Raw genomic sequence first — 55,812 nt, 5'->3', positions numbered from 1 at the left:
TTGTCGCGACATGCTGGCCCGTGGTCATTACCCGTACTTTCTCAAGCAGCGGGTGGGCGGCGAGCTGGGACATTTGAACAACCACCAGGCAGCATTCCTGGTGTCCGAGTTGGGTTGGCAGGGTTTGCAACACCTGGTCCTGGCCCATCTGAGCCGCAAGAACAACATGCCGCAGCTGGCCCGGCAATGTTTTGTCGACACCCTCGGGTGCGACCCGGACTGGCTGCAACTGGCCGATCAAGATTCAGGGCTCGACTGGCGCCACATCGCCTAGCCCACCTACTTAGCAAGCGGAGCCCATCATGGAAAAACGTGAAGAACTCTACCGCGGCAAAGCCAAATCGGTTTACAAGACCGACGACGCTGACCGCTTGATCCTGCTGTTTCGCAACGACACCTCGGCGTTCGACGGCAAGCGCATCGAGCAGCTCGACCGCAAAGGCATGGTCAACAACAAGTTCAACGCCTTCATCATGCAGAAACTCGAAGCGGCCGGCGTTCCGACCCAATTCGACAAACTGCTGGCCGACAACGAAGTCCTGGTGAAGAAGCTCGACATGATCCCGGTCGAGTGCGTCGTGCGTAACTATGCAGCCGGCAGCCTGGTCAAGCGTCTGGGTGTTGAAGAAGGTCTGAAGCTCAACCCTTACACCTTCGAACTGTTCCTCAAGGACGACGCCAAGGGCGACCCGTTCATCAACGAATCCCACGTCGTGGCATTCGGTTGGGGCACCGCCGAGCAACTGGTTCGCATGAAAGAACTGTCGCTCAAGGTCAACGAAGTACTGACCAAGCTGTTCGACGACGCCGGCCTGCTGCTGGTCGACTTCAAGCTTGAGTTCGGCGTATTCAGCGACGGCTCCATCGTCCTCGGTGACGAGTTCAGCCCGGACGGCTGCCGTCTGTGGGACAAGGACACCAAGAAGAAGATGGACAAAGACCGCTTCCGCCAAGGCCTCGGTGACGTCATCGAAGCTTACGAAGAAGTCGCCAATCGTCTGGGCGTACCGCTTTAATCGACGCAAGCATCTGATAGCACGAACAAAATTTCGAAAGAGGGTTTGCTTTCGGTAAAAGTGTTGTTATGATGCGCGCCGTTGGAGAGATGCCAGAGTGGCCGAATGGGACGGATTCGAAATCCGTTGTACCTTCACCGGTACCTAGGGTTCGAATCCCTATCTCTCCGCCATTACATAGAAAAAGCCCCGTAGATGAAAATCTACGGGGCTTTTTCGTTTCTGGATTCTATGAATCTCATTAGTCTTTTTTTCAGAGAGGCTCGGCTGCTTTCAATAGAGCTGCGCGCTCTACTCAGGTTGAGTGCCCCATCTGAGATGCAAAGCCCCACAGGCCTGAACCCGTGGGGCTTTTTCATTTTCGCAAGGCTACATCACCCCGCGCTCCAGCCATTTTACGGCTGCGAGTGGCCCAACTTCCGTTTGATCAAGTCATACACATCCTTATGCGTCGAGTTGTGCAGCGTCTTGTCCATGCACGCGGTCGTCAGGAAGGTTTTCACTTCGTCCTTGGCATGCGGATAGAGGCCGGCGACATAGTCCGCTTCGTGTTCTTGCGAGCAGTTGAAGTACTTGTCGTCTTTCGCTTTGTCTCTGGCCATTTCTGCGGCTCCTGTTTGAGTTCGATTGTGTCGCGAGACAGGGCCGGATAGCCCCGTGCCTCAATCAGCCTAGGGGGGCAGAAATGGCTCGCCAGTGCTTCAGTCAAAAAAGGAAGTGGCTGTAGGACTCAGCCCTGCTTCGGCTCACGCGGTTAAATTTCCTTGACCGGCGTTTCGCCATGTACCGCTTTGATCAACCCGATCACATGCAAACAATCCGCTTTGTTCACATAAGACTCGCCGCTGGCGACGGTCTCGTGATTGCCTGCGCGCAGCCTCCAGCGCCATTGCCCTTTGCCGGTGCTCGAAGTGCCTCTGGATTGCCTGTAAATCTCGAAATACATTCAGTTCGCTCCATGCGATTTTTCCTGCGACAGCCAGTGTGTCGCAACGACGCAAGCCTAGCGCAGGCGGTTTTTTTGGCTATCGGACATTTGTTTCCAATCGTTGGCGGATGTTTCTGAAGGGCGCGGGCCAGAGCGCTGGAATAGGCCTCTGGATTGGCCAATATGACGCCGTCTGACCCTTGCAACAGCAACCACGCTGCTGCTTAATACGGGTCGGCTCATGGCGTCGAACCTTGTTCGATGACCGACAAACACTATAAGAAAGAGCACTCCTTTTGACTGAGCACGGAACGCAACAGGCCGGGCAGGTGACGTTATCGCTGGTGGTCCCCGTTTTTAACGAGGAGGACAGCCTCGACACGTTTCTGCTGCGCATCAATGAAGTCTTTCAGGCCCAGACGCTGATCGATCTCGAAATGGTATTCGTCAACGACGGCAGTACCGATGCCACGCTTGAGCGGCTGCTGGATCGTCAGCAGCAAGATGCCCGCCTGCGTATCGTCGACCTCAGTCGCAACTTCGGCAAAGAGGCGGCGTTGTCCGCCGGTTTGCAGATTGCCACCGGGCAGATCGTGGTGCCGATCGACGCGGACCTGCAGGATCCCCCCGAAATTATTCTGCAAATGATCGAGCGCTGGCGTGAGGGTTTTGAAGTCGTCCTCGGTCACCGTATCAGCCGCCGCAGCGATACCTGGGCCAAGCAGACCTCGGCGCACTGGTTCTATCGTCTGCACAACAAGATTGCCGAACAACCACTCCCCGAGAACGTCGGTGATTTTCGCCTGATGGATCGTTGCGTGGTGGATGCCTTGCTGACGTTGCCCGAGTCCCGGCGATTCATGAAAGGCTTGTTCGCCTGGGTCGGTTTTCGCACGACCCACGTTGATTATGAGCGCCCTGAACGGGTAGCTGGGCAGAGCAAGTTCAACGGCTGGCGGTTGTGGAATTTCGCCCTCGAAGGCATTACCAGTTTCAGCACCGAACCGTTGCGGGTCTGGACCTACGTAGGAGCATTGGTGTCGCTGGTGTCTTTTGCCTTCGCCATTTTTATCGTTTTGCGTACCTTGATCCACGGTATCGACATGCCTGGTTACGCCTCGCTGATGGTCGCTGTGACCTTTCTCGGCGGCTTGCAATTGATCGGCATCGGCGTGCTGGGCGAATACCTCGGCCGTACTTATATCGAATCCAAACGCCGACCGGTCTTTCTGGTGCGTCGCGTCTATGACCCCAAGGATTGAAACATGGATCTCAAGGAAACCGACATCCTCGGCGACAGCATCAACGAGCATTGGTATTACTGCTCCAAAGCCGCGGCCACCACGCGGTTACTGGGTGATGCGCCGATCAGGCGAATCCTCGATGTTGGCGCCGGTTCCGGGTTTTTCTCGCATCATCTGCTGACGCATACCGACGCGAAGGAGGCATGGTGCGTGGACATCAGCTATCCGGCCGATTCCAGCGCCACCACCGCCGGCAAGCCGGTGCATTACCGTCGCGGGATCGACACCCTCGATGCCGATCTGGTGCTGCTGATGGACGTGCTGGAGCATGTCGATGACGACCTCGGCCTGCTCAAGATGTACGTCGATAAAGTGCCCTCCGGCAGCCGTTTTCTGATGACCGTGCCGGCGTTCCAGTTCATGTGGAGCGGTCACGATGACTTCCTTGAACACAAGCGTCGCTACACCCTGGCGCAGTTTGAAACGCTGGCCCGCGATGCCGGTTTGAGGCTGCAGCGCGGCGGTTATTACTTCGGTGCAGTGTTCCCGATTGCGGCGGCCCTGCGGTTGTTGCCGCAAGGTGCGCAAGCCCAACCGGCGCGCTCGCAGCTCAAGCGCCACCATCCGCTGGTGAACAGAGTACTGAAAACGTTGTGCAGCCTTGAACTGCCGTTGATGGGCATGAATCGCCTGGCCGGTTTGAGCGTTTTTGTCTTGGCGCAGAAACCGTGACCTCTGCGGAAAAATCAGCGCTGATCCAGCGAGGTTTGCGTTTTGCCGTGACCGGGTTGTTCGTCACGGCTTTGCATGCGCTGATCGCAATTGTGTTCATCAATTTCGTCAGTGCGCTGCCGCCACTCGCCAATGGCGTGGCTTTCGCCGTGGCGACGGTGGTGTCGTATGTGATCAATACCACCTGGAGCTTTTCTGCCCGCTTGCATGGGCGAACATTGCTGCGTTTTCTGTCGGTCTCCGGCTGTGGGTTTTTGTTGGCGATGCTGGTTGCCTGGACTGCGCAAATGGCCGGGCTCCATTACTTGCTGGGCATCGCTGCCGTGGCGTTGACGGTTCCGGCCTTCACGTTTGTCTTGCACAACTTCTGGACGTATCGATGAGCGCCAGGCAAAAGCATGCCGCACTGTCTTTATTGCCGTTGCTGCTCGGGGTCTTGGCTTTCTTTTGCTTGATCGGGCCGCAAGTTCTGGATCCTGAAAACATTGCCTGGCTGGAGCTCGGCGACACGGCGACGCATTATCTGGGATGGGATTTCTTTCGCCATTCGCCATGGACGTTTCCGCTGGGACTCAATCCGTTTTACGGGCTTGAGCTGGGCAATTCGGTCATCTTCTCCGACTCCAATCCGTTACTGGCGCTGCTATTCAAGCCGTTCAATGCGTGGCTGCCCGACACTTTCCAGTATTTCGGGATGTGGCTGCTGGCTTGTTTTGTTCTACAGGCCTGGTTTGGCTGGAAGCTGCTCGGATTGATGACTGACCATCCGGCGATTCGATTACTGGGAGCGGGGTTGCTGATGTTCTCGCCCGCGATGTTTTTGCGCATGGGGGCACACCTTTCTCTGGCAGGGCATTTTCTGATTCTGGCGGCGTTGTATCTGGCTCTGGTGCCCGGCCTGCATCGGCGCCGGTTGGCGTGGGGGGCGCTGTTGGCGGTGACGGCGATGGTACATGCCTACCTGTTGGCGATGGTTGCGCTGATATGGGTCGCTGATCTGCTCGGCAAGTGGTCGAGCCAGCAACTGACGCGGCGGCAGAGTCTGATCGAAGGCGTGCTGCTCTTCGTGGTCGTAAGCCTGTGTTGTTGGCAGGCCGGTTACTTCGCGATTGTCGATGGTGCGAAGTCCGGCGGTTTCGGTTTGTACCGAATGAATCTGCTGTCTCCTGTCGATCCGGCAGGTTGGTCTTTGATCCTGCCAAATCTGCCGCAAGCCAGCGGTGATTATGAAGGTTTCAATTATCTGGGGCTGGGCGTACTGCTGCTGATACCCATGGCGCTGATCGCCTGGCTGAGAAACAGCCAGCCGCTGAAGCACGCATTGAGTAGCCGGCCATGGTTGCTGTTGGCGTTGCTCGGTCTATGGGTGTTCGCCTTATCCAACCAGATCGGCATCGGCGCGCACACATTCAGCTATCCATTGCCGAAATTCATTCTCAATCTTGCGAACATCTTCCGTGCTTCCGGAAGGATGTTCTGGCCAGTCGCCTATGCGCTGATCCTGATGGTAATTTTTCTGCTGGTGCGCGGATACCGGCCGCGTACGGTCATTGCCCTGCTGGCGCTGGCGTTATCGGTGCAGGTCATTGACATGCGCAATGGCTGGATGGGGATGCGGCAAGGGAAGATGCTTCCACCGTCGTCGACCTGGGCCAGCCCGATGCAGGATCCATTCTGGGCGAGTGCGGCGACGCAATACGCGAACCTTCGCAGCCTGATGCCGCAGAATCAGCCCGAGCGTTGGCAGGTGCTGGCTGATTTCGCCGCCACCCACGGCATGAAAACGGATGCGGTCTATCTCGGGCGCATGAGTTCCGGGCCGCTTGAACTCGCCCAGGAGAAAACCCGGCGCATGCTTGAATCCGGTCACTATGATGCAGACTCGTTGTACATCCTCGACGATGACGTGTTGGCGGCCGCGGCAAAAACCATCAACAGTGACACCGATCTGCTGACGCGGGTGGATGGTCTGGTGGTGCTGGCGCCGGGCTGGAAACGTTGCGCGCAGTGCTTGCCGATGCACGATGAGGGACGGCAGATGGCGCTGACTCCCCTGACTCATCCAGGCCAGGTACAGACGTTCAATCATTCCTCTCGACAAATGACCCACGGCTGGTCGACCCCGGAAAGCTGGGGAACATGGTCTGAGGGCCGACAGGCGCAGATCGTCCTGCGCATAACGCCAGAGGCGCGTTCGGTGGTGATCGATGCCATGGCGTTCATCCTGCCGCAGCACCCTGCTCAGCGGGTGGTCGTGAGCTTGAACGGCGAGCAGGTGCTGTCCGCACGCCTGACGCAGGCGCAGGGCAATCATCTGCAGATCCCGATCAGCGCGGCAATTCGTCAGCGCCTGGCCGTCGATGATCAAGTGACGATCGAGCTGCAACTGCCCGATGCAATCAGTCCCCAGCAGTTGGGCCTCAACGATGATGCGCGGGTTATGGGCCTGGGTTTGCAGCGGCTGCTGGTGAACTGACGCATCGTGACGATGGACGCCGCCCCCAAGGCCTTTCTACACTGCCGCTATTCCGGGGAGCAGGGGGCAATGGATGAATCGCAATGAACTACGCAAGGCCGACATCAACCTGATGGTGGTGTTCGAGACGTTGATGCTCGAACGCAACGTGACCCGGGCGGCCGAGAAGCTGTTTCTTGGCCAGCCGACCATCAGTTCGGCGCTCAATCGTCTGCGCACGATGCTCAACGATCCGCTGTTCATTCGCGTTGGCCATCGCATGGAACCGACTGCTCGCGCCGAGGATATCTTTCGCCACCTCAAGCCTGCACTCGATTCGCTGTCGGTGGCGCTGAGCCTGACCCGCGATTTCGATCCGGCGGTCAGTACCATGACCTTTCGCATCGGCCTGTCCGACGACGTCGAATTCGGCCTTCTGCCGCCGTTGTTGCGCGCGCTGCGACAGGAAGCACCGAACGTGGTGTTTGTGGTGCAGCATGTCGATTACTGGCGGATTCCCGACCTGCTCGCCGCCGGTGACATCACCGTCGGTATCAGCCAGACCCGTGGCCTGCCGGCCAATGCCAAACGCAAATTGCTGCGGCATATTCAGCCGAGCATCCTGCGTGCCGATGCCTCGGCTACACCGCTGACCCTCGACGAGTATTGCGCAAGGCCGCACGTACTGGTTTCGCACACGGCCAATGTCAGTGGGTTCGCTGATGAGTGGCTGGCGGAACTCGGGCGCACCCGCCAAGTGGTTCTGTCGGTGCCTCAATACAGCGCGTTGCCGGCGCTGTTGGCCGGTACTGATCTGATCGCCAGCTTGCCGGATTACACCGCGGCCGCCATGGCCACCTCGGGATTGCTGTTCAAGGAACCGTTTCCGTTCAAGACGCCGACACTCGACCTGTCGATGGTCTGGCTCAGCCACGTCGACAGCGACCCGGCCGAACGCTGGTTGCGTTCGCGGCTTGAAGCGTTCATGAGCGAACGGCCGGTTACCGACATTCCCCTGTAGGCGCTGCGGTACGTTGCGATTTTTTGATCTTGAGATTTAAAAAGCACAATCAAAAGATCGCAGCCTCGTTTCACTCGACAGCGCCTACATGTGCTGGCTATAAGTACGGTCTTTACGCTGACTGACTGGAGCCTCCCGATGCCACACCTGCACATGGAATACACCGCCAACCTGCCGCAGTTGAACGCCGATGTGGCGTTGATCCGGCTCAACAACACGCTGGTGGGTTCCGGTCAGTTCGCGGCGGAGTTCGATATCAAGAGCCGTGCGGTCAAGGTTGCAACCTTCAAGGTCGGCACCGCCATGGGCGAGCGTGCTTTCGTGCACGTGAAGCTGGCGCTGCTCAGCGGCCGCTCGCCGGAGATCAAGAAACAGCTTTCGCAAAGTCTGCTGGCGGTATTGCAGGATCTTTGCGAATGGCCCGTTGGCGTTGAGGTGCAGTTGTGCGTCGAGTTGGTCGACATTGATCGCGAGTCCTACAGCAAAACCGCCATCGGCGTGTAGGACTCAGGCCGCCTCCAGCTCACTGCATACCTTGATCACTTGCTCGCGCAGCCAAACGTTGGCGCTGTCCTGATCAACGCCCTGGCTCCACTGCATGTCGAGGGTGAACCCTGGCAATCCGTTGGGTGCTTCGCAGTGATTGAACACCGCCTCGTTGGTCAGCAAACGCTGGATACGCCGGGGCAGGGTGAGGATGAAGTCGGTGCCGGTGATCATTTTCAGCGCAGCGCTGTAACTGTTCGAGCGCGCCACGATCTGGCGTTTCTGGGCCTGCCGCGCCAACCAGCCGTCGACCATGTTGGTGGTCGACGTCCATGGCGTCGGGAACACATGTCGGCGCTCGGTAAAGGCTTGCAGGCTCAGGCGTGGTTCCAGTGGCGTGGCGCGTTTGTCGAAGACGCAGACAAGATCATCTTCCAGCAGCATCCGAGACTTCAGATCGGTGTGATGGCGGTGGAAGTTGGGGCCGAAACTGATCACCAGGTCGAGACTGCCGTCGCGCAGTTCGTCCGCGGGCACGTCGGTTTCAAACTTGTGCATGTTGACCATCACCGGCAAATCGTCGAAGTCGAAGCGCTTCAACAGGCGCGGCAAGATCAATTGCTCGAAGTATTCCGGGGCGCAGATATTGAACGTGACCGCTTGCCGGGTCGGGTCGAAGGCCGGGGCGCCGGCGTGGCACAGGTTGATACTCTCGAGAATCTTCTGCACATGCCCGTACATGCTGCTGGCCTTGTAGGTCGGGCGCATGCCGGTGCGGGTGTTGATGAACAGTTCGTCTTCGAAACTGGTGCGCAGTTTTTTCAGGCAATAACTGACGGTGGACTGACTGACGCACAACGTTTCCGACACATCGGTGACACTGCTCTGCTCATACACGGCGATAAACACCATGAGATCCTGCATGTCGAGCTTTCGAAGCAAATTACTGTTCAGCATCCATTCCGTCCCGCTGTGCTCCTTGCGCTGAATCCGCGCAAACGTGTGCGAGTGATCCTAGCGGAACGATGGTGCCAGGACAAAGCCTTGTAGGACGTTTCACGGACAATTGTGGGACAGAAAGTTTTAGCAACACGACGTCGCTGATCAAAGCGCTGAAAGATGGCCAGAAGCCTTTAGCCGATCAGGCAAAGTGTCGCGTGTAATGCCGGGGATCGAAGCGCAGTACCATCAGCAACATAACCACCATCACCGCGGTCAGCGACCACCACGCCCACTCGAAGCTGCCCAGTTGATCGCGGATCATCCCGGCCAGCAGCGGCGAGAGACCGGCAATCAGATAGCCGATGCCTTGCACGAACGCCGTCAGGCCACCGGCGCGTTGCGGGTTGTCGAGGTGATCGAGCGAGACGATCAGACTCATCGGGAATAAGCCGCCAATGCCCAGACCCAACAGACACGGCCACAGCAGGCTGAAGTGTTGTGGACTGAGGATCAGCCCACAGAAACCGGCGATGATCAGCCCGAGCAACGCCATCAGCACCACGCGACGATCACGGCTGCGATTGGCGATCGCCGGAACCACCAGGCCGGAGATCACCTCCATGGCCGTCAGAAAACCCAACAACAGACCGGCGTTTTGTTCGCTCCAGCCTTTTTCCACGTAGTACGGCGCCAGCCAGGCGAGAACGCAGGTGTAGGACGCCGTCCCCAGGCCGAAGAAGAGCGCGAGTAACCAGGCGCGGGAATTGGCGAAGAAGGATTCTTTCTTCACTACCGTCGTCATTGCGTGCGGCAGGCTTGCGCGTTGTGTCCACCAGAACAGCAACGCCATAAGCGCCAACACGGCCCAAATGGCCAGGCCCAGGCGCCAGCTAGCGGTCTGCACCATCACCTGCGGAGCGAACGAGGCCGCAATCGCCGCGCCGCCCATGATCGACGTGACATATAAGCCCATGCACATCGACACGTTGTCGGCGAAGCGCGATTTGATCAGCGCCGGCATCAACGCCTGAATCAGCGCAATGCCAATCCCCGCCAGCACGGCGCTGATAATCAGTTCGGCGGCAGAGTCGACAAACAGCCGCGACAGCGTCGCCAGGCCAATGATCAGCAGCGACAACAACACCGTGCGCCGTTCGCCGAGTCGCTGACTGATGCCGATACCGAAAAACATCGCCAGCCCCATCGCCATCACCGGCAGCATGGTCAGTAGCGAGGCGAGGCTGAAGCTCAGCGAAATCTCGCCTCGAATGGCCGACAGCAATGGCCCGACAGCCGCCATCGACGGCCGCAGGTTGAGGGCTACCAGCATGATGGCGAGCATCAACCAGACAGCGGGGCGGGTGGTGGCGCGGACATTTTCCATCTTCAGACCTTTGAATCAGAGGCTGACGATTAGGCACGGAGCGGGCCGGTCCGGCAAATCAGAAAACCCAGCGGGAGATCTAAAAATCCAATTGCCCCCAAATCCCTTGTAGGAGCCGAGCTTGCTCGCGAAGAGGCCGTGTCAGGCAAAGCATCTTTGCCTGACACGGCCTCTTCGCGAGCAAGCTCGGCTCCTACAAGGAGCAGCGCAGAAGCAAAACACTGAATAACAGCTGAACCATTCTCAAATACTCCGCCAGTTTCAGACTTTGCGTGCAGCCCAACTATTCGTTGGCGTCTTTTTCACAAAAAATTGATGGTTGCCTGCTTAAAGTTTGTCACGCCCTGGTTAATGGAATTTTCACAATTAACCAAGGTTGGTCTTTTCAGGAATAGCCCACCTTTATGTTGAAGTTAAGAGCCGTGCGCCCGGAATGGGTGACGTTGATCGCCAGCGCCTTTCTTTTGATCGCCTGCAACTTTGTGCTCTGGCAGCACCTGTTCGATATCACTGCATCGGATGCCAAGGGCATCGCCATGCGAGTGGCGTTCGGGGCCATGATCCTGGCGGCGTTCAACATCGTACTGACCTTTCTGGCTTTCCGTCCGCTGCTCAAACCGCTGCTGACGCTGATATTTCTGTTCAGCGCCGGCGTGGCTTATTTCATGAGTCAATATGGCGTCATGATAGACGCCGGCATGTTTCGTAACTTTGCCGAAACCAATGCAACGGAAGTGCGTGATCTGCTGTCGTTTAAGTTGTTTGCTTATATTTTTTTACTGGGTGTTTTACCGTCATGGTTGTTGTGGGAAGTGCCGGTCAATTATCGGCGCTGGCACCGTGAGTTGATCAGCAAAGTTATTGTCAGTGTGGCCTCGGTAGCGGTCATTGGCGGCGTGGCATTGGCCAACTATCAGGGGTTGTCCTCGCTGTTTCGTAATCACCACGAAATTCGCTTGATGCTGGTGCCCAGCAACTACATCGGCGCGTCGGCCGGTTACCTGCGTGAACAAGTGGTCTCGGCCCGGCAACCGTTCATCAAGATCGGCGAGGACGCTCAGCGCAATCCCGATCTGAAACTTCAACCGCGCAAATCACTGACGGTGCTGGTGGTGGGCGAAAGTGCCCGAGCCGAGAACTTCGGGATTCTCGGTTACAACCGTGACACAACCCCACAACTGGACCAGGAAGCTGGGCTGATTGCTTTTACCGACGTGCATTCCTGCGGCACGGAAACCGCGGTTTCGGTGCCCTGCATGTTCTCCAACATGGGCCGCAAGGATTACGACGCCAGCAAGGCAAAGAACGAAGAAGGCCTGCTGGATGTGCTCAAGCGCGCCGGTATCGACGTGATCTGGCGCGATAATCAGTCGGGTTGCAAAGGCACGTGTGATCGGGTGACGTTGCAGGATGTCAGCAACTTGAAAGATCCGGTGTTGTGCGCCAACAGCGAATGCCGCGATGAAATCCTTCTGCAAGGCCTGCAAGGTTTTATCGATCATCTGGACAAAGACACCGTGTTGGTACTGCACCAGATGGGCAGCCACGGCCCGGAATACTTCAAGCGTTACCCCAAAGAGTACGAGCACTTCACGCCTGTCTGTGAAAGCAATGCACTGAACAATTGCAGCCGTGAAAGTATCGTCAATGGTTACGACAACACGCTGGTGTATACCGACCATGTGCTGTCGAGTCTGATCGATGTATTGCGCAGCAATCAGGACAAAGTCGATACCGCCATGTTGTACCTGTCGGATCACGGGGAGTCGCTGGGCGAATACAATCTGTTCCTGCATGGCACGCCCTACATGCTGGCGCCGGAGCAACAAAAGCATGTAGCGATGCTGGCGTGGTTTAGCGACAGCTATCAAAAGGCCTATTCGGTTGACACCCACTGCCTGCAGATGAGCCGCGACAAACCGTTGAGCCAGGACAACCTGTTCCACTCGATGCTCGGCCTGCTGGAAGTGAAGAGCTCGGTCTATCAGCCCGACCTGGACATGTTCGCCGGGTGCCGAGGCGCGGTGATCGACGGCGTCCTGGCCAAAGACTGAGCCACTCCCCCCTGTAGGAGCTGCCGCAGGGGGAAGGGGTGTCTGTTTCCTCTGTCAGACTATTCTTTCTCTTGGGCAGGACATTTCGTTACAGCTCTTGCCCTCTGCAGGCGCGTAAATCGCCGGTGGCGATATATACTGCGCGCCATTCTTCAAGGGAGAGCCGTGTGGCCATCGATATTCACTGGATTCGCGACAACGAAAGCCTCGCGCAGTTTTGCGCCGAGTGGCAGCAACTGCCGTTCGTTGCCCTCGACACCGAATTCATGCGGGTCGACACCTTCTACCCGATTGCCGGTCTGTTACAGGTTGGCGACGGCAAACGCGCCTACCTGATCGATCCGCTGACCATCAATGCCTGGCAACCGCTGGCCGCGTTACTGGAAAACCCGGCGGTGCTCAAGGTCCTGCACGCGTGCAGCGAAGACCTCGAAGTCCTGCTGCGCTTGACCGGCAGCCTGCCGGCGCCGTTGTTCGATACGCAACTGGCCGCCGCCTATCTGAACCTCGGCTTCTCGATGGGGTATTCACGCCTGGTGCAAGCAGTACTGGGCATTGAGTTGCCGAAGGGCGAGACCCGTTCCGACTGGTTGCAACGTCCGTTGTCCGACACGCAAATCAGCTACGCCGCCGAAGATGCCGTGCATCTGGCGGAGGTTTTCGTACAACTGCGGCCGAAACTGTCTGACGACAAATTCAACTGGGTGCTGGAAGACGGCGCTGAGCTGGTTGCCAATCTGCGCCGCGAAACCGATCCGTACGAGGTTTACCGCGAAGCCAAACTGGCGTGGAAACTCTCCCGCGCGCAACTGGCTGTACTGCGCGAGCTGTGCGCCTGGCGTGAAACCGAAGCCCGCGCCCGTGACCTGCCGCGCAACCGCATCGTTCGTGAGCATTCGCTGTGGCCGTTGGCTCGCACGCAACCGGACAACCTTGCGGCGCTGGGCAAAATCGAAGACATGCATCCGCGTACCGTGCGTCAGGACGGTCAATTTCTGCTTGATCTGATCAAACGCTCTGGCAGTGTGGGGCCTGATCAATGGCCGCCCGCCGTGCCGGAGCCTTTGCCGGTCGAAGCTGCTGCGTTGATCAAACAACTGCGTGCACTCGGTCAGGTCGAGGCGGAACGCCTGGACATGGCGCCAGAACTGATGCTGCGCAAGAAAACCCTCGAAGCACTGGTCAAAAGCGGCTTCCCCGAGGGCCCATACCAATTGCCTGAGTCGCTGCGTGGCTGGCGCCGCGAACTCATGGGTCAGATGCTGCTCGACAGCCTGGCCACCGCCGGAGAACAGCCTTGAAACGTATTTGCTCTATTTACCAAAGCTCGAAGCGCAAAGGCATGTATCTCTACGTGCTCAAGAGCGATGAGTTGGAACGCGTGCCTGAGGCGTTGATGGCGGCTTTCGGCAAAGCCATCTTTACCTTCAGCCTGGTGTTGACCCCCGAGCGCAAACTGGCCAGCGAAGACATCGTCGTTGTCCTGGAAAACCTCGACAAGCAGGGCTATCACCTGCAAATGCCACCGGCCGAGGACGAGTACATTGAACATCTGCCCGAAGAGTTGCTGCGACGCAACGACCCGGTCTGATCTGCGAGGCCCTGTCCTGGGCCTTGGTTAACCCTTGAACTGTTTTTACCGCGATGGCCGCCCGAAATCCGGCGGCTGTCTGCACGGTTTGCGAAAGGTTTGAAGATGCGCGTTCTGATTGCCGAACACGACCACGCGATATATGCCCGATTGCTGCGGCAGGCCGCGCCGGAACTCGAAGTATTGACCAGTGGCGACTCCGCCGAACTGGCCCGTCAGGCTGCCGATTGCCCGGTGTGGCTGGGGCAGCCGGATCTGCTGGCGACCTTGTTGCGCCAAGGGCATCAGCCCCAATGGCTGCAATCGACCTGGGCGGGCATCACGCCGTTGCTCGCTGACGGTTTGCGCCGCGATTACCGCTTGACCCGCGCGGTAGGAATTTTCGGCCAGGTGATGGCTGAATATGTGCTGACTTACATGCTCGGTCACGAACGTGAAGTGTTGGCGCGACTGGTCAGCCAGGTCGAGCGCAAGTGGGACAATCGCCTCGGCCAGAGCCTGGTCGGGCGCAAGGTGCTGATCGTCGGTACCGGCGATATCGGCCAGAGTGTGGCGCAGTTCCTGCTGCCGTTCGGTGTCGAGCTTTATGGTATCGCCAGCAGCGCGCGCGCGCAGGCGCCGTTTGTCGAAGTAGGTTCGATGGCGGATCTGCCGCGTCTGGTCGGCGAAGTCGATTACGTGGTCAATCTGCTGCCGAACACCGAGCACACCCACGATATCTACGACGCGGCGCTGTTCAAGCAATTCAAGTCGACCGGTTTGTTCATCAATGCCGGACGCGGCGTTGCGGTGGTCGATGCGGATCTGGTGGAAGCTTTGAAGGAAGGTCATCTGGCGGGCGCGGTGATTGACGTTTGTCGTCAGGAGCCGTTGCCGCAGCGTCATCCGTTCTGGACGGCGTGGGGCCTGTTGCTGACCGGGCACAGCTCGGCGCCAACTTCACCAGCGTTGATGGTGCAGTTGTTTGTCGACAACCTGAGGGCGTATCAGGCGAATGAAGCGTTGCGCGGTGAAGTGGATTTCAACCGCGGGTACTGAGTGTTCGTTGGATAAAATATGGGAGCGAGCCTGCTCGCGAAGAGGGAGTGTCAGCCAGCATCATTGCTGTCTGACACACCGCTTTCGCGAGCAGGCTCGCTCCCACATTTGTTTTTGTGCTGGCTTAGAGGGTGAAGTCGCCTTCAGCCGCCAGTTCGCTCAGCGGACGACGCGGGCTCGGTTCTTCGCGTGCTTGCAGGTAGTCCGCCAGCGTTGCCTTGTCACCCAGCTTGCCCACCGCAACGGCGGCGTGCAGCGCGTACCCCTCAGGAATATTCAGCTCCTTGCGGGTCAGCTCCTGGTCGAAACCGGCCATGCCGTGGGTGTGCCAACCGCTGAGGCTCGCTTGCAACGCCAGATGGCCCCACGCCGAACCGGTATCAAATGTGTGCCACAGCGCTGGGGTTTCTTCAGTGGCGCCCGGTGCAGTGAAAGTGGTTTTCGAGATCACGATCACCAGCGCCGAAGCGTGTTGCGCCCAGCTGCGGTTGAACTCGTTGAGCAGGCCCAGATAACGCTGCCAGTTCGGCGTATCGCGACGCGCATAGAGAAAGCGCCACGGCTGCGAGTTGTAGGCCGAAGGCGCCCAGCGCGCCGCTTCGAAAAAGCTCAGCAGGGTTTCTTGCGGGATCGCTTCGCCAGTGAAGGCACGGGGCGACCAGCGATCGGTGAATTGTGGGTGAATGGCGTAATCGGCAACGCGAGGGTTGGCACTCATCAAGAGATCCTTGCTACGTTTGAGTAAGAGAGTGGAAATGAAAACCCGGCGGGATCAGTAGGGCTGAACGATGGGGTTTTCCGAGCCGTGGCGGTTCACCGAAATGCAACGCGGTCGAGCGTTAATGGCATTCAGGCGAGGCTCCTTTCTGACAGGCAAAGCTACGCGTCGCCACAAAAACTGACAAGTGCTGCACAACCGGTAGTCGCCAGCGCTTGGCCCGCAAGGCCTTGGGCACTAGACTGGCGGCCTTTTCACCACCTGATGTTGATGCTTGAGCCATGGCCGCCGAAGTCGAACCGTTCTGGATACGCAAAACCCTCGATCAACTGGATCACCAGGAATGGGAGTCGCTGTGCGACGGTTGCGGTCTGTGCTGCCTGCAAAAACTTGAAGATGAAGAAGACAACAGCGTCTATTACACGCGAATCGCCTGCAAACTCCTCGACCTGAAAACCTGCCAGTGCAGCGATTACCCGAATCGCATCAAGTTTGTCCCGGACTGCATTCAGCTCACGCCGGGGCAGGCCGAAGAGTTCAAATGGCTGCCGCCGACCTGCGGTTATCGATTGGTCAGCGAAGGCAAGGATCTACCGTTGTGGCACCACTTGGTCTGCGGTGACCGCGATGCGGTGCACCATGAACGGATTTCCCAATCGGGGCGCATGCTCGCCGAAGGCAGCGTGCCGGAAGATGACTGGGAAGATCACCTGATTTTCCGCGCGGGTTAATCCGTGGCGAGGGCGCTCATCGGATCGCCGCACCGTGCCGCTGAGTGCCCGGCACTGACAAAATAATTCTGACTGCCACAAGGAGTGTGTATGGCTGTGGGTTTGCTGCGAGCGCTGCTGTTCGGCCTGCTGGTCTTCAGTACGCCGGTGTGGGCGGCAAAGAAAGTCGACCTCGATTACCTCGTGCGCCTGTTACCGCAGAGCGATCAGGCGGAAGTGCGCCTCACATTGGCCAAAGGCGAAGCGGTGCGCAGCCTCGATTTCGACCTCGGCGATGGCAGCCATTACAGCGACTTCAAAGCCGACGGCCAGTGGTTGCTGAACCCGGGCAAACAGGCGCGCGGTGTCTGGCGCCCCTCCAGTGAAAAAGCCAGCCTGACCTACCGCGTACGCATCAGCCACGGCCGCAAGAACGGCAGCTTCGACACGCGCATGACCCCGAATTGGGCGTTGATGCGCGGCGACGAATTGGTGCCCCCCGCAAAACTTGATCAACAGGACGGCACTGAGCTGGTCTCGCGTTTGCAATTTGAATTGCCTGACGGCTGGAAGAGCGTCGAAACCGCTTGGCCGCGCATCGGTAAAAACAAATTCCGCATCGACAACCCGTCACGGCTCTTCGACCGCCCGACGGGATGGATGCTCGCCGGCCACCTTGGCAGTCGCCGCACGCGCCTGGGTGAAACCGAAGTGACCGTGGCCTCGCCTCAAGGGCAGGGCATGCACCGCATGGACGTGCTGACCTTGCTCACTTTCGTCTGGCCACAGGTGCAAGCACTTTATCCAAGGCATCCGAACAAGCTGTTGATCGTCGGCGCCAATGACCCGATGTGGCGCGGCAGTCTTGGCGCGCATGAATCGATCTACCTGAACACGCGGTTGCCGTTGGTCAGCGAAAGCGGCAGCAGCGCGCTGGTGCGCGAGTTGGCGAAAGTGTTTGGGCGGATCAACGATGAACAGCGCAGCGACTGGATCAGCGAAGGCTTTGCCGAGTATTACGCCATCGAACTGCTGCGCCGCGCGGGCGGCATGAGCGATGAGCGCTATCAGAGTTTGCAGGCGAAACTGGCCAAAGACAGCCAGAAGGTCACCACCTTGCGCGGCGGACAGATCAGCCCGGCGCAGGTTTCAAAAGCGGTGATTATGTTGCAGGAACTGGACCGCGAGATTCGTCTGAAAACCCGCAACAAGCGTTCACTGGATGACGTACTGCGGGGGGCAATGCATTTGGGCACGGTGAGTACCAAAGAGTTTGTGCAGCTCACCGAGAGTGTTCTCGGCGAGTCCTCCAAAGTCCTTGATACCCAGTTGATTCAGTAATACCGCCATCGCTGGCAAGCCAGCTCCCACAGTGTTTTAGGTTGGACACAAATATGTGATCACTACAAAACCTGTGGGAGCTGGCTTGCCAGCGATAGGGCCATCAGCTCCACCGCAGATTCAGGATCAAACCCCGGCTTTCGGCGATTTCACCGAATCATTGCCGGTCACCGTAGCGGTTTTGGTCGCGGCCTCTGCATTGGCTTTCAGCTTGCTCAACTCTTCGCCCGCTCGTTCGATCTTGCTGCGCACGTTGTTCATGTCTTGACGGCTTTTCTCCAGCAGGCTCTTCACCGAACTGTGCCCGGTGATCCCGCGCGCCATGGCGACTCCGCCAATCGCCACTTGAATCAAGCCGAACACACCGCCACGGCGCAGGCCCTTGCCGACCATGATCACGCCGCCGGCCAGGGATCCGATGCGCTCCCAACCTTCGACGTTCTGCTCGGAACGGCTCTGGAACGGGGTGGATTCGATACGTTCGACACGTTTGAGCTCGGTCATGATCTTTCTCCAGGCAATGAGTAATGGATACACAAGCTGACTGCGCAGGCGGTCAGCTTGTTCCATCGGATGTGCGACGCTTCAGCGGAATTTCGGCCCGGAGCGGGTGTTCAGGCCTTTGGCCATGCGGTCGTAGAGCACGACGTTGACGGTGGCAGCGAGGTTCATGCAACCGGTTGTCGGGATGTACACGACGTCTTCGCACCAGTCGCGGATTTCTTTATCCAGCGAGCCGTCTTCCGGGCCGAAGATGTACAGCGCACGATCCGGGTGAGTGTATTCCGGTAGCGGGCGCGCGCCCTCGACCAGTTCCACAGCGACCGGCACACAATTGAGCGGGAGGATTTTTTTCAGGTCGTCGATGCCGATCAGCGGGATGTCGTAGTGCACGCGCTTGGTGTCGGTGACGAAGTCGGCGGCGCGTTCATAACGCTTGCCGGTGTAGAACACTGACGCCACGCCGTAGCAGCCTGCGGCGCGCATCACCGAACCGACGTTCTCGGGTGATTTGGGGTTATACAAACCAATGCAGCTGTACCGTTTGTCTGCCACGAGCGGGGTGCCTTCGGGAAAAAGAGCACGATTATACGGGGATTGGAGGAGGGCGGGCAGATTCAGGACTTGCGGTGTCTGGTCTGGCCTCATCGCTGGCAAGCCAGCTCCCACAGGTATCTCGGATGTACACAAAATTTGTGAGTAACCCAAATCACTGTGGGAGCTGGCTTGCCAGCGATGAGACCAGTTCAGGCGCTGAAGATCATCAATCTTCTTTCTTCATCAACCCGGCCAATGCGGCAAAGGGATTGTGCGTGGCCTTGGCAATTTTCGGCGTGCTCAACGAGCCTTCGCTGAAATACTGCTGGTCGGTATAACGCGAGTGTTCGTTGTCGTGGCAATACAGGCACAACAGCTCCCAGTTCGAGCCATCCTGCGGGTTGTTGTCGTGGTTGTGATCGCGGTGGTGCACGGTCAGTTCGCTCAGGCGCTTGCCGGAAAATTCACGGGTGCAGCGGCCGCAGACGTGCGGGTACATCTTCAGGGCTTTGTCGCGGTAGCCCATTTCCTTGTCGCGCTGGTTATCGGCGAGGATGCGATCGAGCTTCGACGTATTGGTTGGGGTGGACGAACTCATGGGTTCACCTTTGTAAAAGACTGATGACGGTTATGTGCAGAGTTTAGCTCAGCCCTTGAGCTTCTCGGCAATCCAGATCGTATGGCGTGTGCCCTTGTTGCCGTGGGCGAAGACCTGGACTTCTTCAGCCTTGAAACCGGCCTTCTTCAATTTGTCGGAAAACTGCCGGTCGGCGCTGGCCGACCACACGGCTAGCACGCCTTTGGGGCGCAAGGCCTTGGCGCAGGCATTCAGACCGGCGGCGGAATACAACCAGCTGTTGGCCTTCTGGGTCAGGCCTTCGGGGCCGTTGTCGACGTCGAGCATGATTGCGTCGAAACCGTTCGGCTCGCTTTGCAGAACGTTGGCGACGTCGTCCTGACGGATCACCGTGCGCGGGTCGAGCAGCGGACGGCCGGACTTTTCGCCGAGCGGGCCACGGTTCCACTCGACCACACCCGGCACCAGTTCAGCGACCACGACTTCGGCGGTCTTGCCCAGATGCTTGAGTGCCGAGGCGAGGGTAAAACCCATGCCCAGCCCGCCGATCAGCACCCGCGAACTCGGTCGGCCAGCGACTTTGCGGCACGGGATCTCGGCCAGCGCATCTTCGGAACCGTGCATGCGCGTGTTCATCAATTGTCCGCCGTCGCCGCCCTGGATCTTGATGACGAAATCTTCGCCATATTCGAACAGGCACAGCGCACCGCCGTTTTCAGGGATTGGCGTGGTGTCGAGCAGAACGAAACGTTTCATGGAAATCTCTACAAGGGGGAAGGCAAGCAGGCGCGTTGGGAGTAGCCTGAGCGCAGACTAAGGCCAAACGGAGCCCTTGATGAAGCGCACCATTCTAACGGTCATTGCCCTGGCCGCGCTCTCGATTACTGCAGTGCAGGCGCAGCAGACCATTCCGGTCAGCCCGGCGCCGCAACCCGGCTCGCCCGGTACCGCGACGCCGACGCCGTATCCGCAGATCACGCCGATCAACATTCCCAAGTCGGGTGCCGGCAGTGGCAGTCCGCCGCTGGTGCCGATTGAAATGCCCAGCCCACCGAGCAAGGATCAGCCGGTGCCAGGCATTGAACCGAGCGGCACCAAGGCCAAATCACCTGGCGGTTAAACCTGTTGCGCCGCCAGTTGGCCGTCGGCCATGCGCAGGCGTTTCGACAGGGAGACGGCGAGGGCGCGGATGATTTTCGCGGCGATCTTCGGCGCGTCGTTGAGCATTTTGTCCAACGAATCCTTGCCCAGATTCAATAGCTGACAGTTGCTGGCGGCGATGCAGGTGGCCGAGCGGCGTTCGCCATCGAGCACGGCCATTTCGCCGAAGGCCCGACCGCTGCGCAGGGTAGCCATGGTAATAACCTGGCCGTCGGGCCCGGTTTTCTGCACGGCTACCTGGCCAGTGTGGAGGATGCACATGAAGCTGCCGGCATCGCCCTCGCGGAAAATCGCCTCACCTTCAGCCACGGTGCTGATGCTGAAGTAGCCGGAAGCGGCCGCAAAGTCGGCCAGTTGCAATTGATCGAACAGGCCACAGTCCATCAGCCAGTCGCGGATTTCGTTGTTCAGGAAGGTCGGTTCTGACATGTCGTCACGGTCTTTTTGTTTTCACATTTCAAGGCTATACACGGATCCCGTAGGAACGGGCTTTTGTGGCGAGGGGATTTATCCCTGCTCGGCTGCGCAGCAGTCGCAAATACTGCCAACTCGGTGCTTCAGGAATACTGAGTTTGCAGGTTTTGGGGCCGCTTCGCAGCCCAACGGGGATAAATCCCCTCGCCACAATGGGTCTGGAGTTAAGACCCAAGTGACCGGTGGAGTTCCTCAGGCAATGCCCAAAACCTTGAAAACAAATGCGTATTCGAGTGCTACGTCACGTAATCCCTGATAACGCCCGCTCATCCCGCCGTGGCCTGCACCCAATTCGGTCTTGAGCAGCAGCAGATTGTCGTCGGTCTTGGTCGCGCGCAACTTCGCTACCCACTTAGCCGCTTCCCAGTACTGCACGCGGCTGTCGTTGTAGCCGGCGATTACCAGTGTTGCCGGATAATGTTGGGCTGTGACGTTTTCGTACGGCGCGTAGGCCTTGATTCGCTCATAAACCTCCGGCTCTTCAGGATTGCCCCACTCGTCGTATTCGGTGACGGTCAGGGGCAATTCCGGGTCGAGCATGGTGTTGAGCACGTCGACGAACGGCACTTCGGCAATCGCAACGCCAAACAGATCCGGCCGCTGGTTGAGCACCGCGCCAATCAACAAGCCACCGGCGCTGCCACCGCTGATCGCCAGTTTCTCCGCCGTCGTGATGCCGTTGAGGATCAAAAACTCGGCGCAAGCGATGAAGTCGCTGAAGGTGTTGTGCTTGTGCTCCTGCTTGCCGGCGCGATACCACGCTTCCCCCAGCTCTCCGCCGCCACGCACGTGGGCGATGGCGAACGCCATGCCGCGATCCAGCAGGCTCAGCCGCGCATGGGAGAACCACGGATCGAGGCTCGAACCGTAAGCACCGTATCCGTACAGATACAGTGGCACTGTTTTGCCGACCATTTCGCGTTTCATGACCAAACTGATCGGCACCAGCGTACCGTCCGGCGCGGCCGCCCACAGGCGCTGGCTGACGTAGGCGTCGGCGTCGAACGGGCCGAGCACCGGGGTTTCTTTCAGCACGGTTTGCTCGCCCGTCGCCAACATCAATTGGCGCACTTGCGCCGGACGATTCAACGCCTCGTAACGCAGGCGAATGCGGTCGCTTTCGAATTCCAGGCTGTTTTGCACATAGAGGCTGTAGGCCGCGTCTGGCAATTGCACGCGATACGGCGCCAACCCGTGTGGGTGAACTTCGATGATCGGCAAACCGCCTTCGCGCAGACTCAGGGTCATGGCTTCGGTGTTGAGGCTGACGCCGTCGAGCATCACCGTATCGCTGTGCGGGATCAGGTTGTGCCACTCGGCTTCAGTCGGTGCGACGCCGGTATCCGGTGCCTGATACAACGCGTAGTTGATGCCATCACGGTTGGTGCGGATGAACCAGGTCCATACGCCATCAAGCAGGCCGTGATCGACATCGTATTCGTGATCTTCGACCCGTGGCGCAAGGCAGGTGAACGGCAAGTGCGGCTGATTGGCGTCGAGCGCCCAGACTTCGCTGGTGGTCTTGCTGCCCAGCGACAGCAACAATTGCTGCTCGGAGCTGGAACGGTAACAGTGCAGGAAGAAACGCCCGTCCGTTTCATGGAAGACTTCTTCGGCAGCAGTGCCATCAAGGCGATAACGGAACAGTTTGTGCGGGCGGTGAGTGTCGTCGAGCACGCCGAAGAACAGCGTCAGGCTGTCATTGGCCCAGGTCATGCTGCCATCGCAGTCCTCGAATTCCAGTTCGCTGACCTTGTCGTTGGACAGTTCCTTGACGAACAGCGTGTAAATCTCGTCGCCCGAAGCGTCGACGCTGTAGGCCAGGCGCTGGTGATCGGGGCTGATGCTGAACGCGCCCAGCGAGAAAAAGCCGCCATTGGCCAGTGCGTTCGGGTCGAGCAGCAATTGTTCGCGGCTTTCGTCGAGGGTCAGGCTGTCGTCTTCGGGACGCGGGCAGCGGTAATGGCGAGCGTATTCGTCACCTGCCGTGGTGCGCGTGTAATACAAGTACGGGCCCCACGGCGAGGGCAGGGAGAGGTCGGTTTCGAGAATCCGCCCTTTGATTTCTTCGAACAGGCTCTCGCGCAGTTCGGCCTGATCGGCGGTTTGCGCCTCTTGATAAGCGTTTTCGGCCTTGAGGTAATCGAGCACCGCGTCGGTGTCGCGTTCCTGCAGCCAGGCATACGGGTCGGCACCGTCCGCCTTGTGGGCAATCGGTGCGCTGATGACGTTGGCGGATTGGGGCATGGAAGGCTCTCGAACAATGTACGGAATAGGGGTTTTCGCAAATCTGGATATCACCGCAAACCCTGCAGGCCTTCGCCTGCTCGCGAAAGCGCTGGGTCAGACAATCATGTTTCAACTGACAGTCCGTATTCGCGAGCAGGCTTGCTCCCACAGGTCGTGTGTCTATTGGGACAAGCCGCACGGGCGAAAAGTCGTTACTATAAGCGCCTCTTTGCCTGCCTTGCCATGGACACCATGACCGAGAACGACTATCTGATCGCCTGGGGCCTCTACGCCTTTGCCGCTGTGGGCTGCCTGTTGGTATGGATGCGCCTGACCACCTGGATGTGGCGTTGGCTGCGCGAACCGCTGCGCGTGTTGATGGCGGTGTTGCTGTTCAGCCCGACCATTATTGATCCGGTGAAGGAAAAGGTTGCACCGGCCATCGCCATCACCGCGCTGGATCTGGCCTTCAAGGTCGGCAACAACGCCTGGCGGGCGATTTCCGACCTGTTCATGTACGGCATGATCGCTTTTGGCATCTATCTGATCTTTGTGCTGATCCGTTTCCCGATCGAACGCGCTTCGCGGGCGCGCCGCGAACAGGCCGAAGCCGCCAAAGCTGCGGCCCGTGCCGATGAGCGCGACGACGATCAACCGTTCGGTGCCGCCGGTGATGACCGCTACGGTCGCCCACCGGTACCGAACAATCCGCAGCGCATGCGGGTCGAGCCGCGTCTGTAATCCCGAGAGTCCGCACATGTGTGAATTACTGGGCATGAGTGCCAACGTGCCGACCGATATCGTGTTCAGCTTCACCGGCCTGATGCAGCGCGGCGGGCGCACCGGCCCGCACCGCGACGGCTGGGGGATCGCCTTCTATGAAGGTCGCGGTTTGCGCCTGTTCCAGGATCCGGCGGCCAGTTGCGAATCGGAAGTGGCCAATCTGGTGCAGCGCTATCCGATCAAGAGCGAAGTCGTCATCGGCCACATCCGTCAGGCCAACGTCGGCAAGGTCTGTCTGTCCAATACCCACCCGTTCGTCCGTGAACTGTGGGGGCGCAACTGGTGCTTTGCGCACAACGGCCAGCTCGCCGATTTCACCCCGATCAAAAGTTTCTACCGCCCGGTCGGCGATACCGACAGCGAGGCGGCGTTCTGTGATTTGCTTAACCGCGTCCGTGCAGCATTTCCGGAACCGGTCGATATAGAAGAGCTGCTGCCGGATCTGGTCGCCGCGTGCGCCGAATACCGCAGCAAAGGCGTGTTCAACTGCCTGCTCAGCGATGGCGACTGGCTGTTCTGCTATTGCTCGACCAAACTGGCGCAGATCACCCGGCGCGCACCGTTCGGCCCGGCGCGCTTGAAGGATGTCGACGTGATCGTCGATTTTCAGGCCGAAACCACGCCCAATGACGTGGTCACGGTGATCGCCACCGAACCGCTGACCGAAAACGAAACCTGGACCCGCTACGAACCGGGCCAATGGAGCCTGTGGCGACGCGGTGAATGCGTCAGCCAGGGCAAGACCGAATAAGGATTGCACCCCATGTTGCTCAGTTATCTACGGCTGGTGTTGTTTGCGGCGGGCCTGTTGATCGGTGTCCAGGTGCCGGGGTTCATCAACGATTACGCGAAACGGGTCGAGGCGCACCTGATCGAGGCGCAAACCGGTTTGCGCGGCTTCCAGGGCACCGCCGAGCAGTTTTTCAAGGGCGACATCCAGGCACTGGTCGCCCATTACCGCGCCAGTGATGACCCGGTGTTTCGCAGTGATGCCGATAGCCTGAGCACGCTGCTCAACCGTCAGCTTGCGCTGGATAAACAGTTTCAGGCCATGCAGGGGCCTTGGTACATCCGCTTTTTGCAGGTGGTGCTGGCCGCTGACCCGGATATTCGCAAGGAAACCTGGAACGGCTACAGCTATCAGATCCTTCTGACGCCGGAAGCGATGATCTGGGGCATGAGCGGGGCGTTGCTGCTGTCGTTCGGTATCGAGTGCCTGTTCCGCTTGATCGACTGGGTCGTACTGGGCGGCCGACGCTTGCGCCAGAGCCGGCCGATCGAAGACCGCGACGTGCGCGGGTTGTAACAGCTCAGGGTCAAAAGATCGCAGCCTGCGGCAGCTCCTACAAAGGTCAGTGTAGAAGCTACCGCAGGCTGCGAGCTTTTGCTGTTCAGGGGTTCAAAACCACATACCCATCACCCACCTTCTGCGCATACCCCGCCAACACCTGCTGACACAACGTCACGATCTCCTCGACCCACTCAACCCCCATCCGCCACGACACCACCACCTGCAAGTCCGGTGGCCGCTGATCAATGGCCAACAACGTCAATTCCCCTCGCGCCAGTTCCTCGGCCACCAGCACCGGCGGCAGTACGCCAATACCAAATCCATCACGCAACAACCGGGTGATCGCCGACACCGAGTTCACGCAATTCAAACGCGGCGCCATCACGCCGTTTGCCTGCATCAACGCCAGAAGATCCTGATGCGGTCGAGAGTTTTTCGAGTAGGTGATGATCCGTTCCTGCGCCAGTTCAGCGAGGTCGGCGTAGTTGCGGTTGTAGATTGAGTTGCTCGCGACAATCCAGCCCAGCGGATGGCTGGCCAGTTCCAGGCTGCGCACGCTTTCATGGCGCACCAGATCCGTTTGCAGAATCAGATCAAGAAAGCCTTTTTGCAGTTGATCGCAGAGGTTCAGCGACGTATCCGCCACCAGCTCAATCTCCACTCGCGGATACAGATCGGTCATCTGCGCCACCAATGGGCTGAGCCAAGTGTGGATCACCGTGTCCATCACGCCGATGCGCACACGGCCGACTTTGCTCGAACGAGTCTCGATCGATTGCTTCAGCGCCTGCATCGTATCGAGCATCTGCTCGGCATATTCCAGCACTTTCAGGCCTTCGGGCGTCAGGCTGACACCGCGCGAATCGCGTAAAAACAGCTTCACCCCCAACTCGCCTTCGAGCACCGCGATGCGGCTGGAAATCGACGCCTGGGTGGTGAACAGCTTGTCAGCGGTCAGGCGAAAACTTTTCAGTCGGGCGACCCAGACAAAGGTCTCGAGAAACTTCAGGTTCATGGGCAAGGCTCGGGTGACAAATTTTTCTTATGCCTAAGGCGGGTTTTTATTCGTTGGACGCAGCAGGGCCGGACGACGAAAACTTGGCGCATCCGGTTCCCACGATAGGCGTCGTCGGGGCTACGAACAAGACCAATAAAAAACCTGCGGAGATAAGCCATGAGTGCTCCCGACACCCTTCCCGATACCCTGGATGCACCCAATGCCACGGCGCGTCCCGGGCCGTTCGACTGGTATCGCAACATCAACCAGCAGGAGCGTCGCACGTTCTGGAGCTGCAAGATCGGCTACGGTCTGGACGGCATGGACACGCAGATGCTCAGCTTCGTCGTGCCGACGCTGATCGCGATGTGGGGCATCACCACCGGCGAAGCGGGGCTGATTCACACCAGCACGTTGATTGCCTCGGCGATTGGCGGTTGGGTCGCCGGGATTCTCTCGGATCGCATCGGTCGCGTACGGACCTTGCAACTGACGGTGCTGTGGTTTGCCTTCTTCACGTTCCTCTGCGGTTTCGCGCAAAACTACGAACAACTGTTGATTGCCCGCACGTTGATGGGTTTCGGCTTCGGCGGCGAGTGGACCGCCGGTGCGGTGCTGATCGGCGAGGTGATCCGTGCGCAGGATCGTGGCAAAGCGGTGGGCATGGTGCAATCCGGTTGGGCGCTGGGCTGGGGGCTGACGGCGATTCTGTATGCGCTGCTGTTCTCGGTGTTACCGCCGGAAGATGCCTGGCGTGCGCTGTTCATCCTCGGCATCGTGCCAGCGATTTTTGTAATTTTCGTTCGTCGACTGGTCAAGGATCCAGAGATCTATCGCGAGGCCAAGGCCCGGCAAACGCCAGAGACTCAGTCGAAGTTCTACGAGATCTTCGCGCCGGGCATGCTCTTCACCACGTTCCGTGCTTCGCTGCTGACCACCGGCGCGCTGGGCGGTTATTACGCAATCACCTCTTGGCTACCGACTTTTCTGAAAAACGAGCGCGGCTTGAGCGTGCTCGGCACGGGCGGTTATCTGGCAATGGTGATTGTCGGCTCTTACGTCGGTTACGTGATCAGCGCCTATCTGACCGATCTGCTCGGCCGCAAGAAGAATTTCATCCTGTTCGCCGTCGGCTCGTTCACCATCGTTCTTCTCTATACACAACTGCCTGTCAGCAACAGCGTGATGCTGTGGCTGGGTTTCCCGCTGGGGTTCTTTGCCTCGGGGATTTTCAGCGGCATGGGCGCCTTTCTCACTGAATTGTTCCCCACGCGGATTCGCGGATCAGGACAGGGCTTTTGCTACAACATTGGCCGGGCGCTGGCGGCACTGTTTCCGCTCCTGATCGGCCTGCTCAGCCAGAAAGTGCCATTGAGCATGGGGATCGGCGCGTTTGCTGCCGTGTCCTATGGCGTGGTGATAATCGCGGCGTTGAGCCTGCCGGAAACCCGTGGCAAGCAACTCGATGCGCAGTAACTGATAACCTGCGCAGCACTGCCCAATAGGCAAACGTCCTACAGATAAAAAGACAAAAGCTACAGGAGTGTTCACCGTGAGCCGCCTGCTATTGAATTGCGACATTGGCGAGAGCTTCGGCAGCTGGACCATGGGTCTGGATGCCGAGGTCATGCCCTTCATCGATTGCGCCAACGTCGCCTGCGGCTTTCATGCCGGCGACCCGAGCATCATGCGCAAGACTGTCAGCCTGGCCCTGAGCCATGGCGTGCAGATCGGCGCGCATCCGGCCTATCAGGATCTGGCCGGTTTCGGCCGGCGTTCGATGGCTTACTCCGCGCAAGAGCTGCAAGACATTCTGCATTACCAGATCGGCGCCCTCGACGGCATCTGCAAGGCGCAGGGCGGGCGGGTCAGTTACGTCAAACCCCACGGCGCGATGTACAACGACATGATGGCCAACCCGGCGCAGTTGCGTGCGGTGATTCAGGCCGTGGCGGCATACGACCGCGCTCTGCCGCTGATGCTGATGGCCACACGCGACAACTCGGCGGCGCAGCGGATCGGCGATGAATATGGCGTAACGCTGTGGTTCGAAGCGTTTGCCGATCGCGCCTACGACAGCGCCGGTCGACTGGTCTCGCGGCAACTGCCGGGCGCGGTGCATCACGAACCGGAAAAAATCATCGAGCAAGCACTGACCATTGCCCGTGGCGGCGACCTCGTCGCCAGCGACGGCAGCACCTTGCAACTGCAAGCCAACACCCTCTGTGTACACGGCGACAACGCCAGTTCGGTGGCCGCCGTGCAACGCATTCGCGAGGCCTTGAATCAGCAGAGCGCACCATGAACCCAAGGATTGAAGTAGTGGCACTGGATTGCCTGATGCTGCGTCTGTTCGATGAAATCGCCGAAACCAACATGCCGTGGATGCTTGCCGCCAGTGAGCGTTTGCGGGCGGTGTTTGGCGCACAACTGATTGATCTGGTGCCGTCCTATACGACGTTGATGGTGCATTACGATCTGACGGCTTTAAGCCCGAATCAGGCGCGGGAATTGATCGCTGAGGCACTGATTGATTTGTCGCCTAATGCGCGAAGCGGCGGCCAATGCCACGTGTTGCCGGTCTGGTACGACCTCAGCGTTGGGCCAGAATTGAGCTTGCTGGCTGAGCGCAGTGGGCTGTCAGTGGATGAGGTTATCCGTCGTCACAGTGGCCGCGAGTATCAGGTGTTCGCCCTCGGTTTCGCGCCCGGTTTTGCCTTCATGGGCCTGGTCGAAGAGACTCTTGCTGCGCCACGCTTGAACACCCCGCGCAAGAAAGTGGCTGCCGGCAGCGTTGGTATCGCTGAGCGGCAGACCGCTGCCTATCCCGCCGTGTCTCCCGGCGGCTGGAACCTGATCGGTCGTACTCCAGCGAAATTGTTTGATCGCAATCGTGATGGCTACAGCCTGATGCAGCCTGGCGACACCGTGCGTTTCGAAGCCGTGAGTCATGCTGAATTTATCAATCTGGGCGGTGACGACAGGCCATTGGAGGCGCAGGCATGAGCCGACTGACGATTGCGGCGAGTACGCCGCTGTGCCTGTTGCAGGACGCCGGACGTTTTGGCGTACGGCATCTTGGCGTCACTCAGGGCGGCGCGGCGGATGGGTGCTCGATGAGCTGGGCCAACTGGTTGCTGGGCAACGGACTGGATCTGCCCGTGATCGAAATCACCCTCGGCGGTTTTGCCGTGGTGGCTGAAGAGGATTGCTTGCTGGCGCTGGCCGGGGCAGATCTTGGCGCGCAGATTGATGGTCAGCCGTTGGCGCCGTGGCGCAGTTTCAAATTGAGCAAAGGGCAGACGTTGAAATTTACGCAGCCGTTGCTCGGCGCTCGGGCTTATCTGGCGGCACCCGCTGGCTTTGATGCGCCAAAGGTATTGGGCAGCAGCGCGACAGTGGTCCGCGAAGAACTTGGCGGGCTGGATGGCATGGGCCTGCCGTTGATCAAGGGTTCGACGCTGAGTTATCGCGGTGAGTCGCGGCGGGTTCGTGAAGTGCCGTTGGCGCTACGGCCGGATCTGAAATCGAATGTGCCTCTGGATCTGGTGCTCGGTGCGCAGATCGGCCAGTTCAGCGGGCAGAGCCTGTTTGATGTGTTCAACAGTGCCTGGACGCTGGACAGCCGTGCCGATCGCATGGGCATTCGCTTGCTGGGCAAGGCGTTGGCATATCAGGGGCAGCCGATGATTTCCGAGGGAATTCCATTGGGCGCGGTGCAAGTGCCGCCGGACGGGCAGCCGATTGTGTTGCTCAATGATCGGCAGACGATTGGCGGTTATCCGCGATTGGGCGCGTTGACGCCGTTGGCGTTGGCGCGGCTGGCGCAGTGTCTGCCGGGGGCGCAGGTGCGGTTGCGGCCGGTGGTGCAGGACGTCGCGCACCGTGAGCACATCGAGTATTTGCAGCGCTTTTCTGAGTAGCTAGAAGCTTCGCGAGCAGGCTCGCTCCCACAGGTGAAATGCATTCCAGTGTGGGAGCGAGCCTGCTCGCGAAGAGGTCATCACTGACTACGGAGATTATTTGGACAGAAACCGCATCCCTTCCTCGAGCCCGCGCAACGTCAACGGATACATCTGATCCTCGATCAAATCCCGCACGATGTTGGTCGACGAGGTATACCCCCAGGTATCTTTTGGATACGGATTGATCCAGATGAGTTTCTTGTACTTCTCCATGAAGCGCTGCATCCAGACATAACCCGGCTCTTCGTTCCAGTGCTCGACACTGCCGCCGGCCTGGGTGATTTCGTATGGCGCCATGGCGGCGTCACCGATGAAAATCACCTTATAGTCAGCGCCGTACTTGTGCAGCAGATCCTGAGTCGAGAAACGCTCGGAGGTGCGGCGCATGTTGTTCTTCCACACCGATTCGTAAACGAAGTTGTGGAAGTAGAAGTACTCCAGATGCTTGAACTCGGTCTTGCAGGCCGAGAACAGCTCCTCGCAGATCTTCACGTGCGCGTCCATCGAGCCGCCGATGTCAAACAGCAGCAGCAGTTTGACCGTGTTGCGCCGCTCCGGGCGCATTTGAATATTCAGCAGGCCGGCGTCGCGAGCGGTGTGGTCGATGGTGCCATCGATGTCCAACTCTTCTGCCGCGCCTTGGCGGGCGAACTTGCGCAAACGGCGCAATGCCACCTTGATGTTGCGCGTGCCCAGCTCCACCGAATCGTCGAGGTTCTTGTACTCGCGCTGATCCCAGACTTTCACCGCTTTGCCCTGGCGCTTGCCGGCATCGCCAACCCGAATGCCTTCCGGGTTGAAACCGCCGGAACCGAACGGGCTGGTGCCGCCGGTACCGATCCACTTGTTGCCGCCGGCGTGACGTTCCTTCTGTTCCTCCAGACGCTTCTTGAACTCTTCGATCAGTTTGTCGAGACCGCCGAGGGACTGGATCTGCGCGCGTTCCTCGTCGCTCAGCGAACGCTCGAATTCCTTGCGCAGCCAGTCTTCGGGAATCAACGCCTGCAAGTGATCGTCGAGTTTTTCCAGACCATTGAAGTAGGCGCCGAACGCGCGGTCGAACTTGTCGAAATGGCGCTCGTCCTTCACCAGAATCGCCCGCGACAAGTAATAAAACTCGTCCATGTCGGCGAACGTCACGCGCTGCTTCAGCGCGTTGATCAGGTCGAGCAGCTCGCGCACCGACACCGGCACCTTGGCTGCACGCATTTCATTGAACAGGTTGAGCAACATGGCATCAGCCTCTTAGCGGGTGCCACGACGGCTCATGAACGCCAGACGCTCGAGCAATTGCACGTCCTGCTCGTTCTTTACCAGGGCACCGGCCAGCGGCGGGATTGCCTTGGTCGGATCGCGTTCGCGCAGCACTGCTTCGCCGATGTTGTCGGCCATCAGCAGCTTCAGCCAGTCGACCAGTTCCGAGGTCGACGGCTTCTTCTTCAGGCCCGGCACTTTGCGCACATCGAAGAACACGTCGAGCGCTTCGCTGACCAGATCCTTCTTGATGTCGGGGTAGTGCACGTCGACGATTTTTTGCAGGGTCGGGCGATCCGGGAAGGCGATGTAGTGGAAGAAGCAGCGGCGCAGGAAGGCGTCCGGCAGCTCTTTTTCGTTGTTGGAGGTAATGATGATGATCGGGCGCTTCTTGGCCTTGATGGTCTCGTCGATCTCGTAAACGTAGAACTCCATCTTGTCGAGTTCTTGCAGCAGGTCGTTCGGGAACTCGATGTCAGCCTTGTCTATTTCGTCGATCAGCAGAATGACGCGCTCTTCGGACTCAAAAGCCTCCCAGAGCTTGCCCTTCTTCAAGTAGTTGCGCACGTCGTGGACTTTTTCAGTGCCCAGTTGCGAGTCGCGCAGACGGCTGACCGCGTCGTACTCGTACAGGCCCTGATGCGCCTTGGTGGTCGACTTGATGTGCCAGGTAATCAACCTGGCGTTGAACGATTCGGCCAATTGCTCGGCGAGCATGGTCTTGCCGGTGCCCGGCTCGCCCTTGACCAGCAGCGGCCGCTCCAGGGTGATGGCGGCATTGACCGCCAGCTTCAGGTCATCGGTGGCGACGTAGGCCTGGGTGCCTTCGAACTTCATCTGCTAATCCTCGAACGGTAACGCCGACCTGAGCGGGCAGGGCGGGGGCGAAATAATCGGATGCCCGACTATAACGCGCAGGCCGGTCGACTGTGAACGCAGACGGCTTATTCAGTCTCTGAATGGGGCGTCACATGTTGACTCCCCTGTGGTGAGGGGATTTATCCCCGACGGGCTGCGAAGCGGCCCCTAATACGAATCAACCTAACCCGCATCCGGCTTGGGTCGCTCGTATCGCGCATTGAATGCCTGAACAAAGCCATTACGCAAAATCTGCAAAAATGCCTCAAATGCGCTGATATTTTGCTGATGCACGTTACCGCTGAGTTCGACCTTGGTGGCGAATTGATTTTTCGCCTGATTCTTCAGCACGGTTTCAGTGCCGCCGACCAGCGCCTCCCAGACTGAGCGGAAGATGCTTTTGTTCTTGTTTTCGACGTCTTGCTGCCAGTTGAATACTTCGACGTCGCGCAACAGCGGTTTGATATAACCGCTGACCTGGGCTTTTTTGGCTTGTGCTTCGATTACCACGTCACCGTGGCCGGCGTTGAAGTCGAACTTGCCGTAAGCCGAGGCGAAGTCGTTCATGCTCTTGAGTTCGATGTCTTTGGCGCGCAGACGGAATTCGAAATCTTCGAAATTGCTCAGGGGATCGAAAGTGGCGCTGGTTTCCAGCGGCGCGTGACCCAGCAATTTGGCTTTGCCTTCGAAGCGGGCGTCGCGTTTACCCTGTTTGTCGACCACGTTGGTCAGGTTGTAGATGCTGGCCTCGACGTTGGTGGCGTTCATGTTCACTGGTGGCTTGGAATTGAAGTTGCGGAAACTGATCTTGCCTTTGTGAATCTGTACTTCGTCGAGGGTGATCGGCAGCAATTTTCCCAGCTGGGCGCGCCAGTCAGTACCTTGACCGGTCTGGGAATTCTGCTTGTTGCCTCCACCATCGACGAAGTTGACCTCGGGATTGAAGAATTTCACCTGCGCCACCACAGCATGGTCGTACCACAGCGAGTGCCAACTGACCGCCAGATCAATCACCGGTGCATTGACGAACGGCACCGGCACTTTGCCGTCGACCTTGACGATTTTCAGCCCGTTGATGGTGTAAGCGCCGCGCCACAGTGCGAGGTCAACGTCGGTCACCTGGCCACGGTAATCGCCCATGTTCGCCAGTTTGTCGTTCAGATAGTCGCGCACCACATAAGGCAGGGCGATGTGCAATGCGATCAGCAGCACAACGATTCCTGCGACAGTCCATAACGGCCAGCTGTAGCGACGCTTCATGTGGGCGATTCCCTGACGGTGTAAAGCGATTGACTACTGCGTGTTGCAGACGTTCGCTCCGACTGGACTGTGATGGGCAACAGGCATACCTTTGGCGCTGAATTCAATGCTGCATAAGGACCCAGCCATGAGCCGTATTTTTGCTGACAACGCCCATTCCATCGGCAATACGCCGTTGGTGCAGATCAACCGCATCGCGCCGCGTGGTGTGACCATCCTGGCCAAGATCGAGGGGCGCAACCCCGGTTATTCGGTCAAATGCCGGATCGGCGCCAACATGATCTGGGACGCCGAAAGCAGCGGCAAACTCAAGCCGGGCATGACCATCGTCGAACCGACTTCCGGCAACACCGGCATCGGTCTGGCGTTTGTCGCTGCCGCTCGTGGTTACAAATTGATGCTGACCATGCCGGCCTCGATGAGCATTGAACGGCGCAAGGTTCTCAAAGCGTTGGGCGCCGAGCTGGTGCTGACCGAGCCGGCCAAGGGTATGAAAGGGGCGATCGAGAAGGCCGCGGAAATTGTTGCCAGCGATGCCGACAAATATTTCATGCCCGCGCAATTCGACAATCCGGCCAACCCGGCGATTCACGAAAAAACCACTGGCCCGGAAATCTGGAACGACACCGACGGGGCGGTCGATGTGCTGGTGGCTGGCGTCGGAACGGGTGGAACCATCACCGGTGTTTCGCGGTATATCAAGAATACCCAGGGTAAACCGATCCTTTCCGTGGCCGTGGAGCCGGTGTCTTCTCCGGTGATCACCCAAGCGTTGGCCGGTGAAGAGATCAAGCCGAGCCCACACAAGATTCAGGGCATCGGTGCCGGTTTCGTGCCAAAAAACCTCGATCTGTCGATGGTTGATCGCGTCGAACTGGTGACTGACGAAGAATCCAAGGCCATGGCCCTGCGTCTGATGCAGGAAGAGGGGATCTTGTGCGGGATTTCGTGCGGCGCAGCTATGGCAGTGGCAGTGCGTCTGGCGGAAACCCCGGAAATGCAGGGCAAGACCATCGTCGTGATTCTGCCGGACTCGGGTGAACGTTATCTGTCGAGCATGTTGTTCAGCGATCTGTTCACCGAGCAGGAAAATCAACAGTAAAACGAATTGATTCAAGTCAGCCAAGGTTCAGCATCGGTATGTTAATAAGCGCTTTGTTGCGCAATCCTTAACAATGAATCTTGGTTGAAGCGGGTTTTTCCCGAAGCCGGTAGTGTTTATCATGGCCGGCTGCCATGCCGGGTACATGGCGTTGCGCAGCGTTGTCTTTTTTCAAGGAGTTGTTGATGACCTTTTCGTTTGCCGCCAAGGCGTTTGTGCTGCTGCTGTTTCTGGGCAGCACGCTCTATGTGCATTTGCGCGGCAAGGCGCGCTTGCCGGTATTGCGCCAGTTCGTCAACCACTCGGCGCTGTTCGCTCCGTACAACGCTTTGATGTACCTGTTCTCCAGCGTGCCGTCCAAGCCGTATCTGGATCGCAGCAAATTCCCGGAACTGGATGTGCTGCGCGATAACTGGGAAACCATTCGCGACGAAGCCATGCACCTGTTCGACGAGGGCTACATCCGCGCTGCGGAAAAGAACAACGACGCCGGTTTTGGCTCGTTCTTCAAGAAAGGCTGGAAGCGCTTCTACCTCAAGTGGTACGACAAACCCCTGCCATCGGCCGAAACGCTGTGCCCGAAGACCGTGGCGCTGGTCAGTGCAATACCCAACGTCAAAGGTGCGATGTTCGCGTTGCTGCCGGGCGGCAGTCACTTGAATCCGCACCGCGACCCGTTTGCCGGTTCCCTGCGTTATCACCTCGGCCTGTCGACACCGAACTCCGACGATTGCCGGATCTTCGTCGACGGTCAGATCTACGCCTGGCGCGATGGCGAAGATGTGATGTTCGATGAGACGTACGTGCACTGGGTCAAGAATGAAACCGAAAAGACCCGCGTGATTCTGTTCTGCGACGTTGAACGTCCGCTGAGCAACCGCTTCATGACCCGCGTCAACCGCGCCATCAGTGCTTGGCTCGGCCGTGCTACCGCACCGCAGAACCTCGATGATGAGCGTGTCGGCGGGATCAATCAGGCGTACGCCTGGAGCAAGAACTTCAGCGACAAGTTCAGCGGTGTGGTCAAACAGTGGAAGCGTCGCAATCCCAAGGCTTACCGTGTGATGCGTCCGATACTGGCGGTGCTGGTCCTGACGCTGCTGGGCTATTGGCTGTTTGGCTAAACCGGCCTCGAACAAAAAACCGCTCTGTATGAGCGGTTTTTTTATGCGCGTCTGAGCGTGCATCACGCGCCATCGTTCTGCATCAGCCGTTAAACTCCCTCGCGCAACCCCTCAATGAAGGCGCAGCACACCGGCAGTGTGCTGATATACACCCCATGGAATAGGCGAATCCCCTTGAATCAATCCCTCAAGCCTGGCGAAAACACCACCCTCGGCCTGCCCAAAGGGCACGTCGTTGTCACTCATGCCGCAGGCGACAATCTCGACGTGAACCTCACGGCCTTTCTCGTCACTGACGCCGGCAAGGTCACGGGTGACAGCGATATGGTTTTCTTCAATGCCCCGGAACACGCGTCCGGCGCCGCCATGTTCATCGCTCCGGTCACACAAAGCGGCATCGTCAGCCACCGCATCGGTTTTGATCTGGCGCGTATGCCGTCCGGCATCACCAGGATCGCCATTACCCTGACGCAAGATGGCAGCGGTGGTGGTTTTGCAGCGGTAAAGGATCTGCGTGCCCAAGTCGTTGTCGGTGACCAGATACTGGAACTCGCACCGGGGGCATTCAGCCAGGAGACGGGCATTATCGTGCTCGATCTGTACGTTCGAAATGGCCAGTTCAAGGCGCGTTCGGTATGGCAGGGTTTTGCCTCGGGACTTGCCGGGCTTTGCGGCCTCTACGGGGTTGAGGTTGAAGAAGAGGCGCCAGCCGCTCCTGCGGCCAAACCGGTGAACATCGCCAAATCGCTGATCACCCTCGACAAACCGGGCACCAGCCACAAGGTCTCCCTGGAAAAAGGCCCGTCTGCACCGAAAGTCATCCGCGTCAGCGCGACCTGGGTGGATAACGGCGATGACGACGACAATGACGATCTTGACCTCAGGATCGGCATCCTGCGGCCCGATGGTCGAATGTCCTTCATCCAGGCCCCGGACAAGAGCGGCGCCTTCGATATCGATCCCTTCGTGTTCCATACCGGCGACGTGGTCAGCGCCAGCGATTCGGCACCGGCCATTGAAACGGTCGACATCAACCCGGCGATCTCCCAGCACATGGGCGGCAAGGTTGCGCTGGTCTGCAGCGTCTATTCTGCGCTGGACAACGGCGCCGTCTCGGTGGCTTCACTTAAACCGAAAATGCGTATGGAGTACGGCGATCAGGTTGTCGAGTGCGCCTTCGAGTTCGAGGACGATGAGTTCAGCAGCACGGTCTACACCTACGTGATCGGCTTGATCGAGATCGACCTTGATCACATTGAACTGAGCCCCTCCGGTATCACCTCCGAGAGCACCAGCGAAGCGACCCCGTGGCTCACGCGCCAGGGCGGAAAACTGGTGCTGACCATGGATGGGCCTGAGGTGTTCAAGGGGTATCCGCCGGAAGAGTGCGGCAGTAAACGTTACGTCTGAGTGCCAGTGATCAACGCGTCATACGCCGAGCCGATGACAGCGTATGAATAAAATGCCGCTCTTCATGAGCGGTTTTTTATTGCGCAAAAGTGAAGGACGCGCCAGCTAAAATGCCTCCAGGCTCCTCAACAATCGGATTCACCAACGCCTCTTTGATACGACGTAGCTGAAAATCGGATAGATCACCGCCGGAGTGCGTTCGCTTGCCTTTTACCGGTTTGATGCCTGTCGCTTTCTTTTCAACGAGCGCTTTCATTATTTCTCCGTCGTTGATCATTAAATGAACAATGGATCCGATACTAGTCTCACTCAACAAGCATCACAAGCCGCCCTTCTGAATCAAACTGGAAGCCCAGTTGTCGGTAAAGAGGAATAACCCCGGATAGAGGTTCCTGAATTTCAATGTGCTTGCTGCCAATAATTCGCGCGAAGTGGATAACTGCGGTTAAGGCATACGTTGCCACGCGACTCTTTAGTGGATGATTATTTCCGGGCTGACCTTCCAGTCGTACAATTTTCACTCGCAATCGGCTCTGATTCGGGTTCGCAAAGCAGAGTCCGCATAACTCTTGATCAAACCAGATCGCCAAATCGAAGCCCATTGGCTCTCTGGCCTTCCATCCGATCACGTCTTGCCAGGAAAAAAAAGGATCAAGCCATGTTTCATAGGCATTCAACGCGTGGGCATCTATCGCTTCGAAACGAACCCGGGAGTGATCGACATCCACACGATCACTCTGCTCCAAGCTCCTTTGTAGTTTCGCAAAAGTAGTACCAGCCTGCTTCCTGGCTTGTGATCGGTACACCTGATACCGCAAGTAAGTCCTTTCCCTTGGCATGTGATCCCATACATTCCCTGTCCCCCCGTAGTTGGGCATCGCCTTGCAACCCAGCCTATTCACCTCCCACCGACCTGTCGCTACCGGCCCTTTGCCCAAGTCATTGCAATCTGTGTCCCCGGCTGGTTATATTCAGCCTTCGTGAGCCAGACGGTTCATCGACTCCACCTTAAAAAAGATCTGCACCTCATGCCTGCATCCCACCTCAACGCGGTAGTCGATTCAGCGGTCAACGCTGGCGTCGTGCCGTGCGGGGATCAGCAGCCGCAGCAGATCAGTCATTACCCCCCACCTGTCAGTAGCACGCCGGTGTGCGCAGTCGTATCACCGCCGGGCGTTGGCGTTTCGGGCTGATCGGCATTTTCTGCTGACCCTACGCGCCCGCCTGCAAAAACCTACTGAATTTCAGCCTCGGCTGAGTTGGCTATTTGCCTGACTACAGGTGGTATTCATGTTTGTTCTTTCGAAAAACTCCGCGCTCGCGGCGACTTCCACGAGCCTGTTCGTTCTGCTGTGGAGCAGCGGGGCGATCTTCTCCAAATGGGGCTTGGCCCATGCCTCGCCATTTGCCTTTCTGCTGATCCGCTTCGTGATCGCCTTATGTGGGCTGGTGCTGCTGGCGCCGTTACTCAAACTGAAGTTGCCCAAGGCTGGCCGACCAATGCTGTATGCGATCGCCACGGGCGTGGTGCTGCTGGGGGCTTATCAGATTTTCTATCTGCTGGCACTGAACAGCAAAGTCACGCCGGGGGTGATGGCTACCATCATGGGCGTGCAGCCGATTCTTACCGTCGTGTTGATGGAGCGTCAGCGTTCGGCGAGCCGGATGTTCGGGTTGGCGCTGGGGCTGGCCGGTCTGATCATGGTGGTTTACCAAGGCATCGGCCTGGCCGGGATGTCCTGGGCGGGGATGCTCTTCGGTCTGCTGGCGCTGGCGAGCATGACCCTCGGCTCGATCATGCAGAAACGCGTCACCGACAATCCCCTCGGCACGTTGCCGGTGCAGTATCTGGCGGGTTTGCTGTTGTGCGGGATATTCGTGCCGTTCCAGCCGTTTCATTTCGAACACAGCGCCGGTTTCATCGTGCCGGTGTTGTGGATGGGGCTGGTGGTTTCGGTGCTGGCGACGCTGCTGCTGTATCGGCTGATTGCGCGAGGCAATCTGGTGAATGTCACCAGCCTGTTTTATCTGGTGCCGGCGGTGACGGCGGTGATGGATTACCTGATTTTCGGCAATCGTCTGGCGGCGTTGAGTGTGCTGGGGATGCTGTTGATCATCGTCGGCCTGGCATTCGTATTCCGTAAAACGAAATAACGCGATCCCTGTAGGAGTTGACGAGTGAAACGAGGCTGCGATCTTTTGATCTTGAAGATTAAAAGTCAAAAGATCGCAGCCAGCGGCAGCTTCTACAGTTTTACCACCTCTGCGGGTTTGACCACCGCAGGCTTCAACACCAGCCATAACGCCAATGCAATCAATACTCCGCCGTAGATATGCGCCATCGACAACGGTTCATCCAGCAACAGCGCACCCCACAACACGCCGAACGGCGGAATCATGAAGGTCACGGTCATTGATTTCACCGGGCCGATGGAGCTAAGCAGGCGGAAATAAATAATGTAGGCAAACGCCGTGCAGCCCAGGCCCAGGCCGAGCAGCGACAACCAGACACTCCAGCCGCCCCAGCTTGCGGGAGGTTGGGTGGCCACGCTGTAAGCAAACAGCGGCAGCAGGAACAGCGTCGCCCCGAGCATGCTGCCCAAGGCCGACAGACGGCTGTCCAGGCCGCCAGCCTGATCCAGCCAGCGCCGTGCGAGGAACCCGGCAAAGCCATAACAGGTGGTCGCGAGCAGGCAGGCAAGGGCACCCATCAGCAGTTGCATATCGAACGCCACGGGACCGGCGCGCGTCAGCACACCGACGCCGAACAGGCCGAGGAACACCCCGCCGAGTTTGGCCGCAGTGAGTTTTTCACTGAAGAAGAGACCGCCAATCAGCACGCCCATCAATGGCGTGGTGGCGTTGAAAATCGCCGAATAGCCGGCCGGCAGTACTTGCGCGGCTACCGAGTACAGGGTCGCCGGAATCCCTGAATTGATCACGCCCAGCAGCATCACGGTTTTCAGTTTGCCTTTGAAATCCCACTTAACGCGCATCAGCCCAAGGATCACCAGCAGCCCTGCGGCGGCAATCGAGACGCGGAAGAACCCGGTCGGAACCGTGCCGATCACTGGCGCAATAATGCGCATGAACAGAAAACTCGCGCCCCAGATGGCTGCCAGCGACAACATACGGAAAATATCGACAGGGCTCACGGCGGGCCTCCTTCCAGAATCGGGACGAGAGTGTTGCCGAGCGCCCTGACGAAGGCAACCGCTATTCGGGCATGCAACTTTTCTCAGATCACGAAACGTGTGACCAGCCCGTTGAGGTCAACCGCCAGGCGCGACAGTTCCTGACTGGCGGCTGAAGTCTGCGTGGCACCGGCGGCGGTCTGTGTCGACAGATCACGGATGGTCACCAGATTCTGATCGACCTCGCGGGCGACCAGCGCCTGCTGCTCGGCGGCGCTGGCGATCACCAGGTTGCGTTGATTGATCTGTGAAATCGACGCGGTGATTTTCTCCAGTGCCTGACCGGCACTGTTGGCCCGCCGTAGCGTCTGGCCAGCCTGTTCGGCGCTGCTTTGCAAGGCCCCGACGGTGGCACCGGTGCCGTGCTGGATGCTGCTGATCATCAGCTCGATTTCTTCAGTGGAGTTCTGCGTGCGTTGCGCCAACGAACGAACTTCATCGGCGACCACCGCGAAGCCGCGTCCGGCTTCCCCGGCGCGCGCGGCTTCGATGGCGGCGTTGAGTGCCAGCAGATTGGTTTGCCCGGCGATGCCGCGAATCACCTCCAGCACCTTGCTGATGTCCTGCGCCTGCGTGGCCAGACCCTCGGCTTGCTCGGACGCGCCGAGCACCGCACTGACCAGTTCCTGAATCGAACTGATGGTCTCGCTGACCTGCACATGACCGTGCTTGCTGTCCTCGTTGGAGGCTTCGGAAGCTTCGGCACTGGACACGGCGTTGGCAGCGACTTCATCCACTGCCGTGCTCATCTCGGTCACCGCGGTGGCGGCTTGCTCGATCTGATCGTTCTGCTGTTGCAGGCCACGGGTGCTTTGTTCCATCACCGAGCTCATTTCCTCGGCAGCCGAGGCCAGTTGCTGCGCCGATTCGCTGATGCCGCGAATGGTCGAGCGCAAGTTGATCTGCATCTCGCCGAGGGCGTCGAGCAACTGTGCGGCTTCATCTTTGCCGCTGCTGCTGATCTGGCCGCTGAGGTCGCCCGAGGCGATGCGCCGCGCCACGTTGAGCGCCTGATTGATCGGCGTGGTTATGCTGCGGGTCAGCATCCAGGCCAGCAATAACGTGGCAGTCAACGCAATGACGATGATCGACGCGACGATCCACTGCGCCCGTTGGTACATCGCAGCGGCATCTTCGGCGGCAGCATCCGCACCTTGCTGATTGAGGGTGATCATTTGCTCAAGGGTTACGTCGAGCACTGTGCCCTGCGGTGCCAGTTCGTTGTTCAGGCGCGCTGCAGCCTGCTCATTCTGGCCGGCCTCAGTCTGGCTGATGATCTGGTCGAGGATACTCAGGTATTTGCCGACGGCCGCATTCAGGCGATCGAGCATCACCTGTTCCTGATCGCTGGTAACCAAGGCTTTGTGGTCGTTGAGGCGCTTGAGCAATTCTTCACGTTGCGCCTTGAGGATGGCTTTGCTTTTGTCGCGGATCGTTGCTTGGGTGTTGGCCGTCATGCGCAAGGATTCGAGGCGGATGCTGGCGATGTTTGCCGCCGTGTCGTGAATGCTCTCGATGCTCGGCATCCATGACTCTTCGATGACCGCGGCGCTTTCGCGCAGATTTTTCATCTGGCCCAGGCCAAACAGCCCGACCACCACCAACAAACTGGCCAAAACGGCGAAACTCAAACTGGCGCGCAAACCTATGCGCAGATTCCGGATAGACATCAATGTGCTCCTTGATCTTTGAGGGGGAGGTCGTCCTCGTGGGCCGAGGATCTTGTTGTGGAGGGAGTAATGGCGGGCTGTATATCAAAGTGCCACTATTTTGGTAAGACCAATCCGGCTGATCATTCGGCGCATTCCGAACAGGCGTGGACGAGCGCAGGAAAGCGGCGAGCTAGAGATGTCGGCGAAGATTGGATCCGAAAGCCAGAGAATCCGTGGGCTGGCGCAGAGCCGTGATGAAGACTGTATTGACTGTTTGCTGACCGAACGGTCGATTAAAAAAACTTTGCAAATAACTGTGTCGTTGTACAACTTTGCTGCGGATTTGGCAGAAATTGCGCTTCACCTGCGTACGGTTCCGTGGCTAAGCTCAGGCACAGATTTCCACATGCACGCAGAGGTCTCATCTATGCCGCAGCAATGGCCAGCCACCGACATCGCCCGCATGATCCTCGATGGCTTTGACGATTACCGCGAGCATTTCCGCCGGATCACCGATGGCGCGCGTGAACGCTTCGAACACGCGCGCTGGCAGGAGACACAGACCGCGTCGGCGGCCAGGATCAACCTCTATGAAGAGAAAGTCGGTGAGACCATCGCTCGGCTACGCGAGCATTTCGACGATGAGTCACTGATGAATGTCAGCTGCTGGCCGCTGGTGAAAAGCGCTTACATCAGCGTCATCGACCTGCGCTTCGACGATGAACTGTCCGAGACCTGGTACAACTCGATTTTCTGCGGGCTGTTCAGCCATGACCTGATCAGCGACGGCTGCATGTTCATCCACACCACCCGCCCGAGTTTGCGCCGTGCCCGCGCCGCACAAACCCGCACGTACAAGCCGCAGGGCCAGTTGTCGGGGATGCTCGCAAGCATTTTTGCTGACTACCGCTTCGGCGAGGATTACGCCGATTTGCCCGGCGACTTGCGCCGCCTCGAAGCGCAACTGCGCGAGAACCTGCCGGACTGGGTGTGCAAGGATCCGGAACTCAGTGTCGAGTTGTTTTCCTCGGTGCTGTACCGCAACAAGGGTGCGTATCTGGTCGGGCGCATTTACACCCGCGATGAGCAATGGCCGCTGGTGATTCCGCTGTTGCACCGCGAAGGGCGCGGGATTCAGATCGATGCGTTGATCACCGATGAAGCCGATGTGTCGATCATTTTCTCTTTCACCCGTTCGTACTTCATGGTCGACGTGCCGGTGCCGGCAGAGTTCATCGGTTTTCTGCGGCGCATTTTGCCGGGCAAGCACATTGCCGAGCTGTACACCTCGATTGGCTTTTACAAGCACGGCAAATCCGAGTTCTACCGCGCGCTGATCAATCACCTGGCCAACACCGACGATCAATTCATCATGGCCCCCGGTGTCCGTGGCATGGTCATGAGCGTGTTCACCCTGCCGGGCTTCAACACTGTTTTCAAGATCATCAAGGACCGCTTTTCGCCGTCGAAAAACGTCGACCGCGCCACGGTGATCGAGAAGTACCGACTGGTGAAAAGCGTCGATCGGGTAGGGCGCATGGCCGATACCCAGGAATTCGCCGATTTCCGTTTTCCGCTGAGCAAGTTCGATCCGGCATGTCTTGAGGAATTGCTCGAAGTGGCGCCGTCGACGGTGTCGGTCGACGGCGACACAGTACTGATCCGCCACTGCTGGACAGAGCGACGGATGACTCCGCTCAACCTCTATCTGGAGAACGCCAACGACGCCCAGGTGCGTGAGGCGCTGGAGGATTACGGCCTGGCGATCAAGCAGTTGGCGGCGGCGAACATCTTTCCCGGCGACATGCTGCTGAAAAACTTCGGCGTCACCCGTCACGGGCGTGTGGTGTTTTATGACTACGACGAGATCTGTTTTCTCACCGAAGCCAACTTCCGTCATATTCCGGCACCGCGTACGCCTGAGGACGAAATGGCCTCCGAGCCCTGGTATTCGATCGGGCCGCTGGATGTGTTTCCCGAAGAATTTCCGCCGTTTCTGTTCGCCGATTCCGGCCAGCGCAAGTTGTTCGATCAACTGCATGGCGAGTTGTACAACGCCGATTACTGGAAGAGCCTGCAAGAGGCGATTCGGGCGGGGAAAGTCATTGATGTCTTCCCATACCGGCGCAAAGGCCTCGATAACGAGTAGCTCTTTTGAAAGCCCCTCACCCCAGCCCTCTCCCGGAGGTAGAGGGGGCCGACCGAAGTGTCCGGCGTCAAACATCGACCTGAAAGATCTTGGCGATTATGGATTCGGTAGAGTTCGTTCAGGTCGAAGTAGCTCTGAAGCAACCCCCGGTCGGTCCCCTCTACCCCTGGGAGAGGGCTAGGGTGAGGGCAGGCAATCCCCCTGACACGCCACAAATTCGCCAAATCTGCGACAATCGGTCCCCTGCACAAATAGACGACCGAATTGCGTACCCGATGACCGACGAATCGCCCTCCATCGACAAACTGCTGAAAAACCTCGACCACGCCATGCTCGCCGACCGCCATCGGCTGCGGCGGCAGTTGCTTGAGCTGCGTAAAAAGCCCGATGAGGCCAAGTTGGCTCAATGGGTGACGCGGATGCAGGCATCCTGTGATCAGGTACTGGCGCGCAAGGCCAGCCTGCCGGTGATTCGTTACGACGACAGCCTGCCGATTGCGGCCAAGCGCGACGAAATCAAAAAAGCGCTGGAACAGCACCAGGTGCTGATCATCGCGGGCGAAACCGGCTCGGGTAAAACCACGCAGTTGCCGAAAATCTGTCTGGAAATCGGTCGTGGCCAGCACGGCTTGATCGGGCATACCCAGCCACGTCGAATTGCTGCACGCAGTGTCGCCAGTCGCGTCGCCGAAGAACTCGGCACGCCGCTCGGTTCGTTGGTCGGCTATCAAGTGCGCTTCGAAGATCAAAGCGATTCCAACACCCTGATCAAACTGATGACCGACGGCATCCTGCTGGCGGAAACCCAGAATGATCGCTATCTCGAACGTTACGACACGATCATCGTCGACGAAGCCCACGAACGCAGCCTCAACATCGACTTCCTGCTCGGTTACCTGAAAACCCTGCTGCCGCGGCGCCCGGATCTGAAAGTCATCATCACTTCGGCGACCATCGATCTGGAGCGTTTCTCCAAGCATTTCGACGATGCGCCGATTGTTGAAGTGTCCGGCCGTACCTTCCCGGTCGATACCTGGTATCGCCCGCTGACGCTGGAGCAGGACGAAGAGGGCAACCGTGTTGAAGATGACCTGACTGTCGATCAGGCCATTCTTGCCACCCTCGACGAAATTGCCGCGTACGAGCGCAGTGAGCGTCGCAGTCCGGGGGACGTGCTGGTGTTCCTGCCCGGCGAGCGGGAAATTCGCGACGCTGCCGACATGCTGCGCAAGGCCCAGCTCAAACACACCGAAATTCTGCCGTTGTACGCGCGCTTGTCGCCGGCCGAACAGCAGCGGATTTTTCAGTCGCACCCGGGGCGTCGCGTGGTGTTGGCGACCAACGTCGCCGAAACGTCGCTGACGGTGCCGGGCATCCGTTACGTGATCGACAGCGGCACTGCGCGCATCAGCCGTTACAGCTACCGCGCCAAGGTTCAGCGCCTGCCGATCGAAGCAATCTCCCAGGCCAGTGCCAACCAGCGTAAAGGTCGCTGTGGCCGGGTCGAGCCGGGTATCTGCATTCGTTTGTACAGCGAAGAAGATTTCCTCGGCCGCCCGGAATTTACTGATCCGGAAATTCTGCGCACTAACCTCGCCGCCGTTATTTTGCAGATGCTGCATTTGCGTCTCGGCGAGATCACCGCATTCCCGTTCATCGAGCCGCCGGATGGCAAGGCGATCAGCGACGGTTTCAACCTGCTGCAAGAACTCTCGGCGGTCGATCGCAACAGTCAGTTGACCCCATTGGGCCGCCAATTGGCGCGCCTGCCGGTCGACCCGCGCATGGGCCGCATGCTGCTTGAAGCGGCAAAACTCGGCAGCTTGCAGGAAGTACTGATCGTCGCCAGCGCCATGTCGATCCAGGACCCGCGCGAGCGTCCGCCGGAGCGGCAGCAAGCGGCAGATCAGGCCCATGCGCAATGGAAAGATGTCGATTCCGACTTCGCCGGGCTGGTCAATTTGTGGCGTGGTTTTGAAGAGCAGCGCCAGGCGTTGACCGCGAGCCCGCTGCGCAATTGGTGCCGGAAGAACTTCCTCAACTATCTGCGTCTGCGCGAGTGGCGCGATTCCCATCGCCAGTTGAGCCTGATCTGCCGCGACATGCAGTTGAGCCTCAATAAAGAGCCGGCGGATTACCCGAAACTGCACAAAGCGGTGCTGGTGGGACTGCTCAGCCAAATCGGCCAGAAAACCGAGGACGGCGATTACCTTGGCGCGCGGCAGCGCCGTTTCTGGATTCATCCGTCGTCGGGCATCGGCAAGAAACGCCCGCAATGGCTGATGACCGCCGAGCTGGTGGAAACCACCAAGCTCTATGCGCGCATGGTCGCCAAGATCGACGCCGACTGGATTGAACCGCTGGCCGGGCACCTGATCAAGAAAAACCACTTCGAACCGCATTGGGAGAAGAAGCGCGGTCAGGTCGTCGCGTTCGAGCAGATCACGCTGTTCGGGCTGATCGTGGTCGGCCGTCGGCCGGTGCATTACGGCCCGGTGGACCCGGTGGTCTCGCGTGAACTGTTTATCCGCGAAGGTCTGGTGCGTGGCGAGATTCAATCGAAAGCCAAATGCCTGACCGCTAACAAGCAACTGCTGGAACAACTCGACGAACTCGAAGCCAAGGCCCGTCGCCGGGATATTCTCGCCGACGAAGAAACCTTGTACGCCTTCTACGATGCGCGGCTGCCGGCGGAGATTCACCAGACCGCGACCTTCGACAGTTGGTATCGCGTCAACAGCCAGAAAGATCCGCAACTGCTGATCATGCGCGAAGAAGACGTGCTGGCCCGCGAGGCCAGTGAAGTCACCGCGCTGCATTACCCGGACACCTTGCACATTGGTGATCTGGAGCTGGCGCTGACCTATCACTTCGAACCCAATCACCCGCGCGATGGCGTGACCCTGCGCGTACCGGCGCCGTTGTTGCCGATGCTGCCGCCGGAGCGTCTGGAATGGCTGGTGCCGGGGCTGATCGAGGCCAAGTGCATCGCCCTCGTGCGCAACTTGCCGAAAGCGTTGCGCAAGAATTTCGTGCCGGTGCCCGACTTCATCAAGGCTGCTTTGCAACGCATGACGTTTGCCGAGGGTTCGCTGCCGCAAGCGCTGGGCCGCGAGCTGTTGCGCATGACCGGTGCGCGGGTCAGCGACGAAGCGTGGGCGGAAGCTGCGCAGCAAGTCGAAGGGCATCTGCGGATGAACCTGGAAATCGTCGACGGCCAAGGCAAGTTCCTTGGCGAAGGGCGTGATCTGGCCGAACTGACCGCACGGTTTGCCGAAGCCAGTCAGGCTGCATTGGCCGTGCCGCAGAGCGCGAAAAGTCAGCAACCGGTGGAAGCGAAAGTCTTCGCGCCGGTGGCGGAAAAGACTCAGCAGAAGATTGCCGGACTATCGATGACGGTATATCCGGCGCTGGTGGAAGAGGGCGGCACGGTCAAGGAAGGGCGGTTTTCGACCCCGGCCGAAGCCGAGTTCCAGCATCGTCGCGCGTTGCAGCGGTTGTTGATGCAGCAACTGGCCGAGCCGGCCAAGTTCTTGCGCGGAAAATTGCCGGGGCAGACTGAGCTGGGCCTGCTCTATCGCGACTTGGGTCGCGTCGATGCGCTGGTCGAGGACATTCTGCTGGCCAGTCTCGACAGCTGCATTCTTGACGGTGAAGACCCGTTGCCGCGTGATGGCGCCGGCTTGGCGGCGCTGGCTGAGCGCAAACGCGGCAATTGGACCGAGCACGCCGAGCGTGTGGCGCGGTTGACCCTGGAAATCCTGAAGATCTGGCACGGTTTGCAAAAGCGCTTCAAGGGCAAGATCGATCTGGCCCAGGCTGTCGCGCTGAACGACATCAAGCAGCAGATCAGTCATCTGGTCTACCCGGGATTCGTTCGGGAAACGCCGATGCAGTGGCTCAAGGAGCTGCCGCGTTATCTGAAAGCGGTTGAGCAGCGTTTCGAGAAACTCGGCGCGCAGGTGCAGAAGGACCGGGTCTGGAGCGGTGAGCTCGCCGGGCTCTGGGCGCAATACCAGACTCGCGCGGCCAAGCATGCGCAGGAAGGCAAACGTGATCCGCAACTTGAGCTGTATCGCTGGTGGCTGGAGGAATACCGGGTGTCGCTGTTTGCCCAGCAGTTGGGCACCAAGGTTCCTATCTCCGACAAACGCCTGAATAAGCAATGGACCCAGGTCGAGCCGTGATCTTGAGGATACGCAACTCCTCTTGTGGGGGCGGCTTTTGTGGCGAGGGGATTTATCCCGGATGGGTGGCGAAGCCGCCCCAAAATCGGTCATCTCAGTCCTTCAGTTGAAATGAGTGTGATTGTTTGGCGACTGCTTCGCAGCCGATCGGGGATAAATCCCCTCGCCACACAGGCTCACTCCTACAGGGAAATGGGGTGGTGCTTGAGAAAGGGGCCAAAACCTCGGCTTTATGGCAAACTTCGCGACCATAAACACCCGTTTCGCGACCCAGAGCCTTCGGCCACCTCGCGCAGCGGAATAAAGCGATGCCAGGTTTGCGTCCCCCGGATGGGAATAGACCCTTTGTGTGTTGGTACGACGGTTCCAGCACTTTCTGCCTGAACAGATTAGAGAAACGACCATGCATAACGTCGTCATCAGCGGCACCGGCCTGTACACCCCGGCCAACAGCATCTCCAACGAAGAGCTGGTGCAGTCTTTCAATACCTACGTCGCGCAGTTCAACGCGGACAACGCCGAGGCCATCGCCAGCGGTGAAGTCCAGGCCCTGACCGAATCCAGCGCCGCGTTCATCGAAAAAGCCTCGGGCATCAAAAGCCGCTTTGTCATGGACAAGGACGGCATCCTCGATCCACAGCGCATGGCCCCGCGTCTGCCGGAGCGCTCCAACGACGAGTGGTCGGTACTTTGCCAAATGGCCATCGGCGCAGCCGAGCAAGCCCTGCAGCGTGCCGGCAAAACCGCCGCTGACATCGACGGCGTGATCGTCGCCTGCTCCAACCTGCAACGCGCTTACCCGGCCATCGCCATTGAAGTCCAGGAAGCCCTGGGCATTCAGGGTTTCGGTTTCGACATGAACGTGGCCTGTTCATCGGCGACCTTCGGCATTCAAGCCGCCGCCAACAGCGTGCAGCTGGGCCAGGCCCGGGCGATTCTGATGGTCAACCCGGAAGTCTGCACCGGTCACCTGAACTTCCGTGACCGCGACAGCCACTTCATCTTCGGCGACGCCGCGACTGCGGTGATCATCGAGCGCGCTGACACCGCGACCTCCAAGCACCAATTTGACGTGGTCAGCACCAAACTGCTGACCAAGTTCTCCAACAACATACGTAACAACTTCGGTTTTCTTAATCGCGCGGCGGAAGAGGGCATCGGCACTCGCGACAAGCTGTTCGTGCAGGAAGGCCGCAAGGTGTTCAAGGATGTGTGCCCGATGGTCGCCGAGTTGATCGGCGAGCATCTGCAAGAGAACCAACTCAACGTCGGCGACGTGAAACGCTTCTGGCTGCACCAGGCCAACCTGAGCATGAACCACCTGATCGTGCGCAAACTACTCGGTCGCGAAGCCACTGAAGAAGAGGCACCGGTGATCCTCGACACCTACGCCAACACCAGCTCGGCGGGTTCGGTGATTGCCTTCCACAAGTATCAGGATGATCTGGCCAGTGGTTCGCTGGCAGTGTTGAGTTCGTTCGGTGCAGGTTACTCGATCGGTAGCGTGATTCTGCGCAAACGTTGAAAAGCGGTTTAATTTCCTCTATCGCGCTGATTTTTCCTACATCCGAAACCGTCGGAACGCTGTAGCTTTCGGAAATTGCGGCAGGAGACGCTTTTAGCGAGTCCTGCCGTTATCATTTTCGACGTCGCAACAAGGAGATTGATCGATGGCGGCTGACGACACCCAACTGCTCGTGCGTTTGCTGGCAGGCGAGCAGCAGGCTTTCAAGGAACTGGTCACGACCTATCAAAGCGCGATGCGCGCCGTCGCGTATGCGATCGTCGGCCAGCGTCATGTCGAGGAAGTGGTGCAGGACGCCTGGCTGTCGGTGGTACGCCATATTGGCAGCTTCGAGGGCCGTTCCAGTCTCAAGACCTGGTTACTGACCATCACCGCCAACTCGGCCAAGAGTCGCTACAAGCTCAATCGCCGCGAAGTGCTGATGGATGACCTGCCGTCGCCCCACGGCACTATTGATGATGACCGTTTTTCTCCTGGTGATGGCCATTGGCTGGTGGCGCCTTTCGCCTGGCATCAGGACACCCCGGAGGCGCTGTTGACCGAAAGCGAGTTGCGCGAGTGCCTGGAGCGCACGCTGCTGAGCCTGTCGGAACTGCAAAGCAGTGTTTTGTTGCTGCGCGAACGTCAGGGTCTTGAACTGGAAGAGATCTGTAATCTTCTGGAGATCTCGCTCTCCAATGTCCGAGTGCTGCTGCATCGTGCGCGGCTGAAAGTCTTCGCGACCGTGGAGCATTTTGAGGAGACCGGGGAATGTTGACCTGTAAGGAACAAGTAGCGCGCTCCAGTGATTATCTCGATGGCCAGTTGAACTTCCGCGAGAAGCTGATGGTGCGTCATCACCTGATGTTTTGCCCCAACTGCAGGCGCTTCATTCGTCAGATGCGCTTGATGCAAGCCACCTTGAAGGCCATGCCGCATGAGCCTGTAGAAGATGTCGATGCGCTGGCTGAACGACTGGCCGAACAGCGCCGTAAAGACAAGCCCCTGTAGGAACTGCGAAGGCTGCGATCTTTTGATCTTGTTTGTTCAGATCAAAAGATCGCAGCCTTCGGCAGCTCTTACAGGGGTTTTTGCATCCTGCAAAAATAGCCTGGCGCGGGTGAAACGAACGGATGATGGGGATCGTCCCGCCCGAACCAGACTAAAGAAGAGCAACTGCTTTTTTAGAACTTGGCTTCCGCGTCCAGCTGCAGGGTGTTGGTGTCTGCGTCACGCTGGGTTCGGCTGGCGAAGTCGGCCTTGGTCAGGAAGTACGTGGCGCCGAGGGCGAAGTTCTTGTCGATGTCGTAACCGACCTTGAACTTGTGACCACGCGAACCCGTGGTGCCGTTGGCGAAGTCGGAGTCAGTGAACGCGCCGACCACAGCGTTGCGCTGCACGTCACGATAGTTGTAATCGAGGTTGAAGCCGAAAACTTTCGACTTGGCACCGAGCAACCACGCCGTGTCCTGATCGGTGACGGCATCGTTGTTCTTCACGTACTGACCGTAGAACGACAGTGGCATTGGCAGGCCGCCGATGTCGATCTGGCTGAAACCCTCATACAGACGGAATTGGTTGTTGGCGGAGTTGCCGTTGACCGCCAGCGCGCACGGGGTGGAAGTGCCGGTGCAGCGGCTGTCTTCGTCGTTCTGGTAGGCGTAGACGCTGCCGCCCAGGGTCAGTTTCAGGTTGTCGGTAAGCGCCAGGCGGCTACCCAACTGGCCAGCGGTCAGACGCAAGTCGTGACGGAATTGCACGCCTTCGCCGTCGACGTTGTCCTTGAGGGTGTAGTTGCCCAGGCTGCCGAACAGTTCGGCGCTGCTGCCCAATGGGTATTTGTAGGTAACGGCCAGACCTTCCGGGTTGATGTCGCTATCCCAGATCACGTCGCCCATGCTCACCCACGGTTGCATCATCTTGCCGCCGATCACGTGCAGGTTCTTGATCGCGTCCGGGTGGTAGTCGATGTAACCGAGGTCGAGCCAGATCTGCTTCTTGTCGAAGTAGTTGTCCATGTCCTGGTTGGTCGAGCGAGCGTCATCGCCGCCGCCGGTGGCGATACGGATGCCGGTGTCGACTTGCGGGTTGATCTCGCTGTAGGCACCCAGACGGGCACGGATGCGTTGGCGATCCTTGTCGCGGCCGCCATTGTTGGACTCGCCGTCGATCTTGACGGTCTCCTGACGGATACGCACATCGCCCTTGAACTGAGTCTTGGCGGCCCACGCCAGTTTCTGGTCGAAAGCGCTTTGTTCGTTGGTCTTCTTCGCGACAGCCGCGACTTGTTCATTGGTCTCTTGCTGCGCCTGCTGCGCGATTTGCTGAGCCTTCTGATCCTTGGCCAGTTCAGTTTGCAGTTCTACGTACTGCGCTTGGGAAATCGAACCGTTGGCCTTGAGCATGTCGAGCAGTTTGGCGTCGACTGCGGCACTGGCCGGAACACTCATGGCCAGCAACAGGCCACCGCACAGGGCCGCCGCAGTTTTCGTGGAAGCAAGACGCATAGCAATCTCCGAAGATGAGAGAGGATGGCTGAACCATCCTGGGCACAACCGACGATTTGGACGTCGGAAAACAGTGTCCGGGTAGAACCCGGCGCTCTAAAAACAGGCGCCAGTATCGCGATGGTTTATGACAGAGCAGTGGCACAGTGATGGCAGGTTGATGACGTTGCGGTCTGGCCTTGAACGATTGATCTAGAGCGCTGTCGGCCGATTGCGGGTGTGCGAAGCAGCGCAATCGGCGATACTCGCCGGGCGCCGAAACCCAGATGTGGAGAGCCAGTTGATGCCGTTGCAACGCCTGCAAAACCTGTCAGAAATCGCCCCGGCTACCTGGAACGCACTGGTGCCGGAGAATCAGCCGTTTCTACGCCATGCCTTTCTCAGTGCATTGGAAGACAGCGGCAGCGTCGGCCCCCACACCGGTTGGCAACCGGAGCACTTGCTGCACATGGAAGACGACCGGCTGATAGCCGCGTTGCCCTGCTACCGCAAGTGGCATTCCTACGGCGAATACGTGTTTGATCATGGCTGGGCCGATGCCTGTGCCCGCGCCGGGATTGATTACTACCCCAAACTGTTGACCGCCGTACCCTTCAGCCCGGTCAGCGGGCCGAGGCTGTTGGCTGCGAACGTTGAGGACGGTTTCGAGCTGCTGAAGAGCTTGCCGGGGTATCTCGAAATCGAAGGGCTCTCCAGCGCGCACATCAATTTCACCGACCCGTTCACCGATGCCGCGATGGCCGAGCAATCGGATTGGTTACAGCGCATCGGCTGTCAGTATCACTGGCAGAATCGCGGTTACCGCGACTTTCAGGATTTCCTTGATGTGCTCAGTTCGCGCAAGCGCAAACAGATGCGCAAGGAACGCGAGCAAGTGGCGGCGCAGGGCTTCGAGTTTGAATGGCTGCCAGGGCGCGAACTGGACGAAGCGCAGTGGGATTTTGTCTATGCCTGTTACGCCAATACCTATGCGGTGCGTCGGCAAACGCCTTATTTGACGCGGGAGTTTTTCAGTTTGCTGGCTGAACGTATGCCTGAATCGATTCGCGTGGTGCTGGCGAAACAGGGATCACGGCCGGTGGCGATGGCGTTCAGTCTGGTCGGTGGGGACAGTTTCTACGGGCGATATTGGGGGTGTCTGGCGGAGTTTGACCGGCTGCATTTCGAGACGTGTTTTTACCAGGGCATGGACTACGCGATAGCGCAGGGTTACCAGCGTTTCGATGCCGGTGCTCAAGGCGAGCACAAACTGATTCGCGGTTTCGAACCGGTGATCACCCATTCCTGGCACTACCTGCGGCATCCGGGTTTGAAAGCAGCAGTGAAGGATTTCCTGCAACAGGAACGCGCCGGCATCCTCGCCTATGCCGAAGAAGCGAAAACCGCCTTGCCCTACCGCCAAACCTAGATCCCTTGCAGGAGCCGAGCTTGCTCGCGAAAGCGGTGGGTCAGTCGCGCAAGTATCGACTGACGCGACGCTTTCGCGAGCAAGCTCGACTCCTACAGGGTTAAGTGTTTGCCTTGGTTACTCTTCTTTGCCCAACCAGCGGTAGATCCCGCCGCCCACCACCGCGCCCAGCAGCGGCGCGACCCAGAACATCCACAACTGCGCGATCGCCCAGCCGCCGACCATCAGCGCCGGCCCGGTGCTGCGCGCCGGGTTGACCGAGGTGTTGGTGACGGGAATGGAGATCAGGTGGATCAGGGTCAGGCCCAGGCCGATGGCAATCGGTGCCAGCCCCGGAGGCGCTCGTTTGTCGGTGGCGCCAAGGATGATGATCACGAACATCCCGGTCATCACCAGTTCCGTGACAAACCCGGCCGCCATCGAATACTTGCCCGGCGAGTGCTCGCCATAACCGTTGGAGGCGAGGCCGGCGGCGATGTCAAAACCCTCCCTGCCGCTGGCGATGTAGTAAAGCAGCGCTGCGGCCAGAATCGCGCCCAGCACTTGGGCGATGATGTAGGCAGGCAGTTCTCTGGCCGGAAACCGACCTCCGACAAACAGACCGACCGACACGGCCGGGTTGAGATGACATCCGCTGATGTGACCAATGGCGAACGCCATGGTCAACACCGTCAAACCAAAGGCCAGGGCCACCCCCAGCACGCCGATTCCCAGTGGCGACGACGCGGCGATCACCGCACTGCCACACCCACCCAGTACCAACCAGAACGTACCCAGCAACTCCGTGACTGAACGTTTGAACAGAGACATGAGAAGAGTCCTTGATAGCGCTGCTATCGAGACTGCATCGGGTTGTGCGTCCTTGCAGACTTACGACAGGCTCCGTTCCGAAGCCTTGGCTGAGTACAGCAGGGTTTTAACGGATTTCCAGCGGCTACAAAAAGCAAAGATCGCAGCCTGCGGCAGTTGCTACAGGGGAACGCATTCCAATGTAGGAGCTGCCGCAGGCTGCGATCTTTTGATCTTATGGTTTTGGATCAGTCGATCCCGACAAACCCTCCGGTCTGGTGCGCCCACAACCGCGCATACAACCCGCGATGCGCCAGCAGTTCGGCGTGGGTGCCGCTCTCGGCAATCTTGCCGTTCTCCAGCACCACCAGCCGATCCATGCGGGCGATGGTCGAGAGCCGGTGCGCAATCGCGATCACGGTTTTGCCCTGCATCAGGGTTTCCAGGCTTTCCTGAATCGCCGCCTCGACTTCCGAGTCGAGTGCCGAGGTCGCCTCATCCATGATCAGGATCGGAGCATCCTTGAGCAGCACCCGTGCGATGGCGATGCGTTGACGTTGACCACCGGACAGCTTCACCCCGCGCTCACCGACGTGCGCGTCGAAGCCGGTGCGGCCTTCCGCATCCGACAGCAACGGAATGAACTCATCGGCGCGCGCCTTGTGCACCGCGTCCCACAACTCGGCATCGGTGGCATCCGGTTTGCCGTACAACAAATTGTCGCGGATCGAACGGTGCAGCAACGAGGTGTCCTGAGTGATCATGCCGATCCGTGCTCGCAGGCTTTCCTGGCCGACGTCGGCGATGTTCTGGCCGTCGATCAGGATACGTCCGCCCTCGACGTCGTAGAGGCGCAGCAAGAGGTTGACCAAGGTCGATTTACCGGCGCCGGACGGTCCGATCAGGCCGATTTTTTCACCCGGTTTGATAGTCAGGTTGAGGTCGCCGATGATGCCTTTCTTCTTGCCGTAGTGAAAATCCACGTGCTCGAAACGCACTTCGCCACTCGCCACGGCGAGCGGTTTGGCCTGCTCGCGATCGGTGACGCTGACCGGTTGCGAAATGGTCTGCAAACCGTCCTGAACCATGCCGATGTTTTCGAAAATGCCGGTAACCACCCACATGATCCAGCCAGACATGTTGACGATGCGGATCACCAGCCCCGTCGCCAGGGCAATCGCGCCGACGGTGATCAGCGACTGCGTCCACAGCCACAGCGCCAGAGCGGTAGTGCCGACG

Annotated in this window: 55 protein-coding genes and 1 tRNA gene (2 of these 56 only partly in view); 34 read left to right on the top strand and 22 right to left on the bottom strand. The window is 58.8% G+C overall.

The genetic code is table 11. The features are described 5' to 3' along the window. From JFT81_RS12670 to JFT81_RS12660, 3 genes are all read left to right on the top strand, one after another. Window positions 1-274: the 3' portion of an MBL fold metallo-hydrolase gene (locus tag JFT81_RS12670; protein ID WP_201227573.1), read on the top strand. Its footprint begins 488 nt before the window's first position; the window shows 274 of its 762 coding nt (coding positions 489-762); its start codon lies off the left edge, out of view; its stop codon occupies window positions 272-274. A gap of 28 nt (window positions 275-302) precedes the next feature. Further along, on the top strand, window positions 303-1,016 hold the full coding sequence (gene purC, locus JFT81_RS12665) for a phosphoribosylaminoimidazolesuccinocarboxamide synthase (RefSeq protein ID WP_007911389.1): 714 nt from the start codon (window positions 303-305) through the stop codon (window positions 1,014-1,016). An 83-nt stretch (window positions 1,017-1,099) separates the two neighbouring features. Then, window positions 1,100-1,189 (top strand) — tRNA-Ser (locus JFT81_RS12660). Window positions 1,190-1,411: 222 nt separating this feature from the next. On the opposite strand, the gene JFT81_RS12655 is transcribed toward JFT81_RS12660, so the two are convergent. Beyond that, window positions 1,412-1,618 carry a hypothetical protein gene (locus JFT81_RS12655; RefSeq protein WP_201201507.1) on the bottom strand — a complete coding sequence of 69 codons (207 nt, stop codon included), beginning with the start codon at window positions 1,616-1,618 and terminating at the stop codon, window positions 1,412-1,414. A gap of 152 nt (window positions 1,619-1,770) precedes the next feature. Next, on the bottom strand, window positions 1,771-1,962 hold the full coding sequence (locus tag JFT81_RS12650; RefSeq protein WP_201201509.1) for a DUF1508 domain-containing protein: 192 nt from the start codon (window positions 1,960-1,962) through the stop codon (window positions 1,771-1,773). Window positions 1,963-2,240: 278 nt separating this feature from the next. Here JFT81_RS12650 and JFT81_RS12645 point away from each other — a divergent pair, with 278 nt between their 5' ends. From JFT81_RS12645 to JFT81_RS12620, 6 genes are all read left to right on the top strand, one after another. Next, window positions 2,241-3,206 (top strand): glycosyltransferase family 2 protein, encoded by a 966-nt coding sequence (locus JFT81_RS12645; protein WP_201227572.1) that lies wholly within the window; start codon window positions 2,241-2,243, stop codon window positions 3,204-3,206. Window positions 3,207-3,209: 3 nt separating this feature from the next. Beyond that, entirely contained in the window at window positions 3,210-3,920 is a 711-nt protein-coding gene (locus tag JFT81_RS12640) for a class I SAM-dependent methyltransferase (RefSeq protein ID WP_201227571.1), read from the top strand. Beyond that, window positions 3,917-4,303: a GtrA family protein gene (locus JFT81_RS12635; RefSeq protein WP_201227570.1), complete on the top strand. Its 387-nt coding sequence runs from the start codon at window positions 3,917-3,919 to the stop codon at window positions 4,301-4,303. The genes JFT81_RS12640 and JFT81_RS12635 overlap by 4 nt, the downstream gene beginning before the upstream one ends. Continuing rightward, entirely contained in the window at window positions 4,300-6,396 is a 2,097-nt protein-coding gene (locus tag JFT81_RS12630) for a DUF6311 domain-containing protein (protein ID WP_201201514.1), read from the top strand. The genes JFT81_RS12635 and JFT81_RS12630 overlap by 4 nt, the downstream gene beginning before the upstream one ends. Window positions 6,397-6,469: 73 nt before the next feature. Beyond that, the gene (locus JFT81_RS12625) at window positions 6,470-7,396 is read left to right on the top strand and encodes a LysR substrate-binding domain-containing protein (RefSeq protein WP_201227569.1); all 927 of its coding nucleotides are present in this window, start codon (window positions 6,470-6,472) and stop codon (window positions 7,394-7,396) included. Window positions 7,397-7,534: 138 nt separating this feature from the next. Continuing rightward, window positions 7,535-7,900, top strand: a complete 366-nt coding sequence (locus JFT81_RS12620) for a 5-carboxymethyl-2-hydroxymuconate Delta-isomerase (RefSeq protein ID WP_201227568.1) — start codon at window positions 7,535-7,537, stop codon at window positions 7,898-7,900. 3 nt (window positions 7,901-7,903) lie between these two features. Here the strand turns inward: JFT81_RS12620 and JFT81_RS12615 are convergent, their stop codons facing one another. Both JFT81_RS12615 and JFT81_RS12610 read right to left on the bottom strand, forming a co-directional pair. Further along, window positions 7,904-8,839: a LysR family transcriptional regulator gene (locus JFT81_RS12615; protein WP_201227567.1), complete on the bottom strand. Its 936-nt coding sequence runs from the start codon at window positions 8,837-8,839 to the stop codon at window positions 7,904-7,906. A gap of 184 nt (window positions 8,840-9,023) precedes the next feature. Further along, window positions 9,024-10,208 (bottom strand): cyanate transporter, encoded by a 1,185-nt coding sequence (locus JFT81_RS12610; protein ID WP_201227566.1) that lies wholly within the window; start codon window positions 10,206-10,208, stop codon window positions 9,024-9,026. 404 nt (window positions 10,209-10,612) lie between these two features. On the opposite strand from JFT81_RS12610, the gene JFT81_RS12605 reads away from it, so the two are divergent. The 4 genes from JFT81_RS12605 to JFT81_RS12590 all read left to right on the top strand — a co-directional run bounded on the left by JFT81_RS12605 (window position 10,613) and on the right by JFT81_RS12590 (window position 14,891). Then, on the top strand, window positions 10,613-12,262 hold the full coding sequence (locus tag JFT81_RS12605) for a phosphoethanolamine--lipid A transferase (RefSeq protein WP_201227565.1): 1,650 nt from the start codon (window positions 10,613-10,615) through the stop codon (window positions 12,260-12,262). A gap of 167 nt (window positions 12,263-12,429) precedes the next feature. Then, window positions 12,430-13,563 carry a ribonuclease D gene (gene rnd / locus JFT81_RS12600; RefSeq protein WP_201227564.1) on the top strand — a complete coding sequence of 378 codons (1,134 nt, stop codon included), beginning with the start codon at window positions 12,430-12,432 and terminating at the stop codon, window positions 13,561-13,563. Beyond that, on the top strand, window positions 13,560-13,853 hold the full coding sequence (locus tag JFT81_RS12595; RefSeq protein ID WP_008087107.1) for a YcgL domain-containing protein: 294 nt from the start codon (window positions 13,560-13,562) through the stop codon (window positions 13,851-13,853). Before rnd ends, JFT81_RS12595 begins: the two co-directional genes overlap by 4 nt. Window positions 13,854-13,958: 105 nt before the next feature. Further along, a complete protein-coding gene (locus JFT81_RS12590) occupies window positions 13,959-14,891 on the top strand; it encodes a D-2-hydroxyacid dehydrogenase (RefSeq protein ID WP_201227563.1) in 933 nt (310 codons plus the stop codon). A gap of 124 nt (window positions 14,892-15,015) precedes the next feature. On the opposite strand, the gene JFT81_RS12585 is transcribed toward JFT81_RS12590, so the two are convergent. Then, the gene (locus JFT81_RS12585; protein WP_201227562.1) at window positions 15,016-15,609 is read right to left on the bottom strand and encodes a nitroreductase family protein; all 594 of its coding nucleotides are present in this window, start codon (window positions 15,607-15,609) and stop codon (window positions 15,016-15,018) included. A gap of 281 nt (window positions 15,610-15,890) precedes the next feature. On the opposite strand from JFT81_RS12585, the gene JFT81_RS12580 reads away from it, so the two are divergent. Beyond that, window positions 15,891-16,340, top strand: a complete 450-nt coding sequence (locus JFT81_RS12580) for a YcgN family cysteine cluster protein (protein ID WP_141127945.1) — start codon at window positions 15,891-15,893, stop codon at window positions 16,338-16,340. 90 nt (window positions 16,341-16,430) lie between these two features. Next, window positions 16,431-17,660 (top strand): hypothetical protein, encoded by a 1,230-nt coding sequence (locus tag JFT81_RS12575; RefSeq protein WP_201227561.1) that lies wholly within the window; start codon window positions 16,431-16,433, stop codon window positions 17,658-17,660. Window positions 17,661-17,786: 126 nt separating this feature from the next. Here JFT81_RS12575 and JFT81_RS12570 read toward each other — a convergent pair whose 3' ends face one another. The 4 genes from JFT81_RS12570 to JFT81_RS12555 all read right to left on the bottom strand — a co-directional run bounded on the left by JFT81_RS12570 (window position 17,787) and on the right by JFT81_RS12555 (window position 20,031). Further along, complete coding sequence (locus JFT81_RS12570; RefSeq protein WP_201227560.1) at window positions 17,787-18,164, bottom strand: DUF2892 domain-containing protein; 378 nt, start codon at window positions 18,162-18,164, stop codon at window positions 17,787-17,789. 81 nt (window positions 18,165-18,245) lie between these two features. Then, entirely contained in the window at window positions 18,246-18,716 is a 471-nt protein-coding gene (locus JFT81_RS12565) for an RNA methyltransferase (RefSeq protein ID WP_007911337.1), read from the bottom strand. Between the two features lie 208 nt (window positions 18,717-18,924). Next, window positions 18,925-19,296, bottom strand: coding sequence for a YajD family HNH nuclease (locus JFT81_RS12560; protein WP_007911336.1), 372 nt, complete (start codon window positions 19,294-19,296; stop codon window positions 18,925-18,927). 48 nt (window positions 19,297-19,344) lie between these two features. Further along, window positions 19,345-20,031 (bottom strand): hypothetical protein, encoded by a 687-nt coding sequence (locus JFT81_RS12555; protein ID WP_201227559.1) that lies wholly within the window; start codon window positions 20,029-20,031, stop codon window positions 19,345-19,347. 79 nt (window positions 20,032-20,110) lie between these two features. Between JFT81_RS12555 and JFT81_RS12550 the strand changes: the two genes are divergently transcribed. Further along, complete coding sequence (locus JFT81_RS12550; RefSeq protein ID WP_201227558.1) at window positions 20,111-20,395, top strand: hypothetical protein; 285 nt, start codon at window positions 20,111-20,113, stop codon at window positions 20,393-20,395. Here JFT81_RS12550 and JFT81_RS12545 read toward each other — a convergent pair. Together JFT81_RS12545 and JFT81_RS12540 are read right to left on the bottom strand one after the other, a co-directional pair. After that, window positions 20,392-20,865 (bottom strand): cyclic nucleotide-binding domain-containing protein, encoded by a 474-nt coding sequence (locus tag JFT81_RS12545; protein ID WP_201227557.1) that lies wholly within the window; start codon window positions 20,863-20,865, stop codon window positions 20,392-20,394. The two genes, JFT81_RS12550 and JFT81_RS12545, sit on opposite strands and share 4 nt — an antisense overlap. A gap of 237 nt (window positions 20,866-21,102) precedes the next feature. Next, window positions 21,103-23,157 carry a S9 family peptidase gene (locus JFT81_RS12540; RefSeq protein ID WP_201227556.1) on the bottom strand — a complete coding sequence of 685 codons (2,055 nt, stop codon included), beginning with the start codon at window positions 23,155-23,157 and terminating at the stop codon, window positions 21,103-21,105. 225 nt (window positions 23,158-23,382) lie between these two features. Between JFT81_RS12540 and JFT81_RS12535 the strand changes: the two genes are divergently transcribed. Genes JFT81_RS12535 through JFT81_RS12525 form a run of 3 tightly spaced genes read left to right on the top strand, consistent with a single transcriptional unit; the run spans window position 23,383 to window position 25,228 of the window. Further along, complete coding sequence (locus JFT81_RS12535; RefSeq protein WP_201227555.1) at window positions 23,383-23,880, top strand: MFS transporter; 498 nt, start codon at window positions 23,383-23,385, stop codon at window positions 23,878-23,880. 16 nt (window positions 23,881-23,896) lie between these two features. Beyond that, on the top strand, window positions 23,897-24,673 hold the full coding sequence (locus JFT81_RS12530) for a class II glutamine amidotransferase (RefSeq protein WP_007911322.1): 777 nt from the start codon (window positions 23,897-23,899) through the stop codon (window positions 24,671-24,673). A gap of 12 nt (window positions 24,674-24,685) precedes the next feature. Next, the gene (locus JFT81_RS12525) at window positions 24,686-25,228 is read left to right on the top strand and encodes a DUF2937 family protein (protein ID WP_201227554.1); all 543 of its coding nucleotides are present in this window, start codon (window positions 24,686-24,688) and stop codon (window positions 25,226-25,228) included. Between the two features lie 85 nt (window positions 25,229-25,313). Here the strand turns inward: JFT81_RS12525 and JFT81_RS12520 are convergent, their stop codons facing one another. Further along, window positions 25,314-26,228, bottom strand: a complete 915-nt coding sequence (locus JFT81_RS12520; RefSeq protein ID WP_201227553.1) for a LysR family transcriptional regulator — start codon at window positions 26,226-26,228, stop codon at window positions 25,314-25,316. A 159-nt stretch (window positions 26,229-26,387) separates the two neighbouring features. Here JFT81_RS12520 and JFT81_RS12515 point away from each other — a divergent pair, with 159 nt between their 5' ends. The 4 genes from JFT81_RS12515 to JFT81_RS12500 all read left to right on the top strand — a co-directional run bounded on the left by JFT81_RS12515 (window position 26,388) and on the right by JFT81_RS12500 (window position 30,133). Further along, complete coding sequence (locus tag JFT81_RS12515) at window positions 26,388-27,686, top strand: MFS transporter (RefSeq protein ID WP_201227552.1); 1,299 nt, start codon at window positions 26,388-26,390, stop codon at window positions 27,684-27,686. Between the two features lie 76 nt (window positions 27,687-27,762). Next, entirely contained in the window at window positions 27,763-28,515 is a 753-nt protein-coding gene (locus JFT81_RS12510) for a 5-oxoprolinase subunit PxpA (protein WP_201227551.1), read from the top strand. Next, the gene (gene pxpB / locus JFT81_RS12505) at window positions 28,512-29,216 is read left to right on the top strand and encodes a 5-oxoprolinase subunit PxpB (RefSeq protein WP_201227550.1); all 705 of its coding nucleotides are present in this window, start codon (window positions 28,512-28,514) and stop codon (window positions 29,214-29,216) included. Before JFT81_RS12510 ends, pxpB begins: the two co-directional genes overlap by 4 nt. Further along, window positions 29,213-30,133 carry a biotin-dependent carboxyltransferase family protein gene (locus JFT81_RS12500; RefSeq protein WP_201227549.1) on the top strand — a complete coding sequence of 307 codons (921 nt, stop codon included), beginning with the start codon at window positions 29,213-29,215 and terminating at the stop codon, window positions 30,131-30,133. Before pxpB ends, JFT81_RS12500 begins: the two co-directional genes overlap by 4 nt. Before the next feature lie 96 nt (window positions 30,134-30,229). On the opposite strand, the gene JFT81_RS12495 is transcribed toward JFT81_RS12500, so the two are convergent. From JFT81_RS12495 to JFT81_RS12485, 3 genes are all read right to left on the bottom strand, one after another. After that, complete coding sequence (locus tag JFT81_RS12495) at window positions 30,230-31,408, bottom strand: VWA domain-containing protein (RefSeq protein WP_201227548.1); 1,179 nt, start codon at window positions 31,406-31,408, stop codon at window positions 30,230-30,232. Window positions 31,409-31,420: 12 nt separating this feature from the next. Continuing rightward, the gene (locus tag JFT81_RS12490) at window positions 31,421-32,266 is read right to left on the bottom strand and encodes a MoxR family ATPase (RefSeq protein WP_201146965.1); all 846 of its coding nucleotides are present in this window, start codon (window positions 32,264-32,266) and stop codon (window positions 31,421-31,423) included. A 204-nt stretch (window positions 32,267-32,470) separates the two neighbouring features. Then, window positions 32,471-33,547, bottom strand: coding sequence for a DUF748 domain-containing protein (locus JFT81_RS12485; protein WP_201227547.1), 1,077 nt, complete (start codon window positions 33,545-33,547; stop codon window positions 32,471-32,473). 127 nt (window positions 33,548-33,674) lie between these two features. Between JFT81_RS12485 and cysK the strand changes: the two genes are divergently transcribed. The 3 genes from cysK (at window position 33,675) to JFT81_RS12470 (ending at window position 37,183) form a co-directional block, all read left to right on the top strand. Then, entirely contained in the window at window positions 33,675-34,649 is a 975-nt protein-coding gene (gene cysK, locus JFT81_RS12480) for a cysteine synthase A (protein ID WP_159814663.1), read from the top strand. Between the two features lie 185 nt (window positions 34,650-34,834). Then, entirely contained in the window at window positions 34,835-35,773 is a 939-nt protein-coding gene (locus tag JFT81_RS12475; RefSeq protein ID WP_201227546.1) for an aspartyl/asparaginyl beta-hydroxylase domain-containing protein, read from the top strand. A gap of 174 nt (window positions 35,774-35,947) precedes the next feature. After that, window positions 35,948-37,183, top strand: coding sequence for a TerD family protein (locus JFT81_RS12470; RefSeq protein ID WP_201227545.1), 1,236 nt, complete (start codon window positions 35,948-35,950; stop codon window positions 37,181-37,183). Between the two features lie 76 nt (window positions 37,184-37,259). Here JFT81_RS12470 and JFT81_RS12465 read toward each other — a convergent pair whose 3' ends face one another. Continuing rightward, window positions 37,260-37,439 carry a hypothetical protein gene (locus JFT81_RS12465; RefSeq protein ID WP_201227544.1) on the bottom strand — a complete coding sequence of 60 codons (180 nt, stop codon included), beginning with the start codon at window positions 37,437-37,439 and terminating at the stop codon, window positions 37,260-37,262. A 49-nt stretch (window positions 37,440-37,488) separates the two neighbouring features. Further along, on the bottom strand, window positions 37,489-38,022 hold the full coding sequence (locus JFT81_RS12460; RefSeq protein WP_201228091.1) for a hypothetical protein: 534 nt from the start codon (window positions 38,020-38,022) through the stop codon (window positions 37,489-37,491). Window positions 38,023-38,211: 189 nt separating this feature from the next. Between JFT81_RS12460 and JFT81_RS12455 the strand changes: the two genes are divergently transcribed. After that, window positions 38,212-38,376, top strand: coding sequence for a hypothetical protein (locus JFT81_RS12455; RefSeq protein ID WP_201227543.1), 165 nt, complete (start codon window positions 38,212-38,214; stop codon window positions 38,374-38,376). Between the two features lie 97 nt (window positions 38,377-38,473). Beyond that, complete coding sequence (locus JFT81_RS12450) at window positions 38,474-39,337, top strand: DMT family transporter (protein WP_201227542.1); 864 nt, start codon at window positions 38,474-38,476, stop codon at window positions 39,335-39,337. A 92-nt stretch (window positions 39,338-39,429) separates the two neighbouring features. Here the strand turns inward: JFT81_RS12450 and JFT81_RS12445 are convergent, their stop codons facing one another. Beyond that, window positions 39,430-40,338: a DMT family transporter gene (locus tag JFT81_RS12445; protein ID WP_201227541.1), complete on the bottom strand. Its 909-nt coding sequence runs from the start codon at window positions 40,336-40,338 to the stop codon at window positions 39,430-39,432. A gap of 83 nt (window positions 40,339-40,421) precedes the next feature. Continuing rightward, the gene (locus JFT81_RS12440; protein ID WP_201227540.1) at window positions 40,422-42,047 is read right to left on the bottom strand and encodes a methyl-accepting chemotaxis protein; all 1,626 of its coding nucleotides are present in this window, start codon (window positions 42,045-42,047) and stop codon (window positions 40,422-40,424) included. A 409-nt stretch (window positions 42,048-42,456) separates the two neighbouring features. Between JFT81_RS12440 and aceK the strand changes: the two genes are divergently transcribed. From aceK to JFT81_RS12415, 5 genes are all read left to right on the top strand, one after another. Continuing rightward, on the top strand, window positions 42,457-44,178 hold the full coding sequence (gene aceK / locus JFT81_RS12435; RefSeq protein ID WP_201227539.1) for a bifunctional isocitrate dehydrogenase kinase/phosphatase: 1,722 nt from the start codon (window positions 42,457-42,459) through the stop codon (window positions 44,176-44,178). A 275-nt stretch (window positions 44,179-44,453) separates the two neighbouring features. Then, window positions 44,454-48,365: an ATP-dependent RNA helicase HrpA gene (gene hrpA / locus JFT81_RS12430; RefSeq protein WP_201227538.1), complete on the top strand. Its 3,912-nt coding sequence runs from the start codon at window positions 44,454-44,456 to the stop codon at window positions 48,363-48,365. 403 nt (window positions 48,366-48,768) lie between these two features. Further along, window positions 48,769-49,890, top strand: coding sequence for a beta-ketoacyl-ACP synthase III (locus JFT81_RS12425; protein ID WP_201227537.1), 1,122 nt, complete (start codon window positions 48,769-48,771; stop codon window positions 49,888-49,890). Between the two features lie 145 nt (window positions 49,891-50,035). Next, on the top strand, window positions 50,036-50,647 hold the full coding sequence (locus JFT81_RS12420; RefSeq protein WP_201201573.1) for an RNA polymerase sigma factor: 612 nt from the start codon (window positions 50,036-50,038) through the stop codon (window positions 50,645-50,647). Beyond that, on the top strand, window positions 50,641-50,880 hold the full coding sequence (locus JFT81_RS12415; protein ID WP_201227536.1) for a zf-HC2 domain-containing protein: 240 nt from the start codon (window positions 50,641-50,643) through the stop codon (window positions 50,878-50,880). Before JFT81_RS12420 ends, JFT81_RS12415 begins: the two co-directional genes overlap by 7 nt. 173 nt (window positions 50,881-51,053) lie before the next feature. On the opposite strand, the gene JFT81_RS12410 is transcribed toward JFT81_RS12415, so the two are convergent. Then, window positions 51,054-52,376 carry a putative porin gene (locus tag JFT81_RS12410; protein ID WP_201201576.1) on the bottom strand — a complete coding sequence of 441 codons (1,323 nt, stop codon included), beginning with the start codon at window positions 52,374-52,376 and terminating at the stop codon, window positions 51,054-51,056. A gap of 283 nt (window positions 52,377-52,659) precedes the next feature. Here JFT81_RS12410 and JFT81_RS12405 point away from each other — a divergent pair, with 283 nt between their 5' ends. After that, window positions 52,660-53,784, top strand: coding sequence for a GNAT family N-acetyltransferase (locus JFT81_RS12405; protein WP_201227535.1), 1,125 nt, complete (start codon window positions 52,660-52,662; stop codon window positions 53,782-53,784). Window positions 53,785-53,901: 117 nt separating this feature from the next. Here the strand turns inward: JFT81_RS12405 and aqpZ are convergent, their stop codons facing one another. Together aqpZ and JFT81_RS12395 are read right to left on the bottom strand one after the other, a co-directional pair. Then, window positions 53,902-54,594, bottom strand: coding sequence for an aquaporin Z (gene aqpZ / locus JFT81_RS12400; RefSeq protein ID WP_201227534.1), 693 nt, complete (start codon window positions 54,592-54,594; stop codon window positions 53,902-53,904). Window positions 54,595-54,821: 227 nt separating this feature from the next. Next, window positions 54,822-55,812: the 3' portion of an ABC transporter ATP-binding protein gene (locus JFT81_RS12395; protein WP_201227533.1), read on the bottom strand. 842 nt of this gene lie beyond the right edge of the window; 991 of the gene's 1,833 nt are visible here — the last part of the coding sequence; the start codon falls outside the window, past its right edge; the stop codon is at window positions 54,822-54,824.

The sequence above is a fragment of the Pseudomonas sp. TH43 genome, from assembly GCF_016650635.1.
Taxonomy (GTDB): Bacteria; Pseudomonadota; Gammaproteobacteria; order Pseudomonadales; family Pseudomonadaceae; genus Aquipseudomonas.
This window is presented reverse-complemented; position numbering and strand designations above follow the sequence as displayed.

What these genes read in the sequence shown, in the direction of transcription:
- purC (WP_007911389.1), top strand. Translation starts at nt 303, where the DNA reads ATGGAAAAACGTGAAGAACTCTACCGCGGCAAAGCCAAATCGGTTTAC.
- JFT81_RS12655 (WP_201201507.1), bottom strand. Translation starts at nt 1,618, where the DNA reads ATGGCCAGAGACAAAGCGAAAGACGACAAGTACTTCAACTGCTCGCAA.
- JFT81_RS12650 (WP_201201509.1), bottom strand. Translation starts at nt 1,962, where the DNA reads ATGTATTTCGAGATTTACAGGCAATCCAGAGGCACTTCGAGCACCGGC.
- JFT81_RS12640 (WP_201227571.1), top strand. Translation starts at nt 3,210, where the DNA reads ATGGATCTCAAGGAAACCGACATCCTCGGCGACAGCATCAACGAGCAT.
- JFT81_RS12630 (WP_201201514.1), top strand. Translation starts at nt 4,300, where the DNA reads ATGAGCGCCAGGCAAAAGCATGCCGCACTGTCTTTATTGCCGTTGCTG.
- JFT81_RS12625 (WP_201227569.1), top strand. Translation starts at nt 6,470, where the DNA reads ATGAATCGCAATGAACTACGCAAGGCCGACATCAACCTGATGGTGGTG.
- JFT81_RS12620 (WP_201227568.1), top strand. Translation starts at nt 7,535, where the DNA reads ATGCCACACCTGCACATGGAATACACCGCCAACCTGCCGCAGTTGAAC.
- JFT81_RS12615 (WP_201227567.1), bottom strand. Translation starts at nt 8,839, where the DNA reads ATGCTGAACAGTAATTTGCTTCGAAAGCTCGACATGCAGGATCTCATG.
- JFT81_RS12610 (WP_201227566.1), bottom strand. Translation starts at nt 10,208, where the DNA reads ATGGAAAATGTCCGCGCCACCACCCGCCCCGCTGTCTGGTTGATGCTC.
- JFT81_RS12605 (WP_201227565.1), top strand. Translation starts at nt 10,613, where the DNA reads ATGTTGAAGTTAAGAGCCGTGCGCCCGGAATGGGTGACGTTGATCGCC.
- JFT81_RS12590 (WP_201227563.1), top strand. Translation starts at nt 13,959, where the DNA reads ATGCGCGTTCTGATTGCCGAACACGACCACGCGATATATGCCCGATTG.
- JFT81_RS12585 (WP_201227562.1), bottom strand. Translation starts at nt 15,609, where the DNA reads ATGAGTGCCAACCCTCGCGTTGCCGATTACGCCATTCACCCACAATTC.
- JFT81_RS12580 (WP_141127945.1), top strand. Translation starts at nt 15,891, where the DNA reads ATGGCCGCCGAAGTCGAACCGTTCTGGATACGCAAAACCCTCGATCAA.
- JFT81_RS12575 (WP_201227561.1), top strand. Translation starts at nt 16,431, where the DNA reads ATGGCTGTGGGTTTGCTGCGAGCGCTGCTGTTCGGCCTGCTGGTCTTC.
- JFT81_RS12570 (WP_201227560.1), bottom strand. Translation starts at nt 18,164, where the DNA reads ATGACCGAGCTCAAACGTGTCGAACGTATCGAATCCACCCCGTTCCAG.
- JFT81_RS12560 (WP_007911336.1), bottom strand. Translation starts at nt 19,296, where the DNA reads ATGAGTTCGTCCACCCCAACCAATACGTCGAAGCTCGATCGCATCCTC.
- JFT81_RS12555 (WP_201227559.1), bottom strand. Translation starts at nt 20,031, where the DNA reads ATGAAACGTTTCGTTCTGCTCGACACCACGCCAATCCCTGAAAACGGC.
- JFT81_RS12550 (WP_201227558.1), top strand. Translation starts at nt 20,111, where the DNA reads ATGAAGCGCACCATTCTAACGGTCATTGCCCTGGCCGCGCTCTCGATT.
- JFT81_RS12545 (WP_201227557.1), bottom strand. Translation starts at nt 20,865, where the DNA reads ATGTCAGAACCGACCTTCCTGAACAACGAAATCCGCGACTGGCTGATG.
- JFT81_RS12540 (WP_201227556.1), bottom strand. Translation starts at nt 23,157, where the DNA reads ATGCCCCAATCCGCCAACGTCATCAGCGCACCGATTGCCCACAAGGCG.
- JFT81_RS12535 (WP_201227555.1), top strand. Translation starts at nt 23,383, where the DNA reads ATGGACACCATGACCGAGAACGACTATCTGATCGCCTGGGGCCTCTAC.
- JFT81_RS12530 (WP_007911322.1), top strand. Translation starts at nt 23,897, where the DNA reads ATGTGTGAATTACTGGGCATGAGTGCCAACGTGCCGACCGATATCGTG.
- JFT81_RS12525 (WP_201227554.1), top strand. Translation starts at nt 24,686, where the DNA reads ATGTTGCTCAGTTATCTACGGCTGGTGTTGTTTGCGGCGGGCCTGTTG.
- JFT81_RS12520 (WP_201227553.1), bottom strand. Translation starts at nt 26,228, where the DNA reads ATGAACCTGAAGTTTCTCGAGACCTTTGTCTGGGTCGCCCGACTGAAA.
- JFT81_RS12515 (WP_201227552.1), top strand. Translation starts at nt 26,388, where the DNA reads ATGAGTGCTCCCGACACCCTTCCCGATACCCTGGATGCACCCAATGCC.
- pxpB (WP_201227550.1), top strand. Translation starts at nt 28,512, where the DNA reads ATGAACCCAAGGATTGAAGTAGTGGCACTGGATTGCCTGATGCTGCGT.
- JFT81_RS12500 (WP_201227549.1), top strand. Translation starts at nt 29,213, where the DNA reads ATGAGCCGACTGACGATTGCGGCGAGTACGCCGCTGTGCCTGTTGCAG.
- JFT81_RS12495 (WP_201227548.1), bottom strand. Translation starts at nt 31,408, where the DNA reads ATGTTGCTCAACCTGTTCAATGAAATGCGTGCAGCCAAGGTGCCGGTG.
- JFT81_RS12490 (WP_201146965.1), bottom strand. Translation starts at nt 32,266, where the DNA reads ATGAAGTTCGAAGGCACCCAGGCCTACGTCGCCACCGATGACCTGAAG.
- JFT81_RS12485 (WP_201227547.1), bottom strand. Translation starts at nt 33,547, where the DNA reads ATGAAGCGTCGCTACAGCTGGCCGTTATGGACTGTCGCAGGAATCGTT.
- cysK (WP_159814663.1), top strand. Translation starts at nt 33,675, where the DNA reads ATGAGCCGTATTTTTGCTGACAACGCCCATTCCATCGGCAATACGCCG.
- JFT81_RS12475 (WP_201227546.1), top strand. Translation starts at nt 34,835, where the DNA reads ATGACCTTTTCGTTTGCCGCCAAGGCGTTTGTGCTGCTGCTGTTTCTG.
- JFT81_RS12465 (WP_201227544.1), bottom strand. Translation starts at nt 37,439, where the DNA reads ATGAAAGCGCTCGTTGAAAAGAAAGCGACAGGCATCAAACCGGTAAAA.
- JFT81_RS12460 (WP_201228091.1), bottom strand. Translation starts at nt 38,022, where the DNA reads ATGCCAAGGGAAAGGACTTACTTGCGGTATCAGGTGTACCGATCACAA.
- JFT81_RS12455 (WP_201227543.1), top strand. Translation starts at nt 38,212, where the DNA reads ATGCCTGCATCCCACCTCAACGCGGTAGTCGATTCAGCGGTCAACGCT.
- JFT81_RS12450 (WP_201227542.1), top strand. Translation starts at nt 38,474, where the DNA reads ATGTTTGTTCTTTCGAAAAACTCCGCGCTCGCGGCGACTTCCACGAGC.
- JFT81_RS12440 (WP_201227540.1), bottom strand. Translation starts at nt 42,047, where the DNA reads ATGTCTATCCGGAATCTGCGCATAGGTTTGCGCGCCAGTTTGAGTTTC.
- aceK (WP_201227539.1), top strand. Translation starts at nt 42,457, where the DNA reads ATGCCGCAGCAATGGCCAGCCACCGACATCGCCCGCATGATCCTCGAT.
- hrpA (WP_201227538.1), top strand. Translation starts at nt 44,454, where the DNA reads ATGACCGACGAATCGCCCTCCATCGACAAACTGCTGAAAAACCTCGAC.
- JFT81_RS12425 (WP_201227537.1), top strand. Translation starts at nt 48,769, where the DNA reads ATGCATAACGTCGTCATCAGCGGCACCGGCCTGTACACCCCGGCCAAC.
- JFT81_RS12420 (WP_201201573.1), top strand. Translation starts at nt 50,036, where the DNA reads ATGGCGGCTGACGACACCCAACTGCTCGTGCGTTTGCTGGCAGGCGAG.
- JFT81_RS12415 (WP_201227536.1), top strand. Translation starts at nt 50,641, where the DNA reads ATGTTGACCTGTAAGGAACAAGTAGCGCGCTCCAGTGATTATCTCGAT.
- JFT81_RS12410 (WP_201201576.1), bottom strand. Translation starts at nt 52,376, where the DNA reads ATGCGTCTTGCTTCCACGAAAACTGCGGCGGCCCTGTGCGGTGGCCTG.
- JFT81_RS12405 (WP_201227535.1), top strand. Translation starts at nt 52,660, where the DNA reads ATGCCGTTGCAACGCCTGCAAAACCTGTCAGAAATCGCCCCGGCTACC.
- aqpZ (WP_201227534.1), bottom strand. Translation starts at nt 54,594, where the DNA reads ATGTCTCTGTTCAAACGTTCAGTCACGGAGTTGCTGGGTACGTTCTGG.